Raw genomic sequence first — 57,671 nt, 5'->3', positions numbered from 1 at the left:
ATACGGCCCCAAAACAATTTTGCCATTTCGTTCTCGTAGGGGTTGAGTTCAAAATGTGTGCGTGGCAAATGCCGATTGCAGGAGGCACACATCACTTGCTCCGAAATAGCTAACCTTCTTCCACAGACATCACACGAGCGCGGGGCTAAGATATCTAACAGTCGACTAAAAAAGCTAATCATCCGTCGGTATCTCCATGTCATCAATGCACTTGCGTATCACAGGCAGCTCGAACCCCCTACCCAAAGCGTACTTCATGAGTTTCATGGCGCACTCATAATCATTGCGCCCTGTAATGGTTTTCCATTTTTTCGAGAGCAACGGCTTCAACACCTCGATATATCGCTCATCCGAAATCTCATCCAAGACTTTGCCATAAATATCTTTTGAGACTCCCTTTTGAAACAAACCTTGTTCTATCTTCCGCCTTCCCCACTTGTCGTAAGTTAGTTTGTCGTGTGCGTAAGCATGTGCAAAACGTTCATCGTCAATATATTTACCAGAGACCAAACGTTCAAGTATTCTTTCTTGCGCATCTTCGGCAATGTCCCATCTCATCATTTTCTGCCGCATCTCACCACTTGAATGCTCCGCTTTGGCACACCAGTTGGACAGTTTCTGCCAAGCCTCTTGTTCTGTCACCTGCTTCTTTTCTTTCAACATATCTATTCCTTGTAATCCATTTGCTATCTGTCTGGCATTGTTGCACAAACCATTCTTTCTTTCCCGAAGGCGTCTTTTCGTATCATGACACCGATGAATCCTTTGTTTTTAAGCATTCCCACTACAGATTTTCGATAGAGAGGATTGATCTCAAAATACAATTTCCCATGTGGTTTCAAAGCCGTCTTGGCATAATGAGCAATGGCATCATAGAAAAGTAAAGGCTTGTTTTCTGGCACAAAGAGGGCTTCTTTCGGTTCATACGAAAGCACATTCGGCTCCATATCTTCCGCCTCATTAGGACATATATAAGGAGGGTTCGAGACTATTATATCCCATTTCATCGAATCTTTTGGGGCATTCAGAGCATCTTGGCATACGATTGAAACCGTAGCTCCTAAGTCTCTTGCATTCTGACTTGCCACCTGAATAGCAGTCGTGGAAATATCCCAGGCTGCAACCTTCGCATGCTGAAGCTCCAAACTCAGCGTAATGGCAATGCACCCCGAACCTGTTCCTATGTCTAAGATGGTAGGATTTTTCAGTTTCGAGTCTTGTATGGTATCGACAATCCACCTGCACAATTCCGCTGTTTCATCGCGCGGAATCAACACTCCGGGAGAGACATAGAAGGTGCGACCACCAAATTCTTTCACCCCGAGAATATATTGCACAGGCTCGAAGCGTTGCAGACGCAAGATGATTTCTTGCAGCGATTGGTGTTCGTCTGTTGATAATTCACTAACTTTGCCACAAATAATATCGGTCAGCGACATGCCATAACGCACCTCAAGTACTGTTCTTATCAAAGCTTTTGCTTCGGTTTCATCGTAAAAGGGCGTGAGTTGCGACCACAACTGCTGATAATTTTTCATGACAACAAAAATAGTAAAAATATGAATATCAACCAAGATGCCATTGACAAAATGTACATGCGCCGCTGCCTTCAGTTGGCGAAACAGGGACGAGCATTGGCAAAGCCCAACCCTATGGTGGGGGCTGTTCTCGTATGTGGCAACAGAATCATTGGCGAGGGCTATCATATCAAATATGGTGAAGCACATGCCGAAGTCAATGCCTTTGCTGCTGTTCGGCAACAAGACGAGCACCTGTTGCCCGAAAGTACGTTATATGTGAGCTTGGAGCCTTGCTGTCATTATGGGAAAACACCTCCCTGCGCTGACCTCATCGTAGAGAAACGGGTAAAGAGAGTGGTCTGCGGGTGTATAGACGTATTTGCAAAAGTGCAAGGAAGAGGTATCGACAAACTACAAAAGGCGGGTATTGAGGTAACGGTTGGTGTGTTAGAAGAAGAGTGCAAGCTGCTAAATCGTCAATTCAATGTGTTCAATACCCTGCACCGACCCTATATCTTGTTGAAATGGGCACAAACTGCCAACGGCTTTATCGATGACAATGGGCGTGCCATTGCGCTGTCATCGCCATTCACAAAGATGCTCGTACACAAGTTACGCAGCGAATACGATGCTATTTTAGTGGGGCGTGTAACCGATGAACGCGAACATCCACAGCTCAATGTGCGTGAATGGAGCGGTCCATCTCCCTTGCGCCTTGTTTTACATCACGGCATCTCCTTACCCGAGTTGTTAGACGATTTATATCAACGCAACTTACAATCATTGATGGTAGAAGGTGGTGCCACCACATTGCAGAGCTTCATCAACGCAAATCTTTGGGACGAAATTCGCATCGAGACAGCACCTGTCACCGTAGCACAAGGCACCCCAGCTCCTCGTGTACCACAAGATTCAACCCTTATTCATCAGTGCGTCTATGGTGAAAATATCATAGATACTTTCTATCGAATGACTGAAAACGAATGAACTTGATGATAAAAAGGCTGAGCGAAAACCGCCCAGCCTTTTTATCATAGATGTTTGAAGCAAACCAATTATCGCTTAATCGCTTTAATTGATTTGTACAATTGATTATTTTTCATCACCTGAATGAAATACACACCCTTTGCGCCATTGATGCGGATATTAGCAACTTGTCCTGCTCCAGCATCGAAAACATTTTGTTGTAGCAACATACCTCCTGCATTGAGGATGTTAACCTTATAAGTTCCACCTTGTGCAAATCGGAGATTAACACTTTCAGCAAACGGATTTGGATAAACAGCCAACTCCACCTCCGTGTTGACGTTGTCGATACCTGTCGACTCAGCAATCTCAATAGTCTTGGCAGAGGTTGCAGTTGTCTCGCCCCAACGGTTCATGAGTTTGATCACAGCGCTGTAACTACCTGCATTCGCATAAGTAACAGTTGCTGTTTTACCTTCCTCGCCTACCACAGTAGCTTGATCGAGAGTCCACGCTGGGGTGGTTTTTACATCCAAGCTCCCTACGATACCAGGATAGCCCAACGCATCGTTCATGGCTGATTGCTTCTTATAGGAAGCATTGCTGGTGTTCTCGCCACCGCTACCATCCATTACAACCACTTGTCCATCCTTGCCTGTAGCTTTGCCCCAGTTTGGGAATACGCTGTCTTCTGTTCTTTCTTCAAAGGTATAATAGCCTTGTAAATGGTCAGGTACAGCATCCTTTTGATAGCCATTCATTGCTTGAGCGATTTCATCTTCTGTCAAAACCTTGTCCCAAACCTGTACATCGTCAATCCAGCCGTTGAAGCCTGACTTATACACACCACCGCCACCGATAAAGATATTGGCTGTTACCGAGGTGTTGATACGGCTGTCGTTACGTGTTTCACGACGCAGACATGGAGAGAAATCTGTCTCTGCAACTTTCTTTCCGTTGAAATACATCACCTGATGTCCGCTCTCATTTTGCGTCACGGCAATGTGATTCCAAATACGCGGTGTGATGCTGTAGCCTGTAGACATCATCTGTTCATTAGGATTGTCGTGAGCCTCCCAACCCATGACGTTGAATGACACCTCATTGGCAGGATGCTTAGTGTTGCCTTTCCATTCAGGACGGATTTGTACCCAAAGGTCACCCCAGTTATTGTGCGGCCACTTGTCGGCTACCGTGTTCTTGTTAATCAAGTTTGTACCCTGCTTGTCGTGAGCAAACTTGTCTACCTTGAACCACAAGGCATAGGTATAAGTCTTGCCTTGTTGTATCTCACCGGGAATCATGAACATCTGTGGATCTCTTATCTCAATAGCGCGCGACACTTTACCCTCACCGTCTTTTGATGTATATGTCCACTTCACTTGTTCGTTGGTCTTTGCATTCTCCTTATCGGCAGTAACCGCTGTAACCTGTGGAACAGCACCTGTCTCCTCGGGAGTTATTTGCACAAAGCCACGAGTTACTTTTTCTTGTCCCTTGCCGTCTTTCACATGCAAATCGTAAAGTCCAATGGTAGGAACTGTTGTTTGAATCATCGTTGCGTTGGTGACGGACGCCATGGTCTTTCCTGTTCTCGGGTCAACAATCTTGATTTCTGCCAATGGATCAGCCAACTCGTCCAAAAGTTTGATAGTAAACTGTTCATTCGGTTTAACAACAGGCTTGTCAATAACCATGGTAGAGAGAGGATTATTATAAGGAACATCCAACCATTCGCTCCATGAGATGTCCGATTTCATCCTTCCATCAGGTGCCACTGCACGAACACCCAATCGCGCCTTGCGATTCTTTTCACGACTCACCAAAGGAGCATCGATTACATAACCTGCCCATGAGGTGGTTGCCGTCAGCACCATTTGCGACTGTCCCTCTTCTTGGAAGAGAATTTCATAATACCAAGTATCTACATCATCGTTATAGTATTTGGTATCACCCGTTTCTTCCTTGCTGGCATACCGCACCTTGAAATCTAATGCATTATAGCGACCACGTAACAATTGTGTCTCCTTGATTTTTGGCTTCAGTGTATTGAACGTTTGTGCAGGATTGCGCACAGCCATTTCACCCACGTACATATTGTAGTCATCAGGAGTATTTTCAACAGCGATACCCAACATGGCAATCTCCGATTCGGCAGGAATCTGAAGTTCTTCCATGGTTGCAGTGAATGTGTTCCATTCGCCAGCCTTAGTGGCTGCTGGTATGTCTATTTCCTTGTACTCATTGGTTTTACCCTTGAGCGCCACAAACAGTTTCGCATGTGTATTCTTCTTGTCCTCACCTGTCAACTTATAAGTAATAGAAAATTCGTAAGTGGGTTGTACCTTTAGGAGTGTCTTGAACAACTTCACGCGCGAGAAGTTAGTATTGCCATGAAGAGATAGACACGAACCACCGAAATAAGCCTCATCAAAGGTTAAGTCGGCTTTTATCAATCCTGAAAGGTTGGCGTTTGTTGCCTGATCGTTACGGTCAGTAATCCACCAACGCCATGTTGGCATCAAGTCTTGTGTATTGAGATTATACCATTTGTGGTCAAATGTCACCTCGCCCTCATTGCGGAACTTCAAACCGTTGCCGAGGTTAAACCGCGAAACGAACGGAACTGTCTGAATGGTAGATTTGGCAGATACCAATTCTGCGATTCCATGGAAGTTCTTGAGACTTGCATTAGACAGGTTACAACCGTTGTTGATACTTGGACGAACCACAGGATTGCGGTTACCACCACTAAATATCAACTCTTGCTTTTGCAGGTATGCATTCTGAATAGCAATGTCCGAGGTACCATTATCGGTGGCACTCTGATGAATGAGGCTTTGTGCATGTGCACCCCAGAAGCCCACAGAGATTTTCTTATTCTTTAAGATTTCCCAACTTTGACTATAACCTCGTGTGGTAAGTCCGCGCCCTTGAATATCGAAGCCAGCATACAAGTCATAACTGCTACGTCCCATCTGTTTGGCTTTGTATTCCGAGTCGGTCAGGTCTTGGGAGTCCCAGTTATAATTAAAGAAGAGCATGTCCGTGGTAACATTCTGACTATCGCCAAACATACGCTGGTTGTGTGATCCTAGCCCATTATCAAACGTAATCTGTCCATTGTCATTAGTACCGTCGTACCAATATACTTGAAAGTCCCAGCCTAATTCTTTTCCTTTTTGATGACACGCTCTAAAGAAGTCCTGTATTTGAACCATGGACTGTTGGTCTGAATAAAACTCTGAGTTGACGCCAATGCCATTGATGCCATAGTATTTGAGCAACTTCACCAATCGCTCCGCATTCTTAAATGTACCGTCATTATTTTTCTCGGTGACTTTCTGCATCAGTTTAGATTCGTCCCCAAATCCATACCATGGTGTGGTATAAACAGATTGCGACCAACCTATAGACCATAGGCATCCTACCTTGACACCATTCTTAGCAGCCACATCCGAGATGCCTGCCGTAGAGCGAAACCATGGCGATGTCCAGTTGCCATGAATGTCAACATACGACCACAAACTAAAGTTATCGCCCTCGAAACAATATCTTGGCAACGACTTCCAAGTTACCGTAGGGTCGTCCAACGGAACCCATAAACACATTTTTCGATTGGAGTCTACACCGTCTACTGCCAAATAATCACCGTCCTTGATTCGCTCTTTCGGCTTGACACGAGAGATAAAAAACTCATCGTCCATGCGAGAAACGCCGTCTGGCTGTTGTCCTGCATTCCACCGATCCAAGTAGTTAATCAGGTTTTCAAACTTTGCATCTTTAATGTCCAAAGGATGTTCAGGCGTCCGTTGGGCATAAAGGGCTGTGCTTGCCACAGATATTGCAGCAGCTAATAAAATTTTCTTCATTTTGGTTTTGATATTTAGATTAACAAAAAACCGTTAGGTAATTGGAACTCTCAACATTGTTGTTGCTCATCGCATTCAAGTTCTACCAACTACCTAACGGTTATTTTTCATGTGGTCAAAGTTTTATGTGAATTATTTAATCACTAACTTTTCCGTTCTAATGACATTCTTGTTTTGCATCTTTACAAGGTAAACACCATCTTGAAGCTCGTTTCGGCTAAGTGATGTTGGGTTTGTAAGATATTGTACCATCTTTCCGTCAACGGTGTAAATCCAAGCCTTCTCCACATTGGTAAAGAGAATGTCATTGCCATTTACTGTCACATTAGAAACACCACCAGCAAACACGGTATTGTCTACGCCATCAGTTCCTGATAAACCCTCGGGCTGGTCAGCAATACCTTGATCATGTTGTGTATCCACATATTGACGCTGTCCGTTCTTCTCACCTTGTATCTCCACATCAAAGTCGATAGTAAATCCTTTTGCAGTCAAGCCAGTTGGCAAGAAAGTTCCGCCAAACCAAGCATCTGCAAACACAATACGCAAACGACTTGTACCTACGTGAGCATCTTGAGGTACTGTAAACTTAAATGTATAGCCGTTCGGATCTTGTATCTCAGGAGTTGCCGCACGTATCTTTCCGGCAAAGAAAATCTGCTCACCCATAGGGTCGTCTTTTGGAGCCTTAGGATAGTTAAATGTACCACTTCCGTCTAAGTCTAACCAACCACCTGCAAAGCACCACTTCAAACCGTCTTTTTCATTGGGAGCCTTAAAGGTCATCGTAATCTGTTGTCCTTGCTTGACAACCAACTTGTGGTCGCGAGCATTTGCATACTGTGAGCTATCGCGTGGCGATTCCGTAGCTGTATAATTCAAGTCTTTTACAGCACCTGTAGTTGTAACGCTTGTCAAAAATCTTTGTTCTACAGCTGTCTTGAATCCATCGGCATTCGGATTAATCTTACTAATTCCATAAGTATCTGTTCCACCAACCGTTTCTTCTGGCAATTGAGAAGCGTCGGCACGCGTAATCTCTACCCATTCGATAGGAGAATAAGTCTTCAAGTCTGTTGATACAGAGCGTACACCGATAAATGGTTTTTCATTAGCATCGGCAAATACGATGTTTGGAACGTAGGTACCCCACTGAGTGGTACGACCTACCTCTGAAATGCGACCGTCTTTACCATTCTTATACATAATCTCGAAGTGGTCGATGTTAGCCTCGCAGTTGTAAATCATGCCATAGTCTGCACGTACACCTGTAGAATGGTCTACATCCCAATACAGTTTTGCAGAAAGGCTCTTCTGTGATTCTTCTTTCACTTCTACCATGAGATTCTTTACATTAGCAGGTGTAGCCTTCACGTCGTCATTGAGTTCGAGCTTACCTACCAACACATTATACTTGTCTGTTACGTTCTTGGCACGCAAACCAATGTGAGTAATTCGGTCGCCCATGTTAACAGGCAGGCTCACCTTTTTCTCTTGCCATGTCTTGTCGTCAGTAGCACCTACTGCTACCTCTTTCCATTGATTGTTTACCTTTACAATCAAATACAAGTTAGATTCGCCAGCTTGTTTTGTCTTCAAAGCAACTTTGGCAATAGGATTAGCCGCACTCACGTTAAGGTCGGTTCTAAACAGAACTACATCAACACCCTGTGCTGCGGACTGTCCTTTCAACAGTAAGCATGAGCCACCGTTATACGAGTCGATATGTGTAAATTCTGGCTGCAAAGCATTTGAAACAGTTTCTGTTCCTTCGCCATAAACCAACCAGCGATAAGTAGGCACTACATCTTGGTTCGCCATGTTGTACCATGTACCAGCCGTTTTCTTACCTTTATAGTTGTAACGCTCTCCATTACCCAAGTTAAAGTGTGTCAAGAAAGGAAGATTTCCCTGTATCGCTGAACGCTCTGGAATGAACGAAGCTAAACCATGGAAATTCTTTAATGCGTTCTCGCCTTCCCATTCATGTCCTGTATTTTTAATAGCAGGACGATTCAATGGACTTCTGTTGCCGCCAGAGAAGCCACGCTCCAACAAGCGTTGATAGTTGTACTGTGCATTCAGCGCATCCGAACCAGAGTTGTAACTCCAGAAACGGCTGTCGCCATGCTCTCCCCAAAGGCAGACGCCAATTCGCTTCACAGTTTCGTTAGGTTGGAAAGTATAGCTGTCCGTTTCCCAATCGTAATCTGTCGTTCCTACCAATCCTTGCCAGTTGCGATTCATATTAACAATCCAGACACCTCCATAAAGGCCTTCTGCGGTTCCCATCGCCTGCTCTGCAACCTTAACAGAGCTTTCATAACCACCAGCAGCGAAATCACCACCAGAGTAGTTGAGGAACAAGTCGAAGGTCTTGCCAGTGGCTTTTGTACCATATAAATAGTCAACTGCCGCACTCGACAGGCTGGAGCCTTGCGTATAAAGTGCTGCGTGGAAGTTATTGAAGCCCATCTTCTCTGCTTCCTTGTACAAAGCCTTGTGGAAAGCTGTTACATCAGAATTAGAGTAAGAGTTATCCTCCCAGTTGTAGTTGATACCATCGAACCCGAAGAACAGCAGACAGTTGAGCATGGGTTTAACATACTTGTAGGTGCCATCCGAGTTTTTGGTTGATAAGAAGCGTACATATTCTGTATCATGCGATCCAGCTGTCCAGCTTTCAAAAAACTTGATACCACTCATAATGTCGGTACCATTCTTGTGTGCTGCATCGGTCCATGCTCCCGGAGCCTGGAATAAGCCATGGTTCCAAGAACCAAAGAGGTTGGTGTAGTTCCACATAGAGAACACATCATTGGCAAAGTTGGACGATGGATAGCCACCGATGCCCTTACCCGAACCGCTCGGAATATTCATAAATAGGTTACGCTTCTCGTAGGTGTCTTTCACCAAACGGTCTTTGCGATCCAAGATGGCACGCTGCTTAACATGCGAACGTACAAAAGCAATGTCAGAAGCTTGAATACCTGCAGCCTCAAATTCTGCCTTGGTAGGATAGTTGCGACCGTTCTGCAAAGCCTTATCGAAAAGGTTCAGCAGAGTAACCTCATTAAATCCAGCGAAATCATAAATCGTGGATGTTGCCGTTGGCGACATGCCAGACTGCGCATTTGCAGGTCCAGCCAAACAAGCCAAAAGCATCAGGGGTAAAAATCTTTTCTTCATAGATTTGGTTGTTTTATTGATTAAGTTATAAATATAAAATTATTGATGAGGGAACCGCCTGATCCTTTTCAGCGAACAGACGGTAGTTCCCTATCACCATATTAGTAATAAGTTAAAAGTTTCCTTTACCTTTCACATCCCACCACACACGCGTAGCTTGCTGGTCGGGACCGCCCAAGGCTTTCAGTCCAGTAGCCTGAATGTCTTTCAACGAAGCATCATCGCTATTGGGGAAGAGAATGCGCCGAACCAAATCGCCAGGTTTCAAACTGCCGTCTCCTTCCTCAACGTTAAGAACAGGGAACATCTTCGGATAACCAGTGCGTCGCATTTCGCCCCATGCTTCCATGCTGTTAGGGAAGAGTGCAATGTATTTCTGCGTAATAATTTTCTCTAACTTCGTTTCCTTGTCATCGGCTTCATTCCATTTGACGCCAATCTTCGTCACGCTTTCCATATCTGGTGATGAGCCGGTAGGATCTTTATACATATAAGGCGTGGGCTTCTCAACATTTATATATTTCTTCAAGATCACAGACTTTAAGCCGTTGTAAAACTTAGTGCCTGGCTCTAAGAACGGAGAGTTTTCAATAGCGCGGTTATAGAACAATTCGGCTTTACCCCCCATGTCCCATCCTCGCAAGGCACCTTCTGCACGCAAGAAGTCAATTTCTGCCCACTTAAAGAGGTACAAAGGTGCTTTCTCTATCAGCTTAGGATTGATTCGACTGAACCCAACAAACTGGTTAGAACCGTAGGACTGCCCTTTCCCTGTGTGAATACCAGAGCGGATACCTACTTGGTCTGATTCGGCAGGCAAAGAAACACCTTGGTCATTACGCAAATCTCCACTGTTTTTCATGCAAAGAGAGAAACGGTAAGGGTGTGTCAAACTCTTCAGCAAACTAACGAACGAAGCACTAAAACGCATATCACCCCAGCTTTCGGAAATTTCTACCAAAGGATGTACACCTCCATAAATGGATGGGAACATACCCACTTCATATTTTAAATCATCAATCACTCCACTCTTCACAGCTTCCTCTGCCCACTTTTGTGCCAACTGAGGTTCTGCCTTGACCATGTGCATCGCCATGCGCAACTTCAGAGAATTGGCAAAGCGAACCCATGTCTCCATGTTTTTAACACCGTTTGTTTTGTCTTGCGTTACCTCGCTAAAATTGTTGACAATATCCTTCACCTTGGCTTGATACCACGCAGGTTTGCTGTCAAAATAGCGTAGACAATTAACAATGGTATCAATATTGGCTTCGGCACCTGTGTAGATGGTCTTCATGTCATCGTACTTGAAAGGTGGGTCTACCTTGTTTGCCTTGAAGTCATTGTAAGGAATGGTTCCATACATGTCTACATTCTCAATCGCTGCATAGTTGTACAACAACAAGGCTATCGCCTTCACTTCAGGAATGGAATCGGAAGATTTATGATTCAGCAGCGGCGTCAAACTGGTACGTGCTCCCATAAACTGACCGTTAGGTCCAGAAATCCAATCCTGACTGGCATGATAGGAAGATATCAACTCACCAGCATGAGCAAAATCGGAATGTGGAACAACACCATATTGTGCATACACATCGGGCAACGTATAATAACGCTGGTAAGCATGTGAACCTGGATATTGCCCTTCCTTTCCACCCCGCATACAGTACTGAGCTACCTTCAACATGCCAAAATATTTATCCAAACTCTTGGCTGCTGCATCTACTTGCTCCTCTGTGTACAACGCCTTATAGTTGATGAGATTTACAGCGTTAGCGTCACCCACGATGTCTCCCTCATCAATAGTAATGTCATTTGGTCGAAAATCATCGGTCGGCTCATCAAAATCCAAGCACGACTGCAGGGTCATGAACCCTGTAGTAAGTGCTGCTATTGCAATATATTGTATTCTTTTCATTGTTTGAACGATTGTTTAGAATGTTAGTTTCATTGATAATCCATACGAGCGCGAAGAAGGCATGTTGAACATCTCGAACGCACCTAATCCGTTGCCAGTTGACAAAGATACATCAGGATCAACGGGTGAATTCTTGTACAAGAAGAATAAGTTGCGTGCAATGAACGACACATTGAGGCTGGCATTGCTCTTAAAGAGATTTTGGAACGTATAGCCCATAGACAACTCGCGCAAGCGGAAGTTAGTGGCATCATAAATATACTCCAATGGACTCTTCTTCACACCACCGATACTTGTGTAATAACTCTCAATGGGAACCAGTCGACCACTACCATCTGGCAGGGGCATTGCCAGTTGTCCATTGACTGTCAAGTTGTGTTGCTCGGCATACAAGCGTGCATCTGCGGTACGCTGTGACAATCCTAAGTTGTCAAGGTACGACTCGGTGAGCGAAATCACCTTACCGCCAATGCGACCATTGATGAGGAAGAACAACTGGAAGTTCTTATAGCTAAGGGTGTTGCTCCAACCCATTTGCCACTTAGAGTTCATGTTGCCAGCATATACCGTGTATTTTTTAGAAGCCTCAGACTCAAAGCTCAGTCTTCCGTCTTTCGTCGTAACGAGTGTTCCGTCGGCATTGCGTTTGTAATCGGTTACATACATGTCACCAATCGAGCCACCTTTCTTATATCTTACGCGCACCTCAGCCACATCTTGGAACACCAACTTCTCGGTGCCATCAGGGTTGTAGGTGGTCTCCATAATTTCGTTATCGTTGTACGACAGGTTGTAAGAAGTCTTCCATCGCCAGTCTTTTCCAAAACGGAAGTTATAACCAAGGGTCGTCTCCACACCCATGTTTCTAATCTTTCCAGAGTTCATCGGCTCAATTTTTCCAGAAGCATTGGCTCCCTCCATATATTGATCGGTAGAGAGTGCGTGATAGAACGTGAAGTCGAAGTCGAGACGACTGCCGAACCATGACGACTCAATACCAGTCTCGAATGAGCGAGTTTTCTCGGGTTTAGGATTCTTGAATGACGAGTATGGTGACGGTGGAACGGCTCCAGTGAACGTGTCACGTGATGATCTTGCTAACACTTTGTTAGGAATAGAGTTACCTACCTCTGAATAAGAAGCACGATATTTCAAGTAAGAAATCACCTCGGGCAGTTTTACCATAGAGCTAACGATGGCATTGGCACCAAAGCCAAAGTAACCATAGCTCGCAGATGTGCCGCGATCTTTGAACTGTCTGAAGGCACGATACCAGTCCTGACGATAGGAAGCATCAAAGTACACCATGTCTTTCCAACCGAGTTGAGCGGTGAACAGGGCAGCCTTGTCCCAATTGGTGCTTACCGAAGCACGTGTTTCGCCTGCTGTGGCAGCATCGGTCTCAAAATAGTTCACGAGTTTAGAGAATCTTATTTTGTTGCCATCCTTCGGAGTTGCAGTGGTATAAGTATTTTGGTACTTTGTTCTGATTAAGTGAGCCACCCATCCTGCTGTTGCCGATACACTCCATGTATCTTCAAATGTCTTGTTGTAAGACAGCAAGTAGTCGGTATAAATTTCCGAAGTACGGTCCAAAGTCTTTGAATAGATACCATAAGGCTCAATACCTCCGGGGGTGAAGGTGGTAGCATATCGTTTTCCGTCGTTGTCGTACTTGGTGTGGTCAATGCTAAGACGTGCTTGGAAATCCAACCCGTCATAAATGTCAATCTTACCACTCACCGTTCCAAACACACGGTCGGTGCGCTGCTTGGTACTATTCATGCGGGTAAGCCAGTAAGGGTTGTTTTGGCTCTTCTCCAAGTATGCCCAGTCTTGCATCGGACCATTGAATGTCAAATCAGTAGTGGTAAGCTCGTAAATACTACCATTTTGCTGTACGTATGCAGGAACGTTCTTCGCCATCCACGTACCATTTTCACGATAGTAATGGTTGCGATAGTAGTCCATGTCCAAGTTGCGTGGTGCTGTGTACATGTGGTACACTGGGTTCATCACGGTACCACCACCAGGACGGTTGTTGGTAATGGTCTGGATATAGTTGATAGCGGTATTGATGTGTAGTCGTTTGAGGAAGTTGTACGACTGTCGGAAATTCACCGTATTACGGTTGTATGAGTTGCTAACCAGCATACCGTTGGCGTGCGAGTTAGAGAAAGAGAAGTAACTCTGTATCTTCTCTGTACCTCCAGAAAACGACACCGAGTTGTTGATCGTGGTACCCGTGCGATAGAAGTCGTCCAAGTCGTTCTTGGCTGCATTACGCAGATGAACGGTATTCACGAAACCAGGAGCAAAAGGTGCCGACGAGTCAAAGGACGATTGCAAGGTTAACTGGTCTGCAGGGCGGTTAGCCACCTTGTCTCCCCAGCTGCCAATATCAAGTCCACCAGCTGCTTTGATGCGTGCACCATAGACGTTTTGTATCTCTGGTGTGAGCAGCGGCGTATCGAAAGTAATGTTAGAAGTAACACTTACAGATAGCTTTCCTTGCTTTCCTTTCTTTGTCGTAATCATCACCACACCGTTAGCGGCAGCCGAACCGTAGAGAGCGGCAGCATTGGCACCCTTCAGTACGTTCATCGACTCAATATCGTCAGGGTTAATCATCGACAAGGGGTCAGCACCTTCAGAAACACCTGCGTACTCGATGTTCGAACCATTGATTTGCCCACGTGTACCGTTGCTCATCGGAACTCCGTCCAATACAATGAGTGGAGAGCTGTTTCCCAACACCGACTTGTTACCACGGAGGATAATCTTTGACGCACCACCGGCACCACCGGCACTTGGCGTGATAACGACGCCCGACACTTTACCTTCCAAAGAGTTCACTGCGTTGGGGTCTTGTACACGCATCAAGTCTTCTGCCTTTACCTGTTGTGTGGCATAAGTCAGCGATTTCTCCTTACGTTGAATACCCATGGCGGTCACCACCACCTCGTTGAGCATGCTGCTTTCTTCTTTCAGCTTTACATTAATATTGTTGCTATTTGCGACAATACTTTGAGGTGTATAACCGATGTAAGAAAATTCCAACGTTGGAGCTGTCTCCTTAGTCACCAATGAATACTTGCCATCGATGTCTGTCACGACACCTGTCTGTGCGTTCTTTATACGAACCGTCACCCCAATGAGAGGTTCTCCATGGGAATCAACAACAGTACCTTGAATTGTGCGCGACTGCCCGATTCTATTTTGTGGTGTAGTTTTTGCTTTCTCTTGTGCTTTATTTCGATGAAAAATGGTAATCATCTTATTCTCAATAGAGTAATCTAAAGATGTATCGAGCACTCTGTCTAACACTTTTGCCACAGGTTCGTTGTTAAATGTAGCGGTAATCTTTTTCTGACCATTTACCTCACTTACATTGTAAATGATAGACATCTTTGTTTGCCGTTCAACTTCCTTGAGGACAGTCTTCAGCGGCGTTTTGTTGAAAACCTTTGTGACGGTTTGAGCAGAGATGCCCAATGGACACAGAAGGAGTGCAACGAGAATTGAATAATACAAGTATTTCTCTCTCATGGTTTCTTACTGTTTTTTTTTATTCTTTTAGTTAGAGTTAATTTATTTGGTTATTAATTTGATTAGGCAACGATGTAATGAAGATTAGAGGCTCTGAATGACAACATCTCTCCCCTTTTGAACCACCTTAATGGGGATGGTTTTTTCTAATCCTTGTAGAATACCATCCAAGTTTTCACCATTGTTTAATACAATGGCAAACTTTTCGTTTTTCAGTTGAGGGCTTTGTATCCTGATATTTACATTAAATCTCCGTGACAGTATTTTAGCCAAATCTGCCAACGTAATACTTTCAAATTCTGTGTTTCCCTGTACCCATGCATTCGACCTTACAGACGTTTTTGTCTTTTGCAACACTCCTGAAGATTTATCAAAGACGACTTTATCTCCGGGTATCATCATGAGGTTATGTTTAGAGTTGCTTATCTCAACGCTTCCTTCTAACAATGTGGTCGTCACATCTGGATCATCTGCGTAAGCTGTCACATTAAACTTGGTTCCATGCACTTTTACATCATACCACTTCGTGTTCACGGTGAACATGGCATGTTTGCAATGAGCAACCTCAAAATAGCCCTCGCCTGTGAGTTGTACTTCACGATTATTGGTATCAAAAGAAGCTGGATAACGCAATTGCGAACCTGCATTCAGCCAGACATGCGAGCCGTCTGGCAACACCACTTCGGCTTTTCCACCGAGCGGGGCAATACAAGTATAATAGGCATTGCTATTTTTATTGAGCCCCATTAATAAATAGGTACACAATGAAGCAACCAACACCAAAAGGACAGCAGCTGCAGCAAGTTTGTATCGCAGTGAGATGATAGCTCTCTTTGGCTTTAGAGTTTTGCACTTCTCTATTCCGTTCCAAAACTGATGCCACTGCATATCTGTTTCTAAAGAAGGGGTATGTTTGTCATTCCACTTTTGCTCCAATTCGTAAAACGCCTGTTGCTGTGCAGCATTTCCATCAAGAAGAGCGAATAATTCCCTCTCTTCTTCGTTGGTGAGCGTACCTTCGAAAAAGCGAAAAGCCAAATTTGACAATTGATTGTTTATATTTTCCATATTTAATTCAAGGACTCTGTATATATAACACGCAAGAACAGTTTTACCCTAACAAAAATATGAATAAAGTTAAAATTCATTCATTGAAGACTGCTATTTTGACAACAAAAAGCACGAAAGGAACAAAATTGTTGCGATGAAACTTTATCTGAAAGAACGTAAACACGCTGAAGAAATAAGCAAAGAACCCCCTCACGAAGGTCAAGTTGGTGGAGATCTTTTGATCTTTCAGCCCTTAGCATGGAAGGAAAATAAATGCTGAATTTTCTTTACAAAGAGCCTCTCATAACTCGCGTATTTACAACCAACAGCAAAGTTGGTTGCAAATACGCTGAAAATGAGCGAGGTTTGTAATTCATTGTTATTGAACATATTACGTTTAGTCCGCATCTTTTCATTCCATTTTTCACCCTTTCTTGGCGACTAACCCATTGAGATAAGCTCACTATTTGCATGCTTTAATGCTGCTACTGTATGTGAATAACACCGCTAAAGCGTGTTTCCAAGCGTGTTAAGTCGATGTTCTAACTTAAAAAGACGTTTATTTTGCTCAAATCAGCGTATTTTTGCATACCGCTTGCCTATTCATTTTTTCTATTTTGAAGATTTTGAATGGTCGATTTTTGGTAAAATAATAGGACAAAAGCAACGAGTACATTCGCCAAATAATCATTAAAAACATGGCTCTTTTATATCAATAGATTGTTTGTTGACAAAATCAACCATTAGCTTTTGTTTCAACAACCCATTGAAAGTAAATGAAACACTTAGTTGGTGGTTTCTGTTTCATAAAAGAGGCGTGCGATGAAGTGGAATTATTAAAGCATTCTCTTGTAAATTAGGACGATAATACCTATCTTTGCCGAATACATCAGCGTATTATGAAAACCTACTCAAAGGATTCCGCCCAATTATTTGAGGATATTAAGTCAGGAAAGGCAGAAGCGTATGAATATGTCTTTAAGACTTACTATCCCATGCTTAAGGCGTACGCTACACGATACATCCCTACCGAGGAAGACTTAAATGACATTTTGCAAGACTGCTTCACCAAACTTTGGTTAAACAGAGAGCAATTGAAACCTATTTCTATCTCCTCACTTCTTTACACCATGGTACGCAATGCGTGCTTAAACTTTATTCGACAGCAACTGATTAGAAACCAACGGTCTATAGATGACTTACCTACCCAACAAGAATCAGAATCTCTTTATAGTTTGTTCTTTCATCATAATCCTGAAGAGGAGTTGGTTTATCAGGAACTACTTGATGAAATTGATCAAATATTAAACTCCTTACCGCATCAGTCGAAACAAATTTTTTATTTGAGTCGCCAAGAAGGACTGAAGAACCGAGAGATTGCCGAAAGACTTAACATATCGATTAAGACGGTGGAATATCACATTTCCAAAGCCTTAACCATGCTCAAAGCATTTGCCAAAAAGCACCAAGATATCTCGTTGATGCTATTCTTCGTGGCGTTGCAATTTGGAATTCAATAGAATAAAAACGTTTTCATTCAATGCAATCATCTAACCCCTTTGATATTACAAACAATCGCCATTTCTTATTATCTCTTTCTATTGGTGATGAAAAGGCGTTTGATGAACTATTTGTGAAATATTATCCCAAGGTTCTGCAGTTTGTTATGCATTTCAACCATGACAAGAGTGTTGCAGAAGACATCGTACAAGACCTTTTCATGCAATTATGGATTAATCGTACGCACTTTCTTGGAATTAAGAACATTGACAACTACCTTTTTGTATCCGCACGCAATGCTGCCCTTCGCTGTCTGAAAGATTCGTTTACATATAATGAAACAGCAAGAATAATTCCAGAAAGCAATGACATGGAGAATCCTGAAGTACGGTTGTGTTACGAGGAGCTTTACAAACTCCTGATGCAAGAAGTCCAGAAGATGCCTGAACAACGAAGAAAAGTCTTTCTTATGAGCCGTGTGGAAGGAATGAGCAACGCAGAGATAGCCGAAAAATTAGGAGTTAGTAAGCGAACCGTTGAGAAACACATATCGTTGGGAATTGCATATTTGCGAGAAATATTCTATCTATTTATATTATTAACGTATCTTAACTAAATCTGATTGCGTGCGTTGAGGAAATTCTGACTCTTTATATCAAAACCATTCGTGGAGATTCGATGATATGAGAGTTCTATATCTATTGCTCGGTTTGTTGATAAACCTACCTGTTTTTGGCACAAACCCTAAAGACAGATTACTTGTGCCTGTACCCCATCAAGCGCAATTGGTTTGGCAGAATGCTGAGCTTGCCGCTATCTTTCACTATGACTTGCATGTTTTTGATAGTGTGGCATACAACCAGACCTTGAATAGAATCACGCCAATCCAAGATGTCAATATTTTTAATCCAAACCAGTTAGACACCGACCAATGGATACGATCGGTCAAAGCTATGGGGGCTAAAATAGCTATTATTACAGCAACACACGAGACGGGTTTCGCCATATATCAGTCGGATGCGAATCCTTACTGTATGAAAGTTTTGAAATGGTGCAATGGTAAAGGTGACATAGTGCGCGACTTCGTTCGCTCGTGTCGCAAGTATGGTGTCCTACCTGGTGTTTATATCGGCATACGTTGGAATTCCTTTTTGGGTGTTCATGACTTTATGATGCCAAAGGACGGCAGCCAGTTTCAGGCGAACCGTCAAGTTTTTTATAACCACATGTGCGAAGGTATGACAAAAGAATTGATGTCGCGCTATGGTGACTTAGCCATTGTTTGGTATGACGGAGGTGGACATGGACCCGAGTTGGGAGGTCCAGATATCTTACCTATTGTTGAGAAATATCAAAAGAACATTATCTTCTATCATAATAGTCAGCGTGCCGATATTCGTTGGGGAGGCTCTGAGACGGGTATGGTTCCTTATCCGTGCTGGGGTACTTACCCTTTCCCCTATTCACATTCAAAAAATCAGGCAATAGTGTTCAAATGCGATAACCGGCTGCTCAAGTACGGTGATGCCAATGGGACATATTATATGCCTGCCATGTCTGACAGTCCTTTGCGAGGTTACAAAGGGAGACATGAATGGTTTTGGGAACCCCATGACGAAGAACACATCTACCCTTTAGACAATTTGATGAAGATGTATGAGAACTCTGTTGGGCATAACTCAACCTTAATCATAGGAGTAGCACCCGACAATCGTGGTCTTGTTCCTGATGAAGATGTAAAGCGGTTGAAAGAGTTTGGCGATGAAATCAAACGGCGATACGGTATTCCTTTAGCATCAGTTTCAGGTGTTGGAAACGTGTTTAGTTTGAATTTCAAGCCTGCGGTCACGGTCAATGCGGCCGTCATCTCGGAGGACATAACAAAAGGAGAGCGAGTGCGAAGCTACCAAGTACAAGGAAAAGTAAACGGAAAATGGCGAATTCTATCTTCTGGTACATGTATAGGTCACAAGAAGATAGATACATGGGAGCCTCAGAATGTATCGGCATTGCGGCTATATATAAAGATGTCGGAAGGCAAACCATACATATCAGCCTTTTCTGCTCATAGATATTAAAGTTTATTAAAGGCATAAAAATAAAGGGAATACAAGAAAATAAGTACGATATGAAGATTGACAAATATTTACAGACATTATGGGAAGAAGATGTAAATAAAATGCCAGAAGGAGAATTGCATCAAGCACTCGATATTTTTCGGCAAAACCGAACCATTTACAGCCAGTCGGTAAGACGTAGGAGTAGAGTGTCTACCATTTTGAGATATGCTGCTATTTTTATGCTTCCACTGCTGTCTGCTATTTTGGTTTGGCTTTTCTCGGCAAGCTATTATGCGAACGACATGCAATTGGCAGAATACTATGTGCCAAAAGGATGTATAGACAGTCTTGTGTTATCTGATAATACAAAGGTTGTAGTCAATTCGGGGACGACAATTGTCTATCCACACAGTTTCAGTTCGCATGCCAAGGAGCGGAGCGTGTTTGTAAATGGCAGCTGTCATTTTGAAGTTTCCAAGGATGCCAGTCACCCCTTTGTTGTCCATTTGGGAAATGTGAAGGTTCGAGTATTAGGAACACACTTTTCTGTCAACTCATATAGTGATGAAGAGCAGGTTGTGGTAACACTTGAGGAAGGATCTGTCAATGTCTCCGATAGTATCCAAACAATGACGCTTAGTCCTAATGAACAGCTGGTATACAGCAGAACAGCTGGAACAATGCACAAACAAATGGTAGATGCAATGGCATATAACTCGTGGGTAAAAGGCGGATTGAATTTCACACAGGAGCCTCTGGAGAAAATCCTGAAGTCGATAGAACGGCGTTATCGTGTTACTATCAGCATAGCAAAGGATGTCGATTCGAAAAGATGCTATACGATGAATTTCAAGAAAGGCGAAACCATAGAACGTATTATGAATGTGTTGACTTTCGTATCAGGAGATATGACTTATACTAAAGATGGTGACAGCATATTCATCTCCAAGCGATGAATGCTGGTCTGTCCTGAGATACCAAACGCTTCAGACCTGTGTACGTGATACCGAATTTGCAGTTACAATAATTATAATATCTAAATTAACCTAACAAAACAATGAAAATCAGTATGTACAAAAAGACGACAGCAGTATTAGTCTTGTGTCTGTCAATGTCGATAGGTGCATTTGGTCAAAGCCAAATCATCCATCTTCAACAAAACAAGGCTACTGTGTCCAAGCTTGTAAAAGCTATCGAGAAACAAACTAAGATGTCTGTAGATTTCTCGCAAGAGACTTTGGACCTTCATCGGACAATTAAGATTAGTAGTAAAAGCCTGACCTTGTCAGCATTGCTTGAAGAGATGCTTAGGGGACAAAGCCTAACCTATAAGATTATTGATCGGCATATAGCAATAGTAGAAAGTCAAACGGTTCATAACCTGTCTAACAATACACCCCAGCAGACGGTGTACCAAGTTAAAGGAGTGATCGTGGACCAGACTGGAGATCCTATTATTGGAGCTACTGTTGTGGAACAGGGGACTGACAATAAGGCAATAACTGATATTGACGGTCATTTCTCGTTGAACACGTCTTCACTTCGTGTCATGCTCAATGTGTCGTACATAGGCTATGAAACCAGTCAAGTAAAGGCGCAATCTGGTCAGCCTTTAACTGTCAGAATGCACGAAAACGCTCAAGCATTGTCAGAAGTGGTAGTTGTGGGCTTTGGCACACAAAGAAAATCCAACATTACAGATGCCATTACAACCGTAGACACGAAAATGCTTGCCGACCGCCCAGTTACTAATCTTAGTCAGTCGCTTCAGGGTACTGTTCCTGGACTGAATATGTCAGTAGGTGGATTTGGAGGACAGTTAGGGCAAAGTATGGGAATTTCTATTCGCGGAACAGGAACAATCTCTACAGGGTCGAAAGCAGCGACACTTGTCTTGATTGATGGTATAGAGGGAAATATGGATGATGTGAATCCCAGCGATATAGAATCTATATCTGTATTGAAGGATGCTGCAGCAAGTTCCATATATGGTTCCCGGGCAGCCTTTGGAGTAGTGCTGATTACAACTAAATCAGGCAGAGCAGACCGAACAAACGTATCGTATACAAGCAATGTACGGTATTATGGCCCAGGCAATCTTCCTGACCCGATGGACGCATGGGAGTTTGCGAATTATTTTAATGAAGGAAGTGTGAATGGCGGAGGCTCACCTATCTTTAATGATGACACGCTTGACCGCATCCAGAAGTATATGAGAGGTGAGATAAAAACGTCTACTATTCCCAATTCAAATGGAAACTGGCAATTCCATGAGAAAGCCAATGACAATGTGAATTGGTGGGACAAGCAATTTAAGTGGTCTTGGGCGCAAGAACATAATCTGAACATCAATGGCGGAAACAGCAAGAACCGCTATTATCTTTCGGCTAATTATCTTGGCCAGGATGGCAATCTGCGATATGGAAAGGACAAGTTCAAGCGTTTGACAACCAATTTCAAATACAATGCAGCTCCATACGAGTGGTTGGAGGTTCAGGTAAACGCAAGATATATCTATAAACAATTGGATAACCCTCTGTACACAGTATTAAACGGTCTTCTCTACCACGATATTTCCCGTATGTGGCCAATGATGCCGTTCAAGGACCCCAATGGGTATTATATGCGTAATGGCAAGTTGAATCAACTTACGAATGGCAGCCGTTCGGAATCATCAACCAACGACGCTTATTTCCAAGGCCAGCTTGTATTTCATCCGTTGAAGAATTGGAATATAACAGCAAATATAGGACTGAGAACCGTTAATCAGTTTGACAAGCAAAATCTGAACAAAGTTTATGAGCACAACGTGAATGGTGACCCTCTTCCATTAGGATACGGAAGCTCGTATGCCACAGGACAGACAGGTGCCATGCAGTATTGGTTGCGTTCGAGTATGGTCACAGCCAACCTTTACACGGATTATTCATTTGACATCAACAGTCACAAGTTTAAGTTGATGGCGGGATTGAACACCGAGAAGTTCAATAATCGCGATGTGGATTTACAACGAATGGATTTGATAACAGAGTTGGTACCCGAGATAGGGGCTGCTACAGGAGTCGATAAGATACGTGATGCCAGTGCATATTCCTGGGCTACAGCAGGATTCTTTGGGAGATTGAACTATGATTATGAAAATCGTTATTTCTTTACGAGCAATATCCGTTATGACGGCTCTTCACGTTTCTTGAGCAAAGATCGTTGGGGACTGTTTGGCTCCGTATCGGTAGGTTGGAATATAGCAGGCGAGAAATTCTTCAAGGTAGACGACAGAATTATCAGTTTGCTGAAGCCACGCATCTCATGGGGAACGTTAGGAAACCAAAACACAAATTCATATTATCCGTTCTATTTGTTGCAGCAAATTACGGTGAATGGTGGTTCTTGGTTGATGAATGGAAAGAAGCCTACCGTAGCTCTTGCGCCTTCTACGGTAAGCACCTCGCTCACATGGGAAACCGTACGTTCCGTCAATGTTGGATTTGATGTGTCTATGTTGCGTAATCGCCTCAACGTTAATTTTGACTATTATAACCGCAAGACTTCCAACATGGTTGGGCCAGCTGGAGAAATCGCATCCGCCTTCGGTACCAAATTGCCTAACAGCAACAATACTGACCTGCATACGCGTGGCTGGGAAATAGCCATGGCTTGGCAAGATTATATAGGAGAGGTACGTTATAATATAGGATTGAACTTGTCGGATGCCCGTACGTTTATTGATAGATACCCCAATGCCTCAAAATCATTGACCACCTATTATGAAGGTCAGGAGTTGGGAGAGATTTGGGGATATGTAACCCATGGTATTGCAAAAAGCCAAGATGAGATGGACGCCTGGATAAAAGACAACAAGCCATCATGGGGCTCTGGTTGGACAGAAGGTGACATCATGTACGAGGATTTGGATGGAGACCACATTGTTAATCAGGGTGCGAATACGTTGGCAGACTCTGGAGACCGGAGAATCATCGGCAACAGTACGCCACGCTATCATTTTGGTGTGAATATGGGTTTGAGCTGGAAAGGATTCGACTTCAGTATGTTCTGGCAAGGAGTGGCAAAGCGAGACCTTTGGCTCAGTGGCAACATGTTTTGGGGGTTAAATGGAGGCGAATGGCAATCAACAGGCCTGAAAGAACAGCTGGACTACTATCGCCCTGCGAATACAACATCCGTATTCGGGCCTAATACCGATGCCTATTTCCCACGAGTGTATATGAACTCAGACAAGAACCAGTATGTACAAACGCGCTATCTCAGAAATGGGGCGTACGCGCGACTGAAGAATATTCAGCTGGGCTATTCCTTGCCTAAACAGTTGGTGGACAAGGCACACCTACAGAAAGTTTACCTATATGTGAGTGCAGAAAACCTGTTCACCATCAAGAGCCTTCCCAAGGCGTTCGACCCTGAAACGGCATACTCAAACTACACAGACTCAAATACAGGCAAGACCTATCCCTTGCAGAAAACGGTCTCTTTTGGTCTTAATGTGTCATTCTAAAAAACAAGTATAAAATGAAAAAGCAATTAGTATATATAGCACTGTTGGGATTGGCTGCCATTCCTGTTTCTTGTAATGACTTTCTTGACAGTGAGCCTATAACAGAAGTCAGTACCAATGTGTACCTTGAAAGCGAAAACGACTTGGCGGCTTATGCTGCAAAGTTTTATGATGACAAGGATGATGGCGAGCACACAGGCAACATACTTCCTTCACATGGGTCTGGAGCATACCATTTGGGCTTGTTCAGGTTGGACAATGGCACAGACAACCAGACCTCCAATGTGCCCTCCAAACTTTTTGTCAAAGGGCAGTTCCATGTGAATGAAGGAAATTCTAATTTGTGGAACACCTATATGAAGAAAATCCGTGCCACCAATTATTTCTTGAGCAAAGTGGCTCCTCAGGTAGAACAAGGTAAAATATCAGGCAACGCCTCTCGTGTCAGACATTATCTGGGGGAGGTCTATTTCTTCCGGGCTTATATCTACTTTACGGCTTTGCGTGATTTTGGCGACTTCCCTATAGTCAAGAAAGTCGTGGAGGAGAATTATGATAGTGTGCGTGTTGCCTCACAGCGCCGTCCACGCAATGAGGTGGCTCGGTTCATTCTTTCTGATCTCAACCGTGCATACCAACTCATGGCTAACGTTCCACCCATGACAAACCGACTGACACGCGATTGCGCTGCATTGATGAAGAGCAGGGTGGCCTTGTTTGAGGGTACGTGGGAGAAATACCATCGTGGCACAGCCTTCGTGCCCGGAGGCAAACAGTGGCCTGGCGCAAATGTCGAGTACTTAAAGCATTTCACTATTGACATAGACAAGGAGATACAGTATTTTCTTCAGCAGGCGGTTGAGGCTGCTGACATCGTTGCCTCCAGCCATAGCCTCCATCACGATTATGCTGCATTGTTCAACTCTGTAGACCTGAGTGACATGTCAGAGGTTTTGCTGTGGAGACGTTATGGCTTGCAAGCAGGCAACACTTCGCACCATTGGGTAGTGAGCTACCTGCAGCGCAATGGATGTGGGAATGCAGGACTGTCAAAATCGTTTGTTGACTCGTATCTGATGAAGACAGGACTTCCTGTATATGCCGCAGGGTCTCAATATCAGGGTGATGACACATACCAGCATGTGTTTGACCAGAGAGACCCCAGGATGGATAAAACGATACTGAAGACCAATGATTTGCTGTCAACCAGTCCCAACCTGATAGAATACATCAAAAAGTCGGATGGGTATGGTTACTTTTATCGATCGCCTATCTTTGAAGGCGAGGTAGAGAACAGCTGTCCTACGGGCTACTCTTTGCGAAAAGGTTTGAATACAGATGGGAGCATGCAACCTACAAAAGAATCGTTTACAGGTTGCCCTGTATTTAGGGCGGCAGAGGCTTATCTCAACTATATTGAGGCATACTATGAGCTTCATGGAAACTTGGGCGGGAAGTGTGACCAATACTGGAAGGCATTACGCACACGAGCAGGAATGGATGCAGACTATGAGAAGACCATTGCCCATACGGAGATGGAAAAGGAGAAAGAAGATTGGGGGAGTTACTCTCGAGGTGAACAAATCTCACCCGTGCTGTACAATATCCGGCGTGAAAGAAGAGTTGAGCTGGTAGCAGAGGGGTTGCGCCTCATGGACCTTAAGCGTTGGAGGTCGTTGGATCAGGTGAGCAACTATCAGGTGCGAGGTATTAATTTCTGGGACCAGATATACCAGCTGTACACTCATCCCGCAGCTGTCGATGCCTCACTGCCTTTGAAGCCTATAGACATCGTAGAATATGGAAATTCCAACAAGGCTGCCAATATATCAGCAAAGAGTGACAAATATGCCCAAGGTAAATACTTGCTGCCCTACCGCAAGAGCAAATCGAATATTGGTTTTGATGGTCTGACTTGGACAACAGCCAATTATCTTTATCCCATCAGCAATGTAGAATTTAGATTGACAACAGCTGTTCCCGGGTCAAACGATTACACAACTTCGTCTATTTATCAAAACCCATATTGGAGTACCGAGGATGGAACACTGCCTGCCGAATAGGGAGTTTCAATACAAATTCTATGCTATCAATGAATAAACAGTTAATGCTTACAACGGCTGCCGCATCCTTCTTGGGGTGTGGCGGTACTTGTGCGCAGCAGAAGGAGAACCGCCCCAACATCATTGTCTTCATCGTCGATGATATGGGGTGGCAGGATACGTCGGTGCCATTTTGGAACCAAAAGACACGTTACAATGAGATGTATGATACGCCAAACATGGAGCGGCTGGCGCGTCAAGGCATGATGTTTACGCAAGCATACGCCTGTCCAGTCAGTTCTCCCACACGTTGCAGTTTGATGACCGGCATGAATATGGCACGCCATAGAGTAACGAACTGGACGTTACAGCGGGACAAAATGACTGACGGAAAAGACGGGCGAGTGAAGCCTGCCGATTGGAACTATAACGGAATTGCTCAAGTGTCTACGGTTTCGCATACCACCATAGCCAAGTCATTCGTCCAAATACTGAAAGACAACGGCTATCACACCATTCATTGCGGAAAAGCGCATTGGGGTGCTATTGACACTCCAGGGGAGAATCCGTGCCATTTTGGCTTCGAGGTAAACATCACAGGTACTGCGGCTGGAGGATTAGCCACTTATCTTAGCGAGCTGAACTATGGTCACACCAAGGATGGAAAGCCTTATGCGCTCAATGCCATTCCTGGATTGGAGAGCTATTGGGGAACGGGAACATTTGCCACAGAGGCTCTCACTAAAGAAGCTATCAAGGCACTTGACAAAGCCAAGCGTTACCAGCAACCATTCTATCTCTACATGTCGCACTATGCACTTCATATCCCTATTGACAAGGACATGCGTTTCTTTCCAAAGTATGTCCGCAGAGGGCTTTCGAACAAGGATGCTGCCTATGCTTCGTTGATAGAGGGTATGGATAAGAGCTTGGGCGACATCATGGATTGGCTCGAAAAGAACAAAGAGGCAGAGAATACCATCATTATCTTTTTAGGAGATAATGGCGGACTGGCCTCTTCTCAGGAATGGCGCGATACACCATTGTACACTCAAAATGCTCCTTTGAAAAGCGGAAAAGGTTCGCTCTATGAAGGAGGAATACGAGTTCCTTTTATTGTGAAATGGAACGGTGAGGTGAAGCAAGGCGTGCGAAACGATGCCAGCATCATGGTAGAGGATTTGTACCCCACCATCCTTCACATGGCGCAAATCACCCATTATCAGGTACCACAGACCATTGATGGCATGGATTTGGTGCCCTCGTTGCAAGGACGTACAGACAAGAATCTGCAACATAGAGCCATCATATGGAACGTACCGAATATATGGGATAGCACAGGTCCAGGAATCAGTATGAACTGTGCAATACGCCAAGGCAACTGGAAGTTGATTTATGACTATCCCACAGGACATAAGGAGTTGTACAACATCATGCTTGATATAGGAGAGAAGAAAAACGTTGCAGCACAAAAACCTCAAAAGGTAAGAGAGCTTTCAGCACTGTTGGGAAAGAAACTCAGGAATATGCAAGCACAACGTCCGTCTTATAAGGATACTGGCAAGCTTTGTTCATGGCCTGATGAGCAATAAACAGAAAGACAATACAGAAAGTCTGTCTAAAGAATAAAGAGGCGAATGTAGAAGAAACGACATGAGCAAGATGCACTCTCCATGCAACTTGCTCATGTTGATTTAGCTAAGATGTGTTACATCTTTCTTATTTTCGATCTGCCTTCAAGCGGTCAGCCATGGCCTTCCCCAGTTCTTCGCACTGTCGACGTACGTCTTTTGACATGGCTTGTTTCATTTCAACGGGCGTTCCCACAGGCTCAAATTTGAGCTTGGTGTCTACCCATTCGGCAATGGTGGGTACGGCTTTGCTGGCCCATCCATAGCTGCCAAACCATCCGATGTAATGGTTCTTGATGTCGTGGTTGGCTATTTCTGACAGGAGTTCGGACATCTCGTGGTACAATCCGTTGTTGTAAGTTGGCGCTCCCACAATCAATCCGCGGTAACGGAAGATGTCACGGAGGATGTAAGAGTGGTGCGTCTTCGAGATGTTGTACATGCAAATGTTCTTGATGCCGGCCTGACTGGCTGCTCTCGCGATGGTTTCTGCCATGCGTTCGGTGTTGCCATACATGGTTCCATAGCAGATGACGATGCCCTCATCGGTTTCATATTTGGACATTTTGTCATAGAGGTCTATCACTTTCGCTGCATTCTCGTGCCATACAGGACCATGGGTAGTACAAATGTAATCGATTTGTTGATCGGCTAACTTCTTCAAAGCGTTCTGCACGGGCACGCCATATTTCCCTACGATGTTACTATAATAGCGCACCATCTCCAACCAAGCCCAACTGGTGTCTATCTCCTCGTCCAGGATACCACCATTCAATGCGCCGAAACATCCAAAGCCATCGCCCGAGAACAGCATGTGGTCAGTTTCGTCGAGCGTCATCATTGTTTCGGGCCAATGTACCATGGGCGTCATGAAGAACTTCAACTTGTGATGACCAAGGTCTATCACTTCGCCATGTTTCACTTCAATCGTTTGGTCTTTGATGCCGTAGAATCCGGCCATCAAGTCGAACGTTTTCTTGTTACCGATGACTTGAATGTTGGGATAGTACTTCTTCAGCAGTCCCAAAGAGCCGCTGTGGTCGGGTTCCATGTGGTTGATTACGAGGTAATCGATGGGTCGGTCGCCCAGCACCTCATGCAGGTTTTCGATGAATTGCGTGAAGAAATCCACTTGAACAGCGTCGATGAGGCACACTTTTTCGTCGTCTATCAGGAACGAATTGTATGTAACGCCCGCTGGCAGAGGCCACAAACCTTCAAACAAAGACTTGTTGCGATCGTTCACCCCTACATAATAGACTTTATTTTTTAGTTCTATCATAAATTTATTAAATATATTTTGATTTGAATAAATGGTTTGATATCGAATTATGATGTTTGGATTTCGGCTTTCATTTTATTTCCAAAATCGGTTGAGACATAGTTGTTAATGCTCTTGCAGCTTTCTGCTGCAAAGCGTAATGCACAGTCTATGAGTTTATCCCATTGTGTTTCTGACAACCCTTGTTCCAACATACTGCGTGTGATTCCATATTTTATCAGTCCAAAAATAAAACCAGCGTTGAAGTTGTCACCAGCCCCAATTGTACTAACGGGTGTAGAAGCAAGTGCATCGTAGGCTTTCTCAAACCGATTTTCTGCAAAGAGTCGCACCTGTGCGCTACCTTGTGTGCAAATAAAATGCTTGCAATAGAATGAAATCTCTGCTTGATAAATTTTAGCAGCATCATCCATTTTGTATAACGTTTGAAAGTCTTCATGGCTCCCTCGCACAATGTCTGCAAACTCAAGGTTCTCCAACAAGTTGGGAGTAATACGGAGGACATTTCGCTGATGTGCGGGTCTGAAATTGACATCATAGTAGATAATCGCCCCATGACTCTTTGCGTGTTCCAACAAACTAACAACTTGAGGACGTATCACAGGGTTTACAGCATAGTAAGAGCCAAAGATAACAATATCGTTCGGCTGGATATCAGGGAGTGTAAAGTCAAGCTGGTCGTGTGGATGATCCTTATAAAACAAATATTCTGCATCATTATCTTCATTCAAAAATGCCAGAGAGATAGGCGATTTGCTTTCAGGAAATACGTTCACATGGCTTGCATCTACCCCATTATCCTCTAAAAAAGTGGTAATCATTTTACCAACACGGTCGTTACCTGTTTCACTAATAAAGGTAGCATGGACGCCTGAACGCCCCAAAGAAATGAGTCCGTTGAATGTTGAACCACCGGGGAAAGCTCCTATGGGCTGATTGTCTTTGAAAATGATGTCGAGAACCGTTTCACCAATTCCTATTACCTTACGCATAAACACATTTTTTTTACCTTTCGTGCAAATATACTGCAAATCAGTAGCACGACAAAATAAAATGCCTATAATAATTTCATTATAGACAGAATGCGTACCTTTGTACAAGGAATGAAATAGCTCATCTAAGAGAATTATTTAGTGCAATTCAAAAAAATATAAAGCAATCATCATGACGAATTATCATACCAGTGTACTAACCAATGGTTTGCGTATCATTCACCATCCTTCCCCTTCGCCTGTGATTTATTGTGGTTATCAGATTAAGGCAGGCTCTCGAAATGAAAATGCAGACGAGGAAGGACTGGCACACTTCTGTGAACACATGACATTCAAGGGTACGAAGCATCGAAAGGCATGGCACATCTTGAACCTTTTGGAGAGAGTGGGCGGCGACCTCAACGCTTTTACCAACAAAGAAGAAACGGTTTTCTACGCAGCTCTCTTGAAAGAAGATGTCGCACGTGCCGTAGATTTACTCACTGATATTGTCTTTCATAGCACTTATCCTGACGCCGAAATTCACAAAGAGAAAGAGGTTATTTGCGATGAAATCGAGAGTTATAACGACTCTCCCGCTGATTTAATTTACGATGAATTTGAAAATACGGTATTCAATAATCATGCCTTAGGACATAATATCTTGGGAACCACACAGCAAGTACGTGCATTTACCAGCGAAGACGCACTACGATTTACAAATCAGTATTATCGTCCAGAGAATGCGGTCTTTTTTATTGATGGGGATATAGACTTTCAACGCCTCGTACACCTACTTAAGAAGGCAACGGCAGACCAACCTGCCTCAACACCAATTAAGTCCGAGTCTTTGAATCGCTATCAAGGCTCTTTACAAGTTCCTCCACCCATCATCAAAGACAAGGGAACTCATCAGGCGCATGTCATGATAGGTAGTAGGGCTTATGATATACACCACCCCAATCGTATTGCTTTATACCTCTTAAACAATCTGTTGGGCGGTCCGGGGATGAATGCTCGACTCAATGTTTCTTTACGAGAACATCATGGCTTAGTCTATACGGTAGAAAGTTCAATGGCAAGTTATGGAGACACAGGAATATGGGGCATTTATTTCGGTTGTGACATTCATGATGTTTCTCAATGTATCAAGTTAGTGAAAAAAGAACTTCATCGTGTCATCAATGAACCAATGACATCTTACCAGTTGCACGCTGCTCAAAAACAGTTAAAAGGACAAATTGGCATTGCTTGTGATAATCGAGAGAGCTTTGCTTTAGATTTTGGAAAGTGCTTCCTGCATTACGGTTGGGAAAAGGATATCACTTCTTTATATACACAAATCGATGCCATATCAGCAAGACAAATACAGCAAGTAGCACAAGAAATCATGGCGGACGACCGCCTTCTAACGCTCATTTATCAATAACTTCGTTGGCGATCAAAGAATAGTCCATAAAATTGAGCTACATAGCACAAAATATTGATGACATTTTGCGCTATGTAGCTCGTACTGTATCTTTTAGAATGTTATCTTTTCTTTATCTCATCGCCCAATAAGTACCGCCATTTACTGCCATTCTTACTTGGTAAAGACCAGCCTCGTTCATCGCAACATTCATTTGTTTTCCTTCAGGAAGTGTTACACGTACGGTTCCATCTTCATTGATGCGAAACATCTCCGTCTGCTTTCCTGCAACCACTTGCGACCAAGCATTCAAGGATTTGTCATAAATAAATTTCGTCGTTTGACCTTCAGGACTTGTAATTTCATAGCCATCTTGAAGGGTCTTCACTGCGTAATATTTTCCATCTTGCCCCATTACCTGTTTCGTCTTACCAACATTTGCCATAGGATTGTCGCCAGTCCAGAACTCAATGGTATTCAATACCAATGCATCGGCTGCACTACAAATGCCATAAGCAGGAGAAATAATTAAGAAAATAAGTTCATTGAGAAACTTGCTGTCTGTCGCAGTTCTGTTCCAACTTGCCAGCTTATTGAACAAGCTAAAACTTCCTACACATGAGGTAGAAACCAATGCGCCTGCTAATAAAAAGGTGGCAACCTTCATCTTTTTTGTCTTCATCATTCAATTTATTAGTGAGTAATATTTGGAATTCAAAGATACGAGAAAAATTGAAACATCACTTGATTATTATTATTTTTAACAATAGATTTACTGTCAGTCCTCCGTTTGACCTGTAATTACTAAGCTGCTATCGAATAAAATTGAATGTACTCGTACACCCTATTTGATGCAAAGGTTTGCTAAAGCAACAAAATCGCTTCGTTGCCTAAGTTCATCAGCAAGTCAATAATACTTAAATTAGGAAGGAATCCATGTTTCTCCGCATATACTTGGTAGTAGGGCTGTGGTTGGAACGAACAATCAGGCTGTGGGCGTTTGGGATGAATAGCCTCACGAAAGTCTACCACTTCTGACGCATCACCGTGTCCCTCCCCTATCTTCAGATATTCTGTTGTCGCTCGAACGTTCGGTTCAATATCCAAGAGTTCACACATTTTCTGCATGATTTCAAAATTAAAATCATATAAGAAAGTCCATTTCTTGGTAAAAAAAGGACGAATATCGTCTTCATAAAATTCAAAAAAAGGACTCTCACCGTAAGCGGATACTAAAGCATTCCAATGCACATGCCGCCAATTCGCATGGTCGCTAATGCGTACGTCGCACATCAAGCATTTAGGAGCGTCGAATTTTTCTACGGGGATGCTCAACGTTTGTACACCTTGGGTTGTCGCTATTTGGCAACGGTTGCGATAAGTTTGCTTGATGAAATGGTCGTACTTCTCTATGTAACAGCATTCATGGCGATAGAGTTTCTGATACCACTGAATAGGACCGAAATAGGTGGATGACAAAAGAACAGATGCCATTTGGTTGTGTATTATCTTAACTTATCATTACTTAACTGCCATTACTCTGCCTGTGGGCTGGCACGTTGTATTCGTGTTTTTTCTGTCGATGTTTCCATCTCCATAACGAATACGTCTTGCCAATAATATCTCCTTGTCTCACCAATGCTTGTTGTTGCCCATTGCTGACGAGTACGAATTGGCATTCACCACAAGTACAACTACCATGGCAGTAGTTTGGTATTTTATATTGTTCTCCCTTTACTACGATGGTATCGCCAGGTATTGCTATGATGCGCCCCAAAGCCTCTTGTTTGAAACGGAACAACACCACGTCTCCCTTTGAAAAATGAGTGTGCGAAAGTCTGTTCACCAATACTCTGTCTCCCTTCTGAAGTGCTGGTCGCAACTCCTCATTGGGTACAATAAAGATGGTAAACAGATATGCACGTATAGCTAACATCACTACCGTACACACTACGATGGACAGCATCCATTGTAAAATGTTTCGCAAGGTATGGTTTTCTATCTATTTAATATTGTCAACCAGTCGAAATAGTCGATTCCATCGAATGCCTTTGAAGCCTTTTCGATCAGGGTCAGACGACCACCAAATGAAAATAGGCTTGCCCACAATGTGGTCTTCTGGAACAAATCCCCAATAGCGACTATCTGCCGAATTGTGTCGATTGTCACCCATCATCCAGTAGTAGTCCAACTTAAAAGTATAACGATGAGCCAGCCTACCGTTGATATATATCTGATTGTTTTTAACTTCCAATTGATTGCCCTCATACACTCTGATAGGTCGTTCGTAGATGGCAATGTTGTTCATATCTATCTGTAAACTTTTTCCCTTAGCGGGAATCCATATCGGTCCATAGTTATCACGTGTCCAACCCGTCACGGCATTCTGTGGATATAGGTCACCAACGGTGGCATCGGTATTTATCCGAATGCTCTCTACAATATCTTTGCGAGCTGCCAATGTGCGAACTGCCTTCTTTGTAAGCGGCATAAAACCATTGCGCTGCAAGCTGGCAAGGTCTTCCATCGAAATGCCCAACTCTTCTATGAGCGACTCTGGAATTTCGTTTTTCAGTTTCACATAATAAGTGTACTGCACATTTTCGGGTTCTTTGTTAGGTTTCCCGTCCAGATATACGATACGGTTTTTTATCTGTAATGTTTGTCCTGGCAAGCCAACACAGCGTTTCACATAGTTTTCACGCCTATCGGTAGGCCGACTGTCAATATCGCCAAACTCTACTGGATTGCTGGCAATGTACTGTCTTCCTAAGGCATAAACCTGCTGAAAATAATCGTGTTGCTGCTGTCTGTTCAACGTATTGAGATTTACTTCACCGCCATTATTTTGTGCGTAGATTTGTTGTCCAAAGCCATACACCATATTATAGTATTCTGTTTGATAAGGAAGTTCTGTACAGATAGTATCGCCTGCGGGATAATTGAACACCACAATGTCGTTAAGCTTCACTGCCCCCAGCCCTTTCACTCGCCGATAGTCCCAATGAGGAAATTCCAAATAGCTCTTCGTGTTGATGACAGGAAGAGTGTGCTGAGTTAGGGGCATTGTAAGTGGTGTCTGTGGAATACGCGGTCCATAACTCACCTTGCTCACGAAAAGATAATCTCCAGTGAGCAATGATTTCTCTAAAGAGGACGATGGAATGACGTAATTTTGAAATACGAAGAGGTTGATGAAGTACACCGCCACCAAGGCAAATACCAAGGCATCTACCCAACTCATCACAAACCTTACAGGAGGTTCGGCATCTTTCCACCACTGCCAACGTATCTTCTTGGTGATATATACGTCAAAGATGAATGGTACAACCAAAAGTCCCCACCAACTTTCTACCCAGTAAAGAAATAAAAGATATAAAATAAGTACGACAACGAACTTGGCCCATTGTGCCTTCATATTCAGTTTTGCTTTCTCTTTATCAATCATGATGTATCTAAAAATCTATATATACAAACGAAGTGGATGGTTACTTAAAATTTGAAAAGGTCGCTTGTTGTAAGCAGTCCTGTATGCTGAGCCGTATATTCAGCAGCCAAAACAGCACCTAAGGCAAACCCCTTTCGATTATGCGCACTGTGCGAAATGGTAATTTGGTCGGCTTCACTGTCATAAGTTACGGTATGGATGCCAGGCACCTCTCCCTTTCTGACACTGTCAATGGATATTTGATCCGCAACCATAGAGTTGTTACCACTCACACTGCCATCAGCTGCATGCAGCACTCCCTTCTTCCAACCGTGAATTCTGTCCATTTCATCGACAATTTCTTCAGCTAAGGTGATGGCTGTTCCCGAGGGTGCATCCAGTTTATGAACATGGTGAGTTTCTTCCATTCTCACTTCATATTGTGGATATTGGTTCATAATTTTAGCCAAATAACGATTGACTGCCGAGAAGATTGCCACCCCAATACTGAAGTTTGATGCCCAAAACAAGGTTTGTCCCTCCTCGCTACACATGCGCTTCACGTCTTCGCCGTGTTCTTTCATCCAACCTGTAGATCCACTCACCACCTTTACATGATGTGCAAAGGCTCGCAAATAGTTACCATAGGCTGCCGTAGGTGTGGTAAACTCTATTGCCACATCAGCCGATATAAATTCCTGACTATCAAAATCTTCTTGGTTATTGAGGTCGATAACGCACACAATTTCATGCCCTCTATCTTTGGCAATTTGTTCTATCATCTTGCCCATCTTGCCATATCCTATCAGTGCTATCTTCATATCACATACTTTTAAATGATGACAAAGATAGTGTAAAACGGTTGAAAATCAAAATATTGCATTTGTTTTTAAATTTTATTGACGCCATTTCGGCTTTTTCTTCACAGGAATTTATTTTTTTGAAAAATTTTGCGTAACGTCCAAAATACGCGCATATTTGCAACCAACCCATTCCTCGGTCGCAAATACGCGAATTTTGCAATATGCTAACAATCAATACATTAAGCAAATCTTCCCTATTCTTCATGTCATTCAAGCATTGCTTTTGGAGGCTTAACTCATGCAGTTAGCACTTCAAGGTTAATGTAATAACGGGCTTGATTGCACGTTTTAGCAGCCTTATCTCAATGCTTCAACCAAGAAAGGGCAAAAAAATCGCACTTTTGCCTCCTATTTTTACCTTAAAAATTTCTATTTCGCGATTTGAAAAATGTCAATTATTTTAACAAAAAGGACTTATTTCCACTCATTTTTAGACGATTTTCGTAAACGGTTGCAAACCGAAAATAGCACACCGAAAAAAATAATGATGAATTGATGTCACAAAATGCGATTTCATTCGTTTACGATATAGATGATAGACATTCAAACCTTTGGCAAGAAAGTCGTGGCACTACAAAGTGTGTTGCTCAAGCAGGCAAGTGCCATGAAACCAGGCAATGTAGACGCACAAGACTTGGTGCAAGAGACGTTGCTCAAGCTGTGGGGCATGCGCGAAACGTTAGAAACACATCCTAACCTTGAGGCATTGGCTATCAAAACGCTCAAAGGAATAGCAATAGACCATTATCGGCATCGCCAATTAGAGTGTGAACAACGACTACAACAACCAGAGCAGGCTATAGAGTTCACGCACGAGTGTGAACTCAACGACGAATTGCGAATGGTGCGGTGCGTAGTACAACAGCTGCCACCGTTGCAACAACAAATATTTATGCTCAAGGAGATAGAAGGATATGAGGCACATGAAATACAAACCCTATGCGGATGCAGTCCTGAAGCCTTACGACAAAACTTGTCACGAGCACGCCGATTCGTCAGAAAAGAGTTGTTGCGTATCACCGATGAAATGGGGAGAAAATAGGTCTATTGAAAGAAAGGGAAACAAGATGAACGAACAGAAAATTAACCAACTGATAGAGAAATATCTTAACGGTGACACGTCGTGTCGGGAAGAAGATGAGTTGCGCATGTACTTCGCTACTGTTAAAGGCGATATACCTGAGGCGTGGCAACCCCTTCGACAACTCTTTGTTTGGGAACTACACCAGCGACAACAGCACAAAGAGTCCTATCCGCATCGCAGGAGGCTACATTGGTCATGGCTTGCCACTGCCGTCTCTGTGGCAGCAGTCTTCATATTCCTCTTTATGCTCACCTTTCAATTTCAATCTTCATCGGCTAATTACGTCATCATCAATGGCGAGAAGACAACGAACCAAGAAACGGTGATACGGGAGGCGGAAAATGCACTCGGCAACGTATCCTCTACCCAGCAAGAAGATTTTAATGCACTTTTTCAAATAGGAGAAACCAATCATGAGAACTAACCTACTCGCTGACAAATGGCAAAGACTGATTTTGTGCGTGTTGCTTTTCGGCGCTACACTATCAATGTCGGCACAACAAAAACTACAAATAGAACAAGTTTTTGACCGTTTTGCACGTGCCAAAAACTGTAAGATGGTGCTTCTACGCCACACCTCCTTACGTGGTTTCCAACTTGATGTCTACAAGTCGCTTACCTACAAAAATCTTGCACCCGTGATAGAACCTTATTTGAAAGCGGACAGAAAGCAGGCAAAAAAGATAAAAGAGGTGATAGAAGATGGGCGGGTGATCAGTGGATATTACATGATGACGCCCCTAAAAGAAGGTATTAACCGTTACATTCTTTTTGGGAAAGGCACGAAAAATAGCGGAACCGTGATTTATATCGAAGGAGCCTTAACCCCCGATGAAATCATGAAAATGTGCTATTCTCAACGATGATACATCACAAGCAATTGACAACATAAAAATTTATACAATATGAAAAAACTATTTTTTGCATTCATGCTTTGCACAGCAACATTATCGTATGCAGCCGAAGGAACTGATACCACCAGTGTGATGCTTGGTAAGAACAAGGTTGTGATTCACAACGATTCACTTGGAATCTCTGTCAGCATCTTTGATAGTCAGGGACACCAATGGAAAAAGACGCGCGAGGTGAACTTTGTTGACGGACAAGAGGTAGAACAGGTGTTTGTTTTCTCTCCTTTTATCCCTATTCGGAAGAATTCTAAACGAACATTTTACCCACATTTCCCCGATTTCTACTATGGTGCCAATTTGCTAAATGCCAACAGCAATGTAGTAATGCGTGACACCAAATCGAGCGAATGGGGCTTCTCGCCTTGCCAAATAGGTTTGTCGCTCAACAAGCAAAACACGCTTGGCTTGGTTTCTTCCTTGCAGTTTGGCTTTGTTCACAACCACTTCAACACTTCATCTGTCATCAACAGAGTTGAGGAAGAAACACGTATGCTACCGTTGGAAGAAAAAGATGTGACCACCAGCTTCTTGAAATATTATTACGTCAAGTTACCAATCATGGTAGAATGGCAAAAGCGTATTGGGAGAAGGAAAATCTTTGCTGGCGGCGGTCTCGCCTTGGAATATCGTTATAAGGAAGTTTCAAAATACCGCATAGGTAAACAAAAACACACAGTATCACGCGATTTGGGCATCAACGCCTTAGGCATAAACGCAGAGGCATACGTGGGCTATGGCAGTGTAAACCTTTATGCGCACTACGCCCTGACACCGTTATTCAAAAAAGGTATCCATGCGATGCCCTTTGGCGTAGGTATCGGCATTAACATGTAAGGACATTTTTTCTGTTGCACACACCTCTTTGTCCAACAATATGTGGAGAGACTAAAGATTCATAACAAAAGAAAAGAGCTGTTGATACCATAAATAGAAAATATTTTGTAGCTTTGCAGAAGACTTTATCCCACTAAAGATGACAGAGCAACTGCTGCACTATTGTTGGAAACATCGACTGTTTCCCTTGACACAACTGGCCACTACGGATGGTCAGTTGGTTGAGGTGATAGATACAGGATTGCACAATAGCGATGCAGGTCCTGACTTTATCAACGCAAAGATTAAGTTGGCGGACACTGTTTGGGTGGGAAATATTGAGATTCACAACAAATCGAGCGATTGGTATGCACATCATCATGATCAAGATACCAACTATAATAATGTTGTCTTACATGTATCTGGGGACGTAGATACGCCTGTTCGCACAACAACGGGCAGGGAAATTCCACAATTGGAACTTCAAGTACCCCAGCAGGTGGAACAGCAATACGAACAACTGCTCATGGCTGACGCTTATCCTCCTTGCCATGAAGTGGTTTCGGAAATGCCTCGAATCACTGTTCATGCGTGGTTGTCTGCCTTGCAAACAGAACGATTGGAGCAAAAAACATTGCAAATAAAACAACGCTTGGCTCTTTGCCAAGGCGATTGGGAGACAGTTTTATTTGTTACTTTGGCACGCAATTTTGGCTTTGGCGTCAATGGCGATGCGTTTGAGCAATGGGCGATGCACATTCCTTTGCACAGTGTGGCTCACCATCGTGATGACCTTTTTCAGGTAGAGGCGTTTTTTATGGGGCAAGCAGGGCTTTTGGAACGCTCATTGATACTCGAGAAATACCATGCAACAATGGATACAGAGGGTTATTTTGAGCGGTTGCAAAACGAATATCTGTATTTACAACACAAATTTAACTTGCAGCCAATGGAGGGTAAGAGATGGAAATTCTTACGATTACGACCTCAAAATTTCCCCAATATTCGCATTGCTCAATTGGCTACCTTGTATCACTCTCACCGATTCGGCTTAAGAAATTTGGTAGAAAGCGAATCATTAAAGGCCTTAAAAGACACGATGAAATCGGGCGTTTCTGCCTATTGGCAGACCCATTATGTGTTTGGAGCGGTGAGTAAGAAATCGGAAAAAAGAATATCTGAGTCCTCCCTTAATGTATTACTCATCAACACGGTAATCCCCATCCTTTTTGCTTATGGAAAATATCACGATGAGGAGGAGCTATGTGATAAAGCTTTGAATTACTTAGAACAGCTTCAGCCAGAGACAAATCACATTGTCAGGAAATGGCAAGAGAGCGGAATCAAGGTGGAAAATGCTGGAGACACACAAGCTCTCGTCCAGCTACAGAGGCAATATTGTGAACGTAAAGAATGTTTACGTTGCCGCTTTGGCTATGAATACTTGAAAGGTAAACAACACAATAGGTAAGAGAATCAATGGCTATATGCCTTCTATAAATATTATTTTATAACCAAAGAATTTGAAAAAATGGAATATATTTTTGAAACAGAAATGGAAGTTCGCGACTATGAGTGCGACATTCAGGGTATCGTCAACAATGCCAATTATCTTCACTACACAGAACATACCCGTCATTTGTTCTTGAAGTCATTGGGCGTGAGCTTTGCTAAACTCCACGAAGAAGGCGTAGATGCAGTGGTGGCACGTATGAAGTTAGAATATAAAGTGCCACTGAAATGCGATGACCACTTTATATCCAGACTGTCTTTGAAAAAGAAAGGGTTGAGATATGAGTTCTATCATGACCTATATCGAGCAACAGATGAAAAGCTATGTTTCTCTTGTCAAGCAGATTTAGTGTGCTTAATCAATGGGCGATTGGGACACAGCGAAGACTACGATAAAGCCTTTGCCAAATACTTATAACCATGCTGGACACGCAAGAAATCATCAATACCATTGCGCTCACACGCATCAATTATTTTCATCTCACAGGGATGCTACAGCTCTATCGTCGGTTGGGGTCTGCCACAGCAGTGATAGAGCATCGACGTAATATTAGAGACGTCTTGCCCGATGCCTCACCCAAGTTGGTGCAGTCGCTTCAACAACTTGACGAACCGCTGCATCGTGCCGAGATAGAACTTCAATGGGATTTGGAAAATGGAGTGATGCCGCTCTGCATGAATGATGAGAATTACCCTCAACGATTAAGGCAATGTGATGATGCGCCACTGATGCTCTTCTATAAAGGAAACATCAATTTGAACCAACGCCGTGTTATTTGTGTGGTAGGAACTCGACGCAATACGGTTTATGGAGAGGATTTGATACGTCGGTTCATGAGAGAACTAAGACAACTGTGCCCACAACTATTGGTGATAAGCGGACTTGCTTATGGCGTTGACATCATCGCGCATCGACAAGCTTTGCAAAATGGCTACCCTACTGTAGGGGTACTTGCCCATGGAGTGGACTATCTTTATCCTGCTCGACACAAACAAACAGCCGATGAAATGGTGAAAAAAGGAGGATTGCTCACCGAATTTCTGACACAGACCAATGCCGACAAAGTAAATTTTGTACGACGCAATCGGATTGTTGCAGGTATTTCTGATGCCTGTGTGGTCGTAGAAAGTGCCGCACATGGTGGAGGACTCATCACAGCAAGCTTGGCTCGAACTTACAATCGAGAGGTCTTTGCCTTTCCGGGAAACGTAGGAAGCCAGTACAGTGAAGGTTGCAACAACTTGATTCGCGACAATGTAGCAGGACTAATTAGTAATGCCGATGACTTTGTAAAGAGCATGAATTGGGATGATGACGTAAAATTGCAGCGTGCCCAACAAGTAGGAATTGAGCGACAACTGTTTCCTGATCTGTCAACAGAAGAGCGACAAGTGGTCAGTGCGTTGAAAAAGCACAACGACTTACAGATAAACATGCTAAGTGTACAAGCAGACATTCCCATTGCTCACCTCACTGCCATTCTGTTTTCGTTAGAAATGAAAGGTGTTTTGAAAGCTCTTCCTGGTGGGATGTATCATCTGTTAATGATGTAAATGCTCATCTCTTCATTCCGTATTTAGCTTCCCTGCAGGCTTCCCTCCCTCTCCGAAACTTGCATTGTGAACTCGTCAACTTGTGAACTCGTCAACTCTAAAATATGCGAATAGGAAATATTGATTTAGGAAAGTACCCTCTATTTTTAGCACCCATGGAGGATGTTACTGATATAGGATTTAGATTGCTCTGCAAACGCTTTGGAGTATCCATGGTGTACACCGAGTTTGTGAGTGCCGAAGCATTGGTGCGTTCCATCAAATCGACGGTCAGCAAGCTCACTATCTGTGAAGAAGAACGCCCTGTGGGTATTCAGATTTATGGAAGAGATGTGGCATCAATGGTTGAAGCGGCACAGATTGTAGCACAAAGTAAACCCGATGTCATTGATCTTAACTTTGGATGTCCTGTAAAGAAAGTTGCAGGAAAAGGAGCAGGAGCAGGAATGTTGCAGAATATTCCCTTGATGTTGGAAATCACACGTGAAGTAGTAAAGGCTGTACATATTCCCGTAACCGTGAAAACTCGGTTGGGATGGGATGCAAGCCATCTCATTATTACCGAACTGGCAGAGCAATTACAAGACTGTGGCATACAGGCACTGACCATTCATGGACGTACACGAAGTCAGATGTACACAGGAAAAGCAGACTGGACGCTGATAGGTGAAGTGAAAAAGAATCCACGCATCCACATTCCTATCATCGGAAACGGAGACATCACCTCTGCAGAAGAAGCCAAGCACGCCTTCGAGACATACGGTGTAGACGGTGTTATGGTGGGACGCGCCTCGTTTGGATGCCCTTGGATATTCAAAGAGATGCGCAACTACTTAGACGGGAAACCAATTGATGAAAGCTTTGATCTAAACAAGAAGTTGGACATCTTGTTAGAGCAATTGCACATCAACGTGGATCGCATTGACGAATATCGTGGCATTTTGCACACGCGCAGACACTTGGCTGCAAGTCCAATATTCAAGGGAATACCCGACTTTAGGCAGACACGAATTGCCATGTTACGTGCCACAACGGTAAAAGAACTGGAAGATATCCTTGCAAAATGCCGTGAAATAATTGTAAAATAATTACTAATTCAACAAGACAGAAAGAGATAAAAAAAATGAGAACACAACTTAAAACTTTACTACTGCTCTTATTGCTGAGCATCTGCAACAACATTTATTCAGTTACAAACGAAAAACCTTTTACCATTCCAGAAATTAAAACATGGAAAGGAGGAAGTGGTTCTTTTGCCATAAAGTCACAAACGTGTATTACTTATCGAAGTAATGAGACAGGGGTTCAGCAAATAGCCACACAACTATCAAGCGATTACCAACAGATGTTTGGTCAGAGATTAAACGTTCTGAAGGGGAAAAATAAAGTAGGAAATATAGAATTAGTTGTAAAGAAAAACAAGAAAGCGAACCCCGAATCTTATACAATGGTTATTGGCTCCAGCATTAAAATAATTGCGCCGACGGTGCAGGGGCTGTATTGGGGTACTCGTACATTGCTCCAATTGTCTGAACAAAACAAAGGTTCTTTACCATGCGGCACTATCACCGACGCACCAGACTATCCGTTCCGTGGGTTGATGATTGACTGTGGGCGCAAGTTCTTTCCTATAGATATGCTTCGGGAATATGTTAAAATCATGGCTTATTATAAAATGAATGCGCTGCATATTCATTTGAATGACAATGGTTTCAAACAGTTTTTCGATAACGACTGGAATAAAACGCAAGCCGCTTTTAGATTGGAATGTGATACTTATCCAGGACTTACCGCTCGTGATGGTTATTACACAAAAAAAGGATTTATCGAGTTACAGAAACTCGCTGATAGTCTTCATGTCGAGATTATTCCAGAAATTGATGTCCCAGCTCATTCGTTGGCGTTTACACATTACAAACCAGAGATAGCCAGCAAGGAATATGACATGGATCACTTAGACCTTTTTAATCCCGAAACATATACATTCTTAGATGGGTTGTTCAAAGAATATTTAGGAGGTGTTGACCCCGTTTTTCGTGGGAAGCGTGTACACATTGGCACCGATGAATATTCGAATAAAGACCAAGCTGTGGTAGAGAAATTCAGATATTTTACCGATAGATATATAAAATATGTGGAGAGTTTTGGCAAACAAGCTTTGGTATGGGGACAACAAACGCACGCAAAAGGAAAGACTCCTATAAAAGTGAAAGATGTACTCATGTACGCATGGTCCAACGATTATTCGCAACCAAAGGAAATGATTGACCTTGGATACGATTTAGTGAGCATTCCAGACCGTTACTTGTACATTGTACCAAAGGCAGGCTACTATTACGATTATCTTAATACCGAACATCTGTATAAGCAGTGGACACCAGCCAATATCAATGATGTGATATTCCCAGAGCGTCATCCCAAAATAAAAGGAGGAATGTTTGCGGTGTGGAACGATATTGTTGGCAATGGTATTAGTCCACAAGACGTGCATTATAGAGTGATGCCAGCACTGCAAACGTTGTCTACGAAAATGTGGACAGGTGCAAAGCCTTCCTTTGATTACGCCTACTTTACAGACAAAAAGAAACAACTTAGCGAAGCTCCTGGCGTAAACTATGCTGGGCGATACCAACCGGGTGTCGTACTGACTAAAGATGTGGTGACGCCTAACGAGCGCAACGCAATAGAACAGATAGGCTGGAACTACCGAATTTCTTTTCATATTGAAGCAGCCGAGGAAGCTCCGGGAACGGTCTTGTTTAGCTCACCAAATGCCAAATTTTACTTATCTGACCCCATCTCTGGACTGTTAGGATTTAGTAGAGACGGCTATCTGAACACATTTGGTTATCAATTCTTTCCACATGCAAAGGCGCAAGTGATGATAGAAGGAAATCGTGAGCAAACAAGTCTTTTCGTCAATGGCAAATTAGTGAGTGAACTGAATGTTAAGAAAATTAATTTTGGAAAGCGAGGAGACCTTTATTACATTCGTACACTTGTCTTCCCTCTGTTACAGACAGGCAGTTTCAATAGCAAGATAACCCACTTAAAAGTAGAAAGCTTGCAATAAACCAAAAGTTGCAGTGCTCTTTTTGTAAGCCTTGTGACTATTGGCAGCATGATTCATAAAAGATATTTGGCAAACATTGATAAAACAATTGAAATGTCATTATCGAATCAGAAAATATCAATGATGAACAAAAAATAAAGTCAGAAATAAGATAGATACTAATAAAAATCTTAAATTTGCCAGCAAAATACAAATGAAGTCGCAAATATAGAACCATTATATGAAAGCAATATCTGAAAACGCCACGGCTCCAACCTCATAGAATGGTGGCGTTTACAGATATCTTTCAATAATGAGAGTAAAAGATACACACGATTACGAACCTTAATGACAAACAAAGTGAATAATACAGAGGTCAAGAGAGAAACTGTCTCTACACAGGATGAATTGCCCCAACAGCAAACAACAGACAGGAGCAATGATAAGAAAAAGAAAAGAATGCCAAAGGGGATTATATGTCTGCTTATCATCACTGGACTGTTTGGAGGAATAGCAAGCATTATGGGAGTGGCTAACATGCTCAACACCATTATGCACACGGCTCACGACTTGTTGCTCAACACCTGCTTTTATCTCATGGGCATCTGTGTGTTGACAGGTGCCTTAGGGAAGCTATTTGTTGAGTTTGGAGTTGTAGACTTAATAGAACGAGTCTTGCGACCATTGATGAAACCCGTGTTCAGACTGCCAGGAGTGGCTTCACTTGGAGCGGTATTAACGTTTCTCTCCGACAATCCTGCCATTATCACTTTGGCACAAGACAAGCATTTCGGTAGTTATTTCAAAAAGTATCAGTATATTTCGCTCACCAATTTCGGCACAGCGTTTGGCATGGGGCTCATTGTCATCGTCTTCATGTTAGGCAACGGTTATTTCGTGGAACCCCTCATTGGTTTTACAGGCGCCTGCATTGGGTGCGTAGTCTCAACAAGGCTCATGCAACACTTTGTACTCAAAGCTTATCCGCAATATCGTTCCGAAGAAGCTTTGGATGGAGAGAAGTTTCGCCAGCAACCCATTCGTCAGTTACACCGTGAAGAAACATCGGTGTTTCTGCGCATACTCAATTCTCTGTTAGACGGAGGAAAATCGGGCGTCGACGTTGGTGTTTCCATCATCCCCGGTGTGCTTATTATTTCTACGTTAGTAATGATACTCACGTTTGGAGCCAGTGCAGAAGGCAATTTCACAGGCAAAGCTTATGAGGGAATTGCCATTTTACCAGCCATTGCAAACAAATTAGATTGGCTACTAAATCCGCTCTTTGGATTTTCAGACCCACACCAGATTGCCTTCCCTATCACTGCGCTCGGAGCAGTTGGTGCTGCATTGAGCTTAGTGCCCAACTTTATGTCACAAGGGTGGCTGGATGGCAATGCCATAGCTGTATTCACTGGTATTGGAATGTGTTGGAGCGGTTTCCTTAGTACACATACAGCAATGCTTGACACCATTGGCTATCGGGAACTTACCTCTAAGGCCATTGTTTCTCATACTATCGGAGGACTTGCAGCTGCGCTTGCCGCACATTGGGGATATCTGTTATATGCTGCGCTCTTCATATAAGGCTTTTTTCTCTGTATACAAGCTATCCTTTTATAGATAACATGAGTTAATGGTAGTATGGCGATAAGTTGCGCTTATTCATGCATGGTCAAGCGCCCAAAATTGTTAATCTTGTTTAATTCTAAGAACGATATAATCGTATTCTTTGTTTCATTCTTACTTTCCATCTTAGCATCATTTTTGTTAGAAAAGTTGAAAATATACAAATATTTTTATATCTTCTTCCTTAATTTCTTTTCTATTTTGTCTTTAATTCATTATATTTACTTATCTTTGTGAACAAAGTAAACTTTAAGATTTATTGAATACCATAAAAAAGTATTCGTGCTCATTTGATAAATTATCTTAATATATTAACAAATAATCATTGTACCGAAACAATAAAAAAAGAAAAAGTATGGAACATACAACATGTTTTAGGCTTCGGGGTATTAGCTTATTGCTTTTGTGCCTTACGTTCAGCATTTTTTCTCATGCGCAAACATCAGGATTCTTTATTGGAAAGGTGGTCGATCAGCAAGGCATGCCAATAATCGGAGTGTCAGTAAGACCAGTCGATGCGAAACAAGGCGTTGTTACCAATGTAGATGGGGAATTTAGGTTTGAAGCCAAAGGACAAGAGAAACGAGATTTCATTTTTTCGTACTTGGGTATGAAAAGTGTAACCGAAACGTTAAGAGATGGATTACTCAAGATTGTTGTGATGGAGGATGACTCGAAAGCGATTGAAGAAGTGGTGGTGACAGGTTACCAAAACTTGAGTCGTAGAGAATCAGCCGCCGCCATATCAACGGTGAAAATGAAAGATGTGTTTACGCCATCCGCCATGAGCTTAGACCAAATGCTACAAGGCAAGATACCAGGCATGTCTGTGATGTTGCAGTCGGGGGAACCCAGCAGTACACCTGTCATTCGCATCCGTGGTAACTCTACAATTAACGGAAATAAAGCACCTGTTTGGGTGGTAGACGGAGTTATTATGTCAGAAACTGTTCCTTTTTCAGTTTCTGATTTGAACAGTCCCGATGCTTCTTATTTGATTGGTAACAGCATTTCAGGTTTGAGTCCTCAAGACATAGAATCTATCAGTGTGCTTAAAGATGCTTCTGCCACCGCAATTTATGGTGTGAAGGCTGCCAATGGTGTAATTGTTGTAACGACGAAAAAAGGTAGAGTCATGGCTCCGACAATTACCTATGACATGAACTTAAATATGAGTACTCGTCCTACTTATGGTATGTTTGATTTGATGAATTCTCAAGAGCGTGTGCAATTATCTAAAGATATTTATGATGCTCGCTTACAATACCCTCGTGTCCCTACAGATGAAAGCTACGAGGGAGCTTTGCAACGCTATTTGAAACGGAAAATAACGCACAAACAGTTTGCATCAGAAGTTCAGCGATATGAAACAATGAACACCAATTGGTTTAAGCATTTGTTCCGCGAAACATTGAGCCAGAGCCATAATGTGTCACTCAACGGTGGTACAAGTAGGGTACATTATTATGCCTCTTTGAGTTATAACGACGCTCCTGGTATTGCCAAAGGTTCGGAGAGTAATCGCTTTACAGGCCTAAGTAAAGTATTCGTAAAGATTAACCGCATATTTGATGTGGATGTAAAATTTGATTTAAGCAATCAAACCAACGAAGGCTTTTACGGTGTTAATCCTTTCTCGTATGCTTTTAACACTTCACGTTCTCTCCCATTATACAACCATGATGAATTATATTACTATTCCAAAAGTTCTTTTTCGAACGAGATTGATTTTAATATCCTTAACGAATTAGCTACAACAGGAATGGAAACCAATATTCGCAGACTGGGAGGATTAATCAACTTGAATGCCCATTTACTAAATGGCTTAAAGTACACCTCTACTTTCTCCAGCTATTGGGGAAATACACGCAGTAAAAAATTCGCCAACGAACATTCTTACGAAGTGGGAAAAGTCAGAGGTTATAACTATGGTGCATACGATCGAGGAAGTACACAATTTGACAATTCACCCTTACCTGTGGGCGGAATTTTGAATGAAGCCAACACTTCAAAGCATTCTTATTCGTGGCGTAACACCCTGAACTATATTCAAGTATATTCGGATAAGCATGAGATAAATTTGTTTGGAGGTATTGAAATACGTTCGGACAAATACAGTGGTTCCTCTCAACTCTCTTATGGTTGGGACCCAACTTATGGACAATCCGTGTCGCCTGCTTATACCAAACGATATAATGCTTTGATGGTAGGTGGCATGTTCAATCCAAGATTAACAGATAGAGTTACACAAATAGCTTCGTACTTTGGTACTGCAAGCTATACTTTCGATAATCGGTATGTATTCAATGCAAACATTCGTTCCGATGGAGCCAACAAATTTGGTAGCAATCCTAAATACCGTTGGTTACCAACTTGGTCGGTTGCGGGCAAGTGGTTTATCTCTAACGAAGCGTTTATGAAGAACGTTAAGATGATTGATAATCTTTCTATCCGCGCTTCTTACGGATTGCAAGGTAACATACACGATGACTCTTCACCTTATTTAATAGCTCAAATGGGCCGGATTGATGATATCACAGGTTTGCGTTCTGGATACATTCGACACCTGCCAAATCCTGATTTACGCTGGGAGAAGACTCGTTCATATAATATTGGCTTGGATGCTTCTTTCTGGCAACGCAGGCTTACGTTTACGGTGGATTACTATAAGAAGAAAACATCAGATTTGATTACTGATATGCAAGTTTCACCATCAACTGGCAGACTGTTTATGTTTATGAATGCCGGTGAGGCGATTAACGAAGGACTTGAGGGCGTTATCAGTTTGGATGCTATTAGAAATAAAAACGTGGAATGGAACGTTTCATATAACTTCAGTCATAATTCAAATGAGGTACGGTACGCCTACGACGCAGCACTGTCTGAGAAAGAGACCTACGAAGCGATGTTACGTGGCAATGTGGCAACGATAGGTCAACCTTTAGGTACTATTTACTCTTTCCGTTTTGCAGGATTATCACCAGATAATGGATATCCATTATTCTATACCAAAGATGGAAGAAAAGTTCACGAAGGCGATTATCAAGTAATGGAACTCGTAGCATCGGGAAGTATTTATCCACGACTTTCAGGAGGTTTCGACACCCGCTTAACCTTTAAGAAAAATCTGAGCCTTAGTGTTGGATTTTCTTATCAGTTAGGAGGCAAGCGCCGACTACCATCTATATACAAAGATGCAAGCAAGGCTTTCGACCCCACACAAAACGTGTCTACCCTCTTCAATAATCGCTGGCGTAGCAAAGGAGACGAGACTAAAACGGATATTCCCGCCTTGTATGATACTCGTATAGCCGATGATTTCCCTGAAGAATTAAAGGGTTTATATGATATTGGCCGAGATGTAGATGTGCGAATGGTAAGCATGTACGACAATAGTGATATTCGGGTAGCAAGTAGCGACTTTTTACGTTTACGAAATGTAATGCTTAGCTATCGTCTGCCTGAAGCATGGCTCAAATCTATCAATGTGAAAGCGATGACTTTGAGAATGACTGCAAGCAATCTAAAAATTTGGAAGTCTAAGAAATGGGAGGGCATGGATCCTGAAACAGCGTATGCCAATATGCCGTTGATGCCGAGTTTCAACTTTGGAGTGAATATTTTATTTTAAACTTGAGAATCATGAAAAAATATCATCTTTATATTTATATCGTTGCTTTAGGTATGATAGTTGGAGCGACCTCATGTGACGACTATCTAAAAGAAACGTCAGAAGATTTGCTCATTCCTCAGAAAGTAGAGGAGTTTCATTCCTTGTTAGTGGGTGATGGCTATCCTAACTCTTTTACTAACGATGTTATGTGGATGGATTTGTTAACAGACGATGTGGAGGTTTCCGCTTCTGCCAATGCGAATAGCACGCAAGCCGAAGCCGATGACAACGTTTTCCTACCAGTAGGAAAGGGAGCTTTTACTTGGGCACAGGATATAGAATTTTACGATGCAAATTATGCCAAACCTTATCAGAATCGTTACAAAAATATTATGGCATGTAACACCATTATAGAAAATGAAGGTTCAATGATTGGCGACAATGCTTCTATCTATTCGTGCATAGCACAGGCTTATGCGCTTCGCGCCATGAATTATTTTTACTTGGTAAACTGGTACGGTACGCCATATAACAAGACAACTGCCGATAAAGACATGGGTGTGATCCTGCGTTTGAAGAGTGAAATGGTGCGTGATACGCCTAAGAGAGCTTCTGTTGCAGCTGTTTACCAACAAATAAATAGTGACTTGGAACAAGCTCAACAACTCTTTGACAAGGCGAAGAAAACAAATAATCTGTATCTAATGAATCAAAAAGCTGTTTCTCTACTGAGATGTCGCGTTGCCTTATTTATGGAAAATTGGGACGATGTGATAACCTATGGAGCTAAGTTGGCTGATGATGATTTCAACTTGTATGATCTTTCGTCCCTATCTAAAGAAGAATTGGTAAGAAAAAAGTTTAGTTTTATTTCTTCTAAAAATCCAGAAGCAGTATTTTTGTTCGGTGGTAGAATAGTTACAACCAACGATTATATGGACAACTTGAAACTAATCACTGGTGCTGGTTATGCTCCCTCACAAACGAAGAAAGACGACTTAATCAACAGCTATGCCGTTGGTGACAATCGCATTTATGCTTTTTTCTGTCAAAATGATACCGAGTATGATGACAGCAAAAAGAAATATACGGTATATGAGGATTATCGACACTTGCCCTATAAGCATAATTCGTTTGAGAGTTATTCACAAGCTTTTCGCACTTCGGAGGCTTTGTTGAATATGGCTGAGGCTTATGTTCATAAGGGAAATTCGGCAGAAGCGATAAATCTACTGAACCTTTTGCGCAAGAAACGTTTCACGTCAGATGCCTATCAACCGCTTACAGTGGAAGAGTTCTCATCGAAAGAGGGACTACTACAAGCTGTTCGTGTTGAACGACGCCGTGAACTATGCTTTGAAGAGACACATCGTTGGACTGACCTTCGCCGCTATGGAATGCCACAAATAGAACATATCTTCTATGCAGCTAAAAATGCAACCCCTGAGACTTACATTCTTAAGAGTGGTGATAAAAATTATACGTTAGAATTGCCTTATAGCGAGCTCAACTATAATAGCGCAGTTGAGCGAACCAACAGAAGAGTGATTCAAGCACAATAAACTTAAAAACAAAGAGCAATGAAGAAATTAGTATATATTGGATGGATAGTACTTGTTGGCGTATTTGCCGCTTGTTCCGAGGAAGACATCGTTCCAGCTGTTGATACTACTCCCGAATATGCAGCGCAGTTGAAAGCCAATGCAGGTAAATCGCAAGCTGATTCCATGATCAACCAATGGCACAAGAAGTTTGGTATGGCTGTTCTTTACGATTTTTCTGATGCCGATATTACTTGGCTTTGGGCAGGAAAGTTTCGTAACAGTTATTCCAAATTTGATCTCAACAACGCCGAGGATGTTGAAAACCTACATCAATTAGTTTCTTATATAGAAGAAGGCTTTCTAAAACTTTACGATGAGGATTTCTTAAAAGAGAATCTTCCCTATAAAATGTTTTTGGTAAAAGAACTTCATAAGACGTCAAATGCAGAATCAGATTTAATTGCAGCCACCAGCAATGGTCAAGAAGCTTTTATCATCGGTTGTGAAAGAAAAAAAGGAAAGCCTTTTTTTAAATCTCAATACGAAAAGGAATTAGGTAATATTTTTGGTACATATTTCTACGATAATTTACCTGCTAAACCTGAAAAGTTTTTGAGTTCTCGCGTAGAGTGTAAATTTAGATTAGTAACATGGCCCGTTGATAAGTCAATAGCAAATGAAATGAAGAAAAAACCTGACTGGAAGAATGCTCAACACAGTGCGAATGTCTGTGGCTATGTAAAAGGATATGGAAGCACTGGGGTGTTCCAACCTACCGAAGCACAAGATTATACAGATTTTCTTACCTTCATTACCAAAAACAAAGGTAGCTATATTCGTCAGCACACATCGTATTATTGGCGATTGGCAAAGCGTAGCGTTCTGTTTATTAAGTTCTTCAAAGAGGTTCAGAAACGAGACTTGATAGCCGAACAGAATGCTCACTTCCCAGACGATCAAGTGAAGTTGTCTGATTTTGATTATAAAGAGAAATAAAACATGTTGAAACAAAAATTTTTAGTCGTCCTGTCTTGTTTGTTGTTATACAGTTCGTTTTCTGCTGCACAATCAGCTGAAGGCATTGTTTTTCATGACAATCCGACATGGAGCGATATGCTAAAGTTGGCTCAAGAAAAAGAGCAGATTATTTTTATGGATTGTTACACCACTTGGTGTGGTCCATGTAAATTATTAGCACGTGATATATTTCCACTGAAAGAAGTAGGTGATTATTTTAATCAGCATTTTATCAATGTGAAGTACGATATGGAAAAAGGCGAAGGTAAAATGCTTCACGATCGTTACAAGAAGAATATCGTTGGCTACCCTACACTTCTCTTTATCAATAAGAAAGGAGAAGTAGTTCAGCAAATGGCAGGATATAAAGATGCTGCTCAGCTCATTGCAGGAGCCAAACGAGCATTGGAAGGTCGCGACCTTTTCACACTGAGTAAAGAATATCATGCAGGTAATCGTCAGCTTGATTTCTTGTGTGAATACGTAGCGAGTCTGAATAATGCCTTCTTAAAAGATAGTGCCAGAATTATTGCAGAAGAATATTTAGGCAAAAATGACCCTAAAGAGTTGGACAAGGATAAGGTGTGGAATGCTTTTGGAAGGTACATCACCGACGTAAACTCTCCAACATTTGCCTATTTAGTAAGGAATGCTGCACGTTACGGATACGCCTTAAATCGAGATCGCTTTAAGATAAATCAGCAGATATCAAATGCTTGTACTTATGAATTGCGCAGATTGTTTCAATTAAAATATGATGAAGCGCAAAAATCTTATTTGCCATTGAATACTGATACGGTTCAAGCTCAAAAAATGATAGCACTCATGGAGCAAGCCCAACTGGCATGTGTTAACGATTACAAAATACGCTTTTATGTTCATAAACTTTTGTTGAATAAGCAATATAACGAGGCTTGGAAAGTTATCAAGTTAGCGCATCGAATGAAATTAAATTATTATAATCCACTCAATATGGATAAATATATCCGATATTTGGTTACGGTGGTGAATGATAAGAGTATGTTGAAAGAATTTCTACAGACGCTTGACTCTTTTGTAAACAGTTCGTCAAAGCAGAACTACGCATTTACGATGTATGAAACAATGGCGAACATCAATCAGAAGCTTGGAAAGAAATCATTAGCTCGCCAACAGATGGAGAAGTTTAATCAAGAGAATGAAAAGGCTCGTAAATCTGTTGAACAATATTTTAAGAAATAACGAAATGAAACAAATTCTAATGGCGTTATTGTTGCTGGTAAGCTTAACAGCAACATCACAAAATCAATACAACATTCAAGGTACGGCTGTGGGACATGACGGTCTAAAGGTACTTTTGTCTAACGAAAAGAAACAACCTATTGATTCTACTATTGTTTCTAATGGGAAGTTTAACATGTCCAATAAATTAACATTGGTTGGTCCCGCCTACCTTAAAGTAGGAAGAACCAATAAGGTTTTTATGCTCGATGAATTTCCTACCCAAGTGACTTATGTTGAAACGCCCATAGACATCAAAGGCAAAACGATAATGCGCCCTGACATAACCATAAAGGGTTCGAAAGATCAGAAATTGCTCGATAAGATGAATAATGCGCTCTCTATGGAGATGATGTCTATGCTTGCTTTATCCATGGCTGGGAAAGAGATTACTGAACAGCAAAAAGACACGCTGCAACAATTATTTATAACGACTCACAAAGAAAAATTATCGGTTTTTGATAGCATTGCCACGCAGTGCCCTGATAGTTATGTGGCTGGGGTTATTATCAATAAGTATTTGAGTAAAGATAGGACATATTCTGAAGTGCAGAAGTTATATAACCAGTTGAGTAATCGGGTTAAAAACTCTTCGATTGGAACTGACTTACAAGAAACATTAGCGAAGATGAAAGCAGTAGGGGTAGATGTTAAGGCTCCAGACTTTACATTACAAACACCAGAAGGTAAGTCTGTTTCTCTGTCATCAATCAAAGGTAAATGTGTACTTATCGACTTTTGGGCGTCATGGTGTGCACCGTGCATAAGAGAGTTTCCAAATGTAAAAGCGGTTTATGCTGAATACCATTCAAAAGGATTTGAGATTGTATCAGTATCCCTCGATCAAAAAAAAGAAAATTGGACAACAGCCATCAAGAAATATAATTTACCATGGTTGCAACTTTCATCACTACAAGGATGGAAGTGTCCTGTGGCTCAGCTTTATAATGTTTCAGGCGTTCCAGCGATGTTCTTACTGGATGAAAATGGTGTTATCGTTTCCAATGATCTTAGAGGAGAGAAGTTAAAAATTGAAGTATCTAAATTATGCGACAAATGAAATATTTAATAACCATTTGTACTCTGCTTGCTTTATGTACTCAAAATGTAAAAGCACAGGGTATTGTGTTCTTCACAGGGACGTGGAAGCAGTTGGTAGAAAAAGCCAAAATGGAGAATAAGCCCATTTTTATGGATGTGTACACCTCCTGGTGCGGTCCCTGTAAAAAGATGGCAAGAGAGACCTTTACTCAAAAAGAAGTGGGCGATTATTTCAACACTCACTTTATAAATTATCAGATTGATGCAGAAAAAGGAGAAGGTGTAGAAATTGCTAAACGTTATGGAGTAAAAGCTTATCCCACCTGTTTGTTCCTTCTACCAGATGGAAAGCCTGTACACTCTTTTTCGGCTTACCAAAATGTAAAGCAGATACTCAAGCAAGGACAGAAAGCGATAGAAAATGGAACCTTGTTGCCCGACTTAGAAAAAATGGAAGCACAATACCAAAAGGGGGAACGAGGAAAGGATTTTCTGAAACAATATTGCAGTAAACGAATGGCGTTTGGCTACAAGGGCGAACGACCTTTGAACGAATTGATATTATTACTCTCTGATGACGAACTCACCGATGTCAATATTTCTAAACTATTACTTGAGACCAACACTTATGAAAATGAGGTCATGCAGAAGTTGTTGAAAGTCCTCGCATCCAAGAAAGAATCGGCGAATCGAAAAGATTTCCTGCGATTCGACAAGACGGTGATGAGTATTTTAAGCAATTTCTTAAATGAAGCCATTGATAATAATCATAAAAAAGATTTTAATGAATTGTATGAATTTAAGGTGAAACTTGATGAGTTAGAACCTTCTAATCAGAACAATGGCATGCTGGCTTCTTTAGGTGGTGGACTTGGCTACATGAAGAAAGAGATTATTCAGCTAACGTTCTTCAGGAAAAACAATTATCGTGAAGAATTCAAATCCCATTATGCTGCTTTCATTAAAGAGTTGCAGCAACAAGCTCCCTCAGACACCTTGTTGAAACGTTCCACAGAAAAGGCAAAGTCGTATTCAGATTTTATGAATGACCCCAATGTGAGCGAACAAGAGAAAAAGGAACAAACGCAAAATTATGGATTTCTACAACTACTGACAGGTGTTAGTTCTCAATTAGTAGCTGGGTCTCTTTTTAGTTCGTGGGATTATTATTGGGACAACAAAGTTCCCCCTGCCAATCAACGTGAACAAGCTGCGGAATGGCTAAAACTGTTTTATGCTACATATAGAGATGCAGACTTAGCACTACCTATCGCTGATAAATTAGTAGGTATGGGAAAAACGAAAGAGGCAAAAGACATGCTCATAGATTTGCAGAAATATTTAGAGCTAACGGGTGACCAAGACAAGAAATTAGCAAGTGTAAAAGAGAAGTTACAAGGATTGTAGTTGCTCATCTCTCAACTCCTCCTTCGTCCCTTTCTTCGAGGAACTGTCGTTCAATGTAAGAATTGTATTTTGAGAAGAGCATTTCATTCTCACAACGATATATTAAACAAGCACGTATTTGGGAGGCATTGTTCTAAAAAAATAGACGACTATTTATTTAGATGGCTTCCCAAATATTCATAATATTGCTCAACGATTTGCAATATATCTTTTGTTAGGTAGCCAAAAGCCTTTTCTATCAACTCATCAGGTATTTGGTAATACGCTTCGGCTATACTCCCACATATAACCGCTTCGGCAACAGAATCTCCACTTATACTTATAGCTATCCGTAGCGCATCTTCGAAATTCTCACTTTCTAAAAAACATCTAATAGACCAAGGTACAATCTCCTGGCACGCAGCATCATTCTGTCCATGATGAATGGAGGCATATATCTCTCGAAGACTTGGAATTTCATACCCAAAATTATGTTTCACCGCTTTTTCTATTTCCTCTCTTCGTATTCTACAGGTACGTAGCCAATAAATTAAAGTGGCAACGCACTGCGCCCCCTTAATGGCTTCAGGATGAGTATGACTCACCTCGGCACATCTTTTGCTTTCTGATACCACCTGATGATAGTCATTGAACAACCAACCCACAGCACCAATGCGCTTGGCAGCACTATTGTCAAATGAACTGACTGTAGAGGTTGTGGGGTCTTTCAACCATTGTTTAACCATGTCGCTGTATCCGCCTTGTGGATTTGGATAACGATGACACCAGTCTAATAACGCTTCTTGATAAGAGCCATTGTTCATAATTGCATCTGCAATTGCAACTGCACAAATCGTATTATCTGTAAAACTACACTCATTAGTAAACAATTCGACGTTATCTTTTACGTCAGTGGTGTTAAATCTGAATTGAGATCCTACAATATCTCCTATGATTGCGCCTGTCATGTTTTTGAAGGTTACTTTGTGAAACTGAATTGCCAAACAATAACAAAAGATAGTCTAAATAAGGTACGCTCTCGCTCAACAATGACATGATACACTAAGCGTAATATCACGTACATTCAATGATTGTAATGCTCTTGTGTTTTTTCGTTAGTGATTGATACGCAAGCGTTGTCCCCTCATTGGGATACCTCTTGTTTAGTACAAATATAGGATAAATAAAAGAAATAAGAAACGATATCACTGTTAAGCTAATGAAATTTAACATAAATTTGTCAATCGACGACTTGTGTGCATTTCGTTTCTTTTCAACTTAGCTAATTTTGACTGTCTTCTTTTTCTAAAAAACAGTACTCCCACCGAGAATCGAACTCGGATCAAAGGTTTAGGAAACCTACGTTCTATCCATTTAACTATGGGAGCAATTGTGTGGCAGCTTTCTAAGTTGGAAAGCGTTGCAAAGATAAGAATTTTATCAGATAGTGCCAAATATTCATATTCTTTTATGTATCGCATGTCACGGTACACTCAT

Annotated in this window: 41 protein-coding genes and 1 tRNA gene (1 of these 42 only partly in view); 25 read left to right on the top strand and 17 right to left on the bottom strand. The window is 42.2% G+C overall.

Annotated elements, in window-relative coordinates:
• The 3 genes in view from BN35_RS06085 to prmC are tightly spaced (at most 23 nt apart) and all read right to left on the bottom strand, a layout consistent with a single transcriptional unit that may run on beyond the window.
• Window positions 1-182, bottom strand: partial view of a ComF family protein gene (locus BN35_RS06085; protein WP_025071897.1) — the 5' portion only. Its footprint begins 514 nt before the window's first position; only the first 182 of its 696 coding nucleotides appear in the window; the start codon lies at window positions 180-182; its stop codon lies off the left edge, out of view.
• Complete coding sequence (locus BN35_RS06080) at window positions 175-663, bottom strand: regulatory protein RecX (RefSeq protein ID WP_008123620.1); 489 nt, start codon at window positions 661-663, stop codon at window positions 175-177. The genes BN35_RS06085 and BN35_RS06080 overlap by 8 nt, the downstream gene beginning before the upstream one ends.
• A gap of 23 nt (window positions 664-686) precedes the next feature.
• Window positions 687-1,538 (bottom strand): peptide chain release factor N(5)-glutamine methyltransferase, encoded by an 852-nt coding sequence (gene prmC, locus BN35_RS06075; RefSeq protein WP_025071899.1) that lies wholly within the window; start codon window positions 1,536-1,538, stop codon window positions 687-689.
• A gap of 21 nt (window positions 1,539-1,559) precedes the next feature.
• On the opposite strand from prmC, the gene ribD reads away from it, so the two are divergent.
• Window positions 1,560-2,507: a bifunctional diaminohydroxyphosphoribosylaminopyrimidine deaminase/5-amino-6-(5-phosphoribosylamino)uracil reductase RibD gene (gene ribD / locus BN35_RS06070; protein ID WP_025071900.1), complete on the top strand. Its 948-nt coding sequence runs from the start codon at window positions 1,560-1,562 to the stop codon at window positions 2,505-2,507.
• A gap of 68 nt (window positions 2,508-2,575) precedes the next feature.
• Here the strand turns inward: ribD and BN35_RS06065 are convergent, their stop codons facing one another.
• The 5 genes from BN35_RS06065 to BN35_RS06045 form a co-directional block, all read right to left on the bottom strand.
• Window positions 2,576-6,358 (bottom strand): endo-beta-N-acetylglucosaminidase, encoded by a 3,783-nt coding sequence (locus tag BN35_RS06065; RefSeq protein WP_025071901.1) that lies wholly within the window; start codon window positions 6,356-6,358, stop codon window positions 2,576-2,578.
• A 132-nt stretch (window positions 6,359-6,490) separates the two neighbouring features.
• On the bottom strand, window positions 6,491-9,547 hold the full coding sequence (locus BN35_RS06060; protein ID WP_025071902.1) for a GEVED domain-containing protein: 3,057 nt from the start codon (window positions 9,545-9,547) through the stop codon (window positions 6,491-6,493).
• A gap of 112 nt (window positions 9,548-9,659) precedes the next feature.
• Window positions 9,660-11,465, bottom strand: coding sequence for a SusD/RagB family nutrient-binding outer membrane lipoprotein (locus BN35_RS06055; RefSeq protein ID WP_025071903.1), 1,806 nt, complete (start codon window positions 11,463-11,465; stop codon window positions 9,660-9,662).
• A 15-nt stretch (window positions 11,466-11,480) separates the two neighbouring features.
• Window positions 11,481-15,014, bottom strand: coding sequence for a SusC/RagA family TonB-linked outer membrane protein (locus tag BN35_RS06050; protein ID WP_028900928.1), 3,534 nt, complete (start codon window positions 15,012-15,014; stop codon window positions 11,481-11,483).
• Between the two features lie 84 nt (window positions 15,015-15,098).
• A complete protein-coding gene (locus tag BN35_RS06045; protein ID WP_025071905.1) occupies window positions 15,099-16,082 on the bottom strand; it encodes a FecR family protein in 984 nt (327 codons plus the stop codon).
• Between the two features lie 881 nt (window positions 16,083-16,963).
• Here BN35_RS06045 and BN35_RS06040 point away from each other — a divergent pair.
• From BN35_RS06040 to BN35_RS06010, 7 genes are all read left to right on the top strand, one after another.
• Window positions 16,964-17,584, top strand: a complete 621-nt coding sequence (locus BN35_RS06040; RefSeq protein WP_025071906.1) for an RNA polymerase sigma-70 factor — start codon at window positions 16,964-16,966, stop codon at window positions 17,582-17,584.
• A 20-nt stretch (window positions 17,585-17,604) separates the two neighbouring features.
• The gene (locus tag BN35_RS06035) at window positions 17,605-18,180 is read left to right on the top strand and encodes an RNA polymerase sigma-70 factor (protein ID WP_025071907.1); all 576 of its coding nucleotides are present in this window, start codon (window positions 17,605-17,607) and stop codon (window positions 18,178-18,180) included.
• A 67-nt stretch (window positions 18,181-18,247) separates the two neighbouring features.
• Window positions 18,248-19,642 carry an alpha-L-fucosidase gene (locus BN35_RS06030; RefSeq protein ID WP_028900930.1) on the top strand — a complete coding sequence of 465 codons (1,395 nt, stop codon included), beginning with the start codon at window positions 18,248-18,250 and terminating at the stop codon, window positions 19,640-19,642.
• Window positions 19,643-19,692: 50 nt separating this feature from the next.
• Window positions 19,693-20,580: a FecR family protein gene (locus tag BN35_RS06025; RefSeq protein ID WP_081411421.1), complete on the top strand. Its 888-nt coding sequence runs from the start codon at window positions 19,693-19,695 to the stop codon at window positions 20,578-20,580.
• 101 nt (window positions 20,581-20,681) lie between these two features.
• Window positions 20,682-24,134 (top strand): TonB-dependent receptor, encoded by a 3,453-nt coding sequence (locus BN35_RS06020; RefSeq protein ID WP_248616656.1) that lies wholly within the window; start codon window positions 20,682-20,684, stop codon window positions 24,132-24,134.
• A gap of 14 nt (window positions 24,135-24,148) precedes the next feature.
• Window positions 24,149-26,197, top strand: coding sequence for a RagB/SusD family nutrient uptake outer membrane protein (locus tag BN35_RS06015; protein WP_025071909.1), 2,049 nt, complete (start codon window positions 24,149-24,151; stop codon window positions 26,195-26,197).
• A 29-nt stretch (window positions 26,198-26,226) separates the two neighbouring features.
• Window positions 26,227-27,768, top strand: a complete 1,542-nt coding sequence (locus tag BN35_RS06010) for a sulfatase (protein WP_025071910.1) — start codon at window positions 26,227-26,229, stop codon at window positions 27,766-27,768.
• A gap of 127 nt (window positions 27,769-27,895) precedes the next feature.
• On the opposite strand, the gene BN35_RS06005 is transcribed toward BN35_RS06010, so the two are convergent.
• Both BN35_RS06005 and BN35_RS06000 read right to left on the bottom strand, forming a co-directional pair.
• Window positions 27,896-29,089: an FprA family A-type flavoprotein gene (locus tag BN35_RS06005; protein ID WP_028900932.1), complete on the bottom strand. Its 1,194-nt coding sequence runs from the start codon at window positions 29,087-29,089 to the stop codon at window positions 27,896-27,898.
• Between the two features lie 47 nt (window positions 29,090-29,136).
• A complete protein-coding gene (locus BN35_RS06000) occupies window positions 29,137-30,081 on the bottom strand; it encodes a carbohydrate kinase family protein (protein WP_025071911.1) in 945 nt (314 codons plus the stop codon).
• A 172-nt stretch (window positions 30,082-30,253) separates the two neighbouring features.
• Here BN35_RS06000 and BN35_RS05995 point away from each other — a divergent pair, with 172 nt between their 5' ends.
• The gene (locus BN35_RS05995) at window positions 30,254-31,489 is read left to right on the top strand and encodes a M16 family metallopeptidase (protein ID WP_028900933.1); all 1,236 of its coding nucleotides are present in this window, start codon (window positions 30,254-30,256) and stop codon (window positions 31,487-31,489) included.
• 112 nt (window positions 31,490-31,601) lie between these two features.
• Here the strand turns inward: BN35_RS05995 and BN35_RS05990 are convergent, their stop codons facing one another.
• The 5 genes from BN35_RS05990 to dapB all read right to left on the bottom strand — a co-directional run bounded on the left by BN35_RS05990 (window position 31,602) and on the right by dapB (window position 35,716).
• Complete coding sequence (locus tag BN35_RS05990; RefSeq protein WP_025071912.1) at window positions 31,602-32,150, bottom strand: DUF3332 domain-containing protein; 549 nt, start codon at window positions 32,148-32,150, stop codon at window positions 31,602-31,604.
• Window positions 32,151-32,332: 182 nt separating this feature from the next.
• Window positions 32,333-32,962 (bottom strand): WbqC family protein, encoded by a 630-nt coding sequence (locus BN35_RS05985; protein WP_028900934.1) that lies wholly within the window; start codon window positions 32,960-32,962, stop codon window positions 32,333-32,335.
• A gap of 31 nt (window positions 32,963-32,993) precedes the next feature.
• The gene (gene lepB, locus BN35_RS05980) at window positions 32,994-33,455 is read right to left on the bottom strand and encodes a signal peptidase I (protein WP_025071913.1); all 462 of its coding nucleotides are present in this window, start codon (window positions 33,453-33,455) and stop codon (window positions 32,994-32,996) included.
• Between the two features lie 15 nt (window positions 33,456-33,470).
• Window positions 33,471-34,916, bottom strand: a complete 1,446-nt coding sequence (gene lepB, locus BN35_RS05975; protein WP_028900935.1) for a signal peptidase I — start codon at window positions 34,914-34,916, stop codon at window positions 33,471-33,473.
• A gap of 44 nt (window positions 34,917-34,960) precedes the next feature.
• Window positions 34,961-35,716 carry a 4-hydroxy-tetrahydrodipicolinate reductase gene (gene dapB / locus BN35_RS05970; RefSeq protein ID WP_025071914.1) on the bottom strand — a complete coding sequence of 252 codons (756 nt, stop codon included), beginning with the start codon at window positions 35,714-35,716 and terminating at the stop codon, window positions 34,961-34,963.
• Window positions 35,717-36,290: 574 nt separating this feature from the next.
• Between dapB and BN35_RS05965 the strand changes: the two genes are divergently transcribed.
• From BN35_RS05965 to BN35_RS12790, 16 genes are all read left to right on the top strand, one after another.
• Window positions 36,291-36,800 carry an RNA polymerase sigma factor gene (locus BN35_RS05965; RefSeq protein ID WP_174362017.1) on the top strand — a complete coding sequence of 170 codons (510 nt, stop codon included), beginning with the start codon at window positions 36,291-36,293 and terminating at the stop codon, window positions 36,798-36,800.
• Window positions 36,801-36,825: 25 nt separating this feature from the next.
• The gene (locus BN35_RS12805; protein WP_145992942.1) at window positions 36,826-37,266 is read left to right on the top strand and encodes a hypothetical protein; all 441 of its coding nucleotides are present in this window, start codon (window positions 36,826-36,828) and stop codon (window positions 37,264-37,266) included.
• Complete coding sequence (locus BN35_RS05955; RefSeq protein ID WP_036893265.1) at window positions 37,256-37,708, top strand: DUF6108 family protein; 453 nt, start codon at window positions 37,256-37,258, stop codon at window positions 37,706-37,708. Before BN35_RS12805 ends, BN35_RS05955 begins: the two co-directional genes overlap by 11 nt.
• Before the next feature lie 39 nt (window positions 37,709-37,747).
• Window positions 37,748-38,587: a hypothetical protein gene (locus tag BN35_RS05950; RefSeq protein ID WP_025071917.1), complete on the top strand. Its 840-nt coding sequence runs from the start codon at window positions 37,748-37,750 to the stop codon at window positions 38,585-38,587.
• 139 nt (window positions 38,588-38,726) lie between these two features.
• On the top strand, window positions 38,727-40,037 hold the full coding sequence (locus BN35_RS05945; RefSeq protein ID WP_025071918.1) for a DUF2851 family protein: 1,311 nt from the start codon (window positions 38,727-38,729) through the stop codon (window positions 40,035-40,037).
• 60 nt (window positions 40,038-40,097) lie between these two features.
• Window positions 40,098-40,496, top strand: a complete 399-nt coding sequence (locus tag BN35_RS05940) for an acyl-CoA thioesterase (RefSeq protein WP_025071919.1) — start codon at window positions 40,098-40,100, stop codon at window positions 40,494-40,496.
• A gap of 2 nt (window positions 40,497-40,498) precedes the next feature.
• Entirely contained in the window at window positions 40,499-41,632 is a 1,134-nt protein-coding gene (gene dprA / locus BN35_RS05935) for a DNA-processing protein DprA (protein WP_174362016.1), read from the top strand.
• A gap of 104 nt (window positions 41,633-41,736) precedes the next feature.
• Complete coding sequence (dusB, locus tag BN35_RS05930) at window positions 41,737-42,720, top strand: tRNA dihydrouridine synthase DusB (RefSeq protein ID WP_025071921.1); 984 nt, start codon at window positions 41,737-41,739, stop codon at window positions 42,718-42,720.
• Window positions 42,721-42,755: 35 nt separating this feature from the next.
• Window positions 42,756-44,705: a family 20 glycosylhydrolase gene (locus tag BN35_RS05925; RefSeq protein WP_025071922.1), complete on the top strand. Its 1,950-nt coding sequence runs from the start codon at window positions 42,756-42,758 to the stop codon at window positions 44,703-44,705.
• Window positions 44,706-45,143: 438 nt separating this feature from the next.
• Window positions 45,144-46,271: a nucleoside recognition domain-containing protein gene (locus BN35_RS05920; protein WP_044071312.1), complete on the top strand. Its 1,128-nt coding sequence runs from the start codon at window positions 45,144-45,146 to the stop codon at window positions 46,269-46,271.
• 397 nt (window positions 46,272-46,668) lie between these two features.
• Window positions 46,669-49,944, top strand: coding sequence for a SusC/RagA family TonB-linked outer membrane protein (locus BN35_RS05915; RefSeq protein WP_025071923.1), 3,276 nt, complete (start codon window positions 46,669-46,671; stop codon window positions 49,942-49,944).
• A gap of 11 nt (window positions 49,945-49,955) precedes the next feature.
• A complete protein-coding gene (locus BN35_RS05910; RefSeq protein WP_028900939.1) occupies window positions 49,956-51,488 on the top strand; it encodes a RagB/SusD family nutrient uptake outer membrane protein in 1,533 nt (510 codons plus the stop codon).
• Window positions 51,489-51,506: 18 nt separating this feature from the next.
• The gene (locus BN35_RS05905) at window positions 51,507-52,466 is read left to right on the top strand and encodes a hypothetical protein (RefSeq protein WP_025071926.1); all 960 of its coding nucleotides are present in this window, start codon (window positions 51,507-51,509) and stop codon (window positions 52,464-52,466) included.
• A gap of 3 nt (window positions 52,467-52,469) precedes the next feature.
• Window positions 52,470-53,708 carry a thioredoxin family protein gene (locus BN35_RS12800; protein WP_025071927.1) on the top strand — a complete coding sequence of 413 codons (1,239 nt, stop codon included), beginning with the start codon at window positions 52,470-52,472 and terminating at the stop codon, window positions 53,706-53,708.
• A gap of 4 nt (window positions 53,709-53,712) precedes the next feature.
• A complete protein-coding gene (locus BN35_RS12795) occupies window positions 53,713-54,807 on the top strand; it encodes a TlpA disulfide reductase family protein (protein ID WP_159099999.1) in 1,095 nt (364 codons plus the stop codon).
• The gene (locus BN35_RS12790; RefSeq protein WP_025071929.1) at window positions 54,804-56,195 is read left to right on the top strand and encodes a thioredoxin family protein; all 1,392 of its coding nucleotides are present in this window, start codon (window positions 54,804-54,806) and stop codon (window positions 56,193-56,195) included. The genes BN35_RS12795 and BN35_RS12790 overlap by 4 nt, the downstream gene beginning before the upstream one ends.
• 149 nt (window positions 56,196-56,344) lie before the next feature.
• On the opposite strand, the gene BN35_RS05885 is transcribed toward BN35_RS12790, so the two are convergent.
• Complete coding sequence (locus tag BN35_RS05885; RefSeq protein WP_025071930.1) at window positions 56,345-57,142, bottom strand: ADP-ribosylglycohydrolase family protein; 798 nt, start codon at window positions 57,140-57,142, stop codon at window positions 56,345-56,347.
• 348 nt (window positions 57,143-57,490) lie between these two features.
• Window positions 57,491-57,562 (bottom strand) — tRNA-Arg (locus tag BN35_RS05880).
• Between the last annotated feature and the right edge of the window lie 109 nt (window positions 57,563-57,671).

This window comes from Hoylesella timonensis 4401737 = DSM 22865 = JCM 15640, assembly GCF_000455445.1.
In the GTDB taxonomy this organism is placed as follows: Bacteria; Bacteroidota; Bacteroidia; order Bacteroidales; family Bacteroidaceae; genus Prevotella; species Prevotella timonensis.
The sequence above is the reverse complement of the archived record's forward strand: the minus strand, read 5'-3'. Positions and strand labels throughout refer to the sequence as shown.

Bases quoted from the DNA above. Each gene is read 5' to 3' on its own strand.
- BN35_RS06080 (WP_008123620.1), bottom strand. From the start codon at position 663: ATGTTGAAAGAAAAGAAGCAGGTGACAGAACAAGAGGCTTGGCAGAAA.
- prmC (WP_025071899.1), bottom strand. From the start codon at position 1,538: ATGAAAAATTATCAGCAGTTGTGGTCGCAACTCACGCCCTTTTACGAT.
- ribD (WP_025071900.1), top strand. From the start codon at position 1,560: ATGAATATCAACCAAGATGCCATTGACAAAATGTACATGCGCCGCTGC.
- BN35_RS06065 (WP_025071901.1), bottom strand. From the start codon at position 6,358: ATGAAGAAAATTTTATTAGCTGCTGCAATATCTGTGGCAAGCACAGCC.
- BN35_RS06060 (WP_025071902.1), bottom strand. From the start codon at position 9,547: ATGAAGAAAAGATTTTTACCCCTGATGCTTTTGGCTTGTTTGGCTGGA.
- BN35_RS06055 (WP_025071903.1), bottom strand. From the start codon at position 11,465: ATGAAAAGAATACAATATATTGCAATAGCAGCACTTACTACAGGGTTC.
- BN35_RS06050 (WP_028900928.1), bottom strand. From the start codon at position 15,014: ATGAGAGAGAAATACTTGTATTATTCAATTCTCGTTGCACTCCTTCTG.
- BN35_RS06045 (WP_025071905.1), bottom strand. From the start codon at position 16,082: ATGGAAAATATAAACAATCAATTGTCAAATTTGGCTTTTCGCTTTTTC.
- BN35_RS06040 (WP_025071906.1), top strand. From the start codon at position 16,964: ATGAAAACCTACTCAAAGGATTCCGCCCAATTATTTGAGGATATTAAG.
- BN35_RS06035 (WP_025071907.1), top strand. From the start codon at position 17,605: ATGCAATCATCTAACCCCTTTGATATTACAAACAATCGCCATTTCTTA.
- BN35_RS06030 (WP_028900930.1), top strand. From the start codon at position 18,248: ATGAGAGTTCTATATCTATTGCTCGGTTTGTTGATAAACCTACCTGTT.
- BN35_RS06025 (WP_081411421.1), top strand. From the start codon at position 19,693: ATGAAGATTGACAAATATTTACAGACATTATGGGAAGAAGATGTAAAT.
- BN35_RS06020 (WP_248616656.1), top strand. From the start codon at position 20,682: ATGAAAATCAGTATGTACAAAAAGACGACAGCAGTATTAGTCTTGTGT.
- BN35_RS06015 (WP_025071909.1), top strand. From the start codon at position 24,149: ATGAAAAAGCAATTAGTATATATAGCACTGTTGGGATTGGCTGCCATT.
- BN35_RS06010 (WP_025071910.1), top strand. From the start codon at position 26,227: ATGAATAAACAGTTAATGCTTACAACGGCTGCCGCATCCTTCTTGGGG.
- BN35_RS06005 (WP_028900932.1), bottom strand. From the start codon at position 29,089: ATGATAGAACTAAAAAATAAAGTCTATTATGTAGGGGTGAACGATCGC.
- BN35_RS06000 (WP_025071911.1), bottom strand. From the start codon at position 30,081: ATGCGTAAGGTAATAGGAATTGGTGAAACGGTTCTCGACATCATTTTC.
- BN35_RS05995 (WP_028900933.1), top strand. From the start codon at position 30,254: ATGACGAATTATCATACCAGTGTACTAACCAATGGTTTGCGTATCATT.
- BN35_RS05990 (WP_025071912.1), bottom strand. From the start codon at position 32,150: ATGAAGACAAAAAAGATGAAGGTTGCCACCTTTTTATTAGCAGGCGCA.
- BN35_RS05985 (WP_028900934.1), bottom strand. From the start codon at position 32,962: ATGGCATCTGTTCTTTTGTCATCCACCTATTTCGGTCCTATTCAGTGG.
- lepB (WP_028900935.1), bottom strand. From the start codon at position 34,916: ATGATTGATAAAGAGAAAGCAAAACTGAATATGAAGGCACAATGGGCC.
- dapB (WP_025071914.1), bottom strand. From the start codon at position 35,716: ATGAAGATAGCACTGATAGGATATGGCAAGATGGGCAAGATGATAGAA.
- BN35_RS05965 (WP_174362017.1), top strand. From the start codon at position 36,291: ATGATAGACATTCAAACCTTTGGCAAGAAAGTCGTGGCACTACAAAGT.
- BN35_RS12805 (WP_145992942.1), top strand. From the start codon at position 36,826: ATGAACGAACAGAAAATTAACCAACTGATAGAGAAATATCTTAACGGT.
- BN35_RS05955 (WP_036893265.1), top strand. From the start codon at position 37,256: ATGAGAACTAACCTACTCGCTGACAAATGGCAAAGACTGATTTTGTGC.
- BN35_RS05950 (WP_025071917.1), top strand. From the start codon at position 37,748: ATGAAAAAACTATTTTTTGCATTCATGCTTTGCACAGCAACATTATCG.
- BN35_RS05945 (WP_025071918.1), top strand. From the start codon at position 38,727: ATGACAGAGCAACTGCTGCACTATTGTTGGAAACATCGACTGTTTCCC.
- BN35_RS05940 (WP_025071919.1), top strand. From the start codon at position 40,098: ATGGAATATATTTTTGAAACAGAAATGGAAGTTCGCGACTATGAGTGC.
- dprA (WP_174362016.1), top strand. From the start codon at position 40,499: ATGCTGGACACGCAAGAAATCATCAATACCATTGCGCTCACACGCATC.
- dusB (WP_025071921.1), top strand. From the start codon at position 41,737: ATGCGAATAGGAAATATTGATTTAGGAAAGTACCCTCTATTTTTAGCA.
- BN35_RS05925 (WP_025071922.1), top strand. From the start codon at position 42,756: ATGAGAACACAACTTAAAACTTTACTACTGCTCTTATTGCTGAGCATC.
- BN35_RS05920 (WP_044071312.1), top strand. From the start codon at position 45,144: ATGCCAAAGGGGATTATATGTCTGCTTATCATCACTGGACTGTTTGGA.
- BN35_RS05915 (WP_025071923.1), top strand. From the start codon at position 46,669: ATGGAACATACAACATGTTTTAGGCTTCGGGGTATTAGCTTATTGCTT.
- BN35_RS05910 (WP_028900939.1), top strand. From the start codon at position 49,956: ATGAAAAAATATCATCTTTATATTTATATCGTTGCTTTAGGTATGATA.
- BN35_RS05905 (WP_025071926.1), top strand. From the start codon at position 51,507: ATGAAGAAATTAGTATATATTGGATGGATAGTACTTGTTGGCGTATTT.
- BN35_RS12800 (WP_025071927.1), top strand. From the start codon at position 52,470: ATGTTGAAACAAAAATTTTTAGTCGTCCTGTCTTGTTTGTTGTTATAC.
- BN35_RS12795 (WP_159099999.1), top strand. From the start codon at position 53,713: ATGAAACAAATTCTAATGGCGTTATTGTTGCTGGTAAGCTTAACAGCA.
- BN35_RS12790 (WP_025071929.1), top strand. From the start codon at position 54,804: ATGAAATATTTAATAACCATTTGTACTCTGCTTGCTTTATGTACTCAA.
- BN35_RS05885 (WP_025071930.1), bottom strand. From the start codon at position 57,142: ATGACAGGCGCAATCATAGGAGATATTGTAGGATCTCAATTCAGATTT.